This window comes from Bradyrhizobium sp. WSM1253 (genome assembly GCF_000244935.1).
In the GTDB taxonomy this organism is placed as follows: domain Bacteria; phylum Pseudomonadota; class Alphaproteobacteria; order Rhizobiales; family Xanthobacteraceae; genus Bradyrhizobium; species Bradyrhizobium canariense.
This window is the reverse complement of the sequence record NZ_JH600073.1, coordinates 5579543-5636148: the sequence shown is the minus strand read 5'-3', so window position 1 is coordinate 5636148 and position 56606 is coordinate 5579543. Positions and strand designations below refer to the sequence as shown.

Here is a 56606-nt window from a genome sequence, read left to right as displayed (position 1 = left end):
TCCGCGGACGGCGGATCGGCCTTCGGCAGCAAAATCTTGAGCATCATCGCGATCTGCTGCTTGTCGGCGTGGCCGGCGCCGACCACCGTCTTTTTCACCTGGTTCGGCGCGTATTCGGCAACACTGATGCCGAACATCGCGGGGGCGAGCATGGCGACGCCGCGGGCCTGGCCGAGCTTCAGCGTCGCGACGCCGTCCTTGTTGACGAAAGTCTGCTCGACCGCGGCTTCCATCGGCTTGTGACCGGACAGGACGGCGGCGAGCCCCTCATGGATCGCGAGCAGCCGGCTCGCCAGCGGCAAATCGTCCGGCGGCTCCACCGAGCCACAGGCGACGTAGATCAGGCGGTTGCCCTCGGCCTCGATCACGCCCCAACCGGTACGGCGCAAGCCAGGGTCGATGCCGATGATGCGAACGGGGCCACGAATCGGGAGCGTCGTCATGAGCCAGTGATAGCGGCTGGCTGCCGTGGGGGAAACAGAAACAGAACGAAAGTAACAGGGGAAGTGGCCCCCTACCCGCCCATCTTCGCCAGCAGCGCGTCCGACACCTCGAAATTGGCGTAGACGTGCTGGACGTCGTCGTGCTCGTTCAGCAGGTCTATCAGCTTGAGCAGCTTCTCGCCGGTCTCGTCGTCGACCGCGACCGTGTTCTGCGGCTTCCAGATCAGCGCGGCCTTGCGCGGCTCGCCGAACTTGGCCTCCAGCGCCTTGGCGACGTCGCGATAGCCTTCGGTCGAGGCGTAGATCTCGTGGCCGCCTTCGCTCGAGATCACGTCGTCGGCGCCGGCCTCGATCGCGGCATCCAGCACGGCATCGTCGGAGGCGACGCTGCGGTCGTATTCGACGATGCCGGTGCGATCGAACATGAAGGACACCGAGCCGGTTTCACCGAGATTGCCGCCGGACTTGGTGAAGAAGGAGCGGATGTCGGAAGCCGCGCGGTTACGGTTGTCGGTCAGCGCCTCGACGATAACGGCAACGCCGCCGGGGCCGTAACCCTCGTAGCGGATTTCGTCGTAATTCTCGCCGTCATTGCCGAGCGCCTTCTTTACGGCGCGCTCGATATTGTCCTTCGGCATGTTCTCCTGGCGCGCCGCGGTGATGGCCGCACGCAGGCGCGGGTTCATGTTGGGGTCGGGCGTCCCCAGCTTGGCCGCGACGGTGATTTCCCGCGCCAGCTTGCCGAACAGTTTCGACTTCTGGGCATCCTGCCGCCCCTTGCGGTGCATGATGTTCTTGAATTGGGAATGTCCGGCCATGCGTGATCTTCTCTAGGGGAATCGTGCGCCAAGGTGAGCGTGGGAAGCGCGGCCTTATAGGCCGCCACCCCACTGGAAAGAAAGAGGCTCTACGACTTTAAGGTAACACCGTACGGGCCCGTGCCTAGATGTCAGGCATCGTTAACCCTGATTTCATTCCAGCTTGCGAAAATAGCGCCCGACCGTCCCCCGACAAGAGAGAGCTGATGGCGTTCGGACTATTTCGGAAGCGTCTGCCGGACATGGCTGCAACTGCGGCCGCCCCGCAGGCTGCGCAGCCGGCGGCCCATTCCGAGTCTGCCGTGGCCGTCGAAAGCGATTCGGCCAAAGAAATCCTGGAACTGCTGGAACTCGAGCTGGGCGCGATGATTCGCCAGCTCGAGCGCGCCGCCAATTCGGTGGCCGGCGGTGCCGAGGCGACCGCCACGACGCTTGCCGCCATTCGCGACCGAACCGACGCCCTGACCGGCCGGACCAACGCCGCGCAATCGAACGCCTCCACCTTCGCCCATGCCGCCGACAAATTCACCCAGTCGGCGCTGGGCATCGGGGCCCAGGTACGCGAGGCCGGCAAGCTCGCCGACGAGGCCAGCGCCGCGGCACAGGAAGCCCGCGCCAATGTCGACCGCTTGCGCGAATCCTCGGCCGCCATCGGCAACGTCGTCAATCTGATCGCACAGATCGCACGGCAGACGACGCTGCTCGCGCTCAACTCGACCATCGAGGCCGCGCGCGCGGGCGCTGCGGGAAGAGGCTTTGCGGTCGTCGCCACCGAGGTCAAGGCACTCGCGGTGCAGACCCAGGGCGCGACGGAGGAGATCACCAAAAAGATCGACGCGCTGCAGCGCGACGCCGCCGGCTCCGCGGATGCGGTGCACCGCATCTCGCAGGCGATCGAGGCCATCCGCCCGGTCTTCGAGACCGTCAACGGCGCGGTCGCCGAACAGAACGCCACCACCAGCGAAGTCTCCGGCAACGCGACAAGCGCGTCGGAGTTCATCATCTCGGTCGGCGAAAGCGCGGCCGAGATCGATGCCGCGACCAAGGCGGCCGAGAGCCACGGCGAGAACGTCGCCAGCGCAGGCAAGGCCGTGACCGCCTTCGCACAGAAATTGAAATCGCGCTGCGCCGTGCTGCTGCGCCAGAGCGAGCACGACGACCGCCGCAAGACCGAACGGCTGCCCTGCCATCTCAAGCTCGAAACCGCCCGCGGGGTGCTGCCGGTCTACGAGATAGCGATGGACGGCGTGCTGATCGGCGGCGCGGACGCGGGCCGCCTTGCATCGCAAGCCATGATCGAAGGCACCCTCGAAGGCGTCGGCGCCTGCCGCCTGCGCGTAGTCGAGCAATCCAAGGCCGGCGCCCGCGCGCACTTCGTCCATCCCGATGCAGCGCTCAGCGAGAAGATCGAGGACAGGCTCTGGTCGATCCACGAGGAAAATACGGAGTTCGTCACCCGCGCCATGGAGGCCGGTAACGCGCTGACCGGAATCTTCGAGCAGGCGATTGCCCGCGGCGAGGTGAAGATCGACGAGCTCTTCGACACCGATTATGTCGAGATCGCCGGAACCAATCCACAGCAGTACCGCACCAAATATCTCGACTGGGCCGACCGCGCGCTGCCGGCGTTCCAGGAAGCCTTTTTGGCAAAGGACCCGCGCCTGGCGTTCTGCGCCATGGTCGATCGCAACGGGTTCCTGCCGGTGCACAACAGAATCTACTCGCATCCGCAGCGGCCGGGCGATGCCGCCTGGAACACGGCCAATAGCCGCAACCGGCGGATGTTCAACGATCCGGCGGGGTTGGCCGCCGCGCGCAACCTGCGCTCGTATCTGGTGCAGAGCTATGCGCGCGACATGGGCAACGGCAATACGGTGATGATGCGCGAGATCGACGTTCCGATCCGCGTGCAGGGCCGGCACTGGGGCGGATTCAGGACGGCCTACAAGCTCTAGTGCGCGCTCAGGCAAGACGCCAACGCGCGAATCACCTCTTAAGACCGGAATTGGAATGGGAATGCCGCGGAGAGCCGGCGAACGGCTCTGACTGGAGGACTCTCAAGACATGTCCGTCGTACAACTTGCAGTACTGGACACCGGCTCCAACCGAACACTTTCCGAACGGCTGATCGATCAGCTCGCCGACCGCATCGGCGGCCTCGGCGTGGAACTCGCTGACATCGCCGGCAACGTCCAGGAAGTCGCAAGCCGCGTCGCGAACCAGTCGGAGCGGTTCCATCACCTGCAGGAAACCGCCGAGACCATGGTCTCGGCCAATCACGACATCGCCAATGCGTCGCAGGCGGTGCAGACGACCACGTCAGCGGCGGTCGGCGAGATCGCGCAGTCGCGCGGCGCAGTCGACGCCGCGGTCAGCCACATCTCCGAGCTCGTTGCAGCGGTGGAGCGGATCGAGGCGCGGCTCAGCGCCGTCGGCTCCGCGCTGGCACAAGTCGCAAAAGTGTCCGGCTCGATCGAGGCGATCGCGAAGCAGACCAACCTGCTCGCGCTCAACGCCACCATCGAGGCGGCACGCGCCGGCAATGCCGGCCGCGGCTTCGCGGTGGTCGCAAGCGAGGTCAAGAACCTCGCGGAAGCCACCCGCCAGGCCACACACCAGATCTCCGACACCGTACGCGATCTCGACGGCCAGATCGAAGGCCTGATCGGCGAGAGCAGCGATGCCTCGCAGCGCGCGAAGACGGCCGGCGAAGGCGCCCAGCGGATCTCCGGCATCATCTCGCGGGTCCAGCAGGGCTTCGCCTCCGTGGAAGCGGAGATCGGCAGCGTCACGCGCGCCGCGACCTCCAATCTCGGACATTGCGACACCGTCATCAGCGAGCTCAACGAGCTCGCCAAGGGCGTCGACCTCTCCTCGCGCGATCTCAAGAACGCCGATCAGCGCGTGACCAAACTGCTCGACACGTCCGAAGGCCTGATCGCGCTGATCGCCGACAGCGGCGTCGAGACGTCGGATGCGCCGCTGATCCGAATCGTGGTCGAGACCGCCAAGCGGATCTCCGACGAGTTCGAAGCCGCCATCGGCCGCGGCGAGATCACGCTCGACCAGTTCATGGACGAGAATTACCGGGAAATCCCCGGCACCGATCCCAAGCAGTACAACACTGGCTATGTCGACTTCACCGACCGCGTGCTGCCCGCGATCCAGGATCCGATTCAGAAGTCCGATCCCCGCATCGTGTTCTGCGTCGCCTGGGCCAAGGGCGGCTATCTGCCAACGCACAACCCGAACTACCGTCTGCCGCAGGGCAAGGATCCGGTCTGGAATAATGCCAATTGCCGCAACCGCCGCCTGTTCACCGATCGCGCGGTGCAGAAGGTCGCAGCCAACACCAAGCCGTTCCTGCTGCAGACCTATCGCCGCGACATGGGCGGCGGTCAGTTCGTGCTGATGAAGGACCTGTCCTCACCGATCATGATCCACGGCAAGCACTGGGGCGCCTTCCGGATGGGCTTTCGGCAGAGCTGAGGACCGCTCCAGCGGCCCTTGGGTCAAAAAAACCTGAAAAACAACCCCATGCACAGTAGCCGGGGCGAGCGGAATCAATGGCTTAAGTGCCCGATAAATCCGTGGGCTTAGGCGCTCGTAAAGTGGTTGCGCCGTCGGGCAAAACAGGTGCATACTGCTATTATTCCGAAATCTTCAGCCCCTCTTCTCCCCTTCCGAGAGAAGCCGATTTCGATAGGCCGCGCGCTGTACGGCGTTCCGGGCCTACGCTGAGGTGGCCCGGTAGCTGTGCTTGGCAATGAACGGACTACTTCTTTTGCTCGGTGGTCGTCGCGGCGCCGGTGGTGGTGCCGTCGCGTGCGTCCCGCCGCTCGTCGCGTCCCGTACGCCGTGCTTGCCGCCGCTCCGTGCGGCCGGCGCGGCGCTCCTGCCGCCGCTCTGTTCGCCCGCTGCGCCGCTCCTGGCGGCGTTCCGTACCCGACTTAGGCGCGTCCACTGGCGGCGTAGTAGGCGCGGCGGCTGGCGCGGTGGTTTGAGCAACAGCCTCTGAGGCCGCAAAAATTGAGGACGAAGCCACAAGCCCAAACACCCCTGCGTATCCAAGGAAAGTGAGTGCGTTGCGACGACAGACCTGTTTCGGCTCCGAACGTTCATTCATGTTCAGGCTCCCGGTTGCTGCCCCGTCAGAGCATGTCACCAGCGTCCGTGGCCTAGCTATTGATCTGGATCAACTTGTTTCGGTGCTTCAAGCCACGTTGGGATTTCGGTCGATGGGATCGACACTCTCGGAAAGTGAGGGATGATAGTCCCTGCAGTGACGATCAGTCCGTCGTTGAATTTGGTGCGCGCAAAATCCTTAGCTGCTGCTTCGCTTTCAAACGTGTTCGTTAGACGCGGATGTCGCCGCCTTGACAGTGTGCCGTCCGGCGGCACTTCAAAAGTGACATACCAAGTGTGTTTCATGCCCTAATGCCGCCCCGGCGGTACTAGTGACTATCCCCGCCAGACCAAGAAAAGCCGCCACCGGGACGAAACGATGACGGCTTCTTGCTGGCTTGCGAAACCGGCCTTTACCGCCCGGCTCCAACGCGGTTGACGCCACCATTCGCATTGCCACCGGCGTTATGACGGACTGCGGCGCGCGCCACCGGGCGCGGCCTGAGCACGACGCCTGCCCGGGCAACGCAACCCGCGGGATATTCTACGTACTGGCAGTAAATCACAGCCTTGGCTGGGGTTGGACTAAGCGACAGGGTTGCAAGCCCAAGCAGGCCGCTGGCGGCAATGCCCGCGACCGTCGCTGACTTGATCGAAAGAAGCTTCCTCGGATGCATGGCGGACCTCCCTCTTCGCACTTGCGTCACCGAAAGGTGACGGAAGCCGCCTCAGGTGCGGCTGAACATAGCGTAGGCGTGGCAGTGCGCGGGTTCGATTGATCTACATCAAGCCCACGCGCACAGGGAGCCGCAATCTCGCGAGCGGGGCTCAATGAATTCATGGAAGGGTTCCATCATGCTCCGCTATATTCTCGCTCCTCTTGCCGCTTTCGTTTTGCTCATCGTCTGCTTGATCCCCGATGACGCCGAGGCTCGGCGCGGCGGAGGTGCCTATCGGGGCGGCGGCGGTTACCGCGGCGGTGCGGTCGCAGTTCGAGGACCGCGGGGCGGCGGCGCTGTTGCAGTGCGCGGCGCAGGCTACCGTGGCTACGGCTATCGTGGCGGCTATCGCGGCTACGGCTATCGAGGCTACGGTGTAGGAGCGGCAGCGGTCGGCGCGGCTGCCCTTGGCACTGCTGCGTACCGCCGCAGTTGCTACGATGCTTACGGGAACTATATTTGCGCCTATTAATCCGTGGCGACGCGGCGATAGCGCAACTTGGCCCTCTGTGCGCGCAAGCAAGCGCTGGCGGTGACCGTCCGACGATGGCGACCCTGCGCCATCGGTCTGCAGGTACTCTGGACGACGTGGCGTATCGCGGGGACCGCGCGACGCCCCGCTATGAAATCTTGCGGACTGTTCGTGTCAGAATTGCCCCGTAGTTTCCCTTGTCTCCGCTTGTTGATAATCTGATCGAGCGGATACGGTACTCCACTTGGATCGGGGCTCGGAGTGCGATGCTTTTCTGGCTGCCTCACTCATGGCGAACCTGTCGCGTGCGGAGATTCACCGCTGCGTTGACCGTCGCATTTTTGATCGCGACGACAGGCCAAAGTCATGCAGCTGATCCAGCGCCCAAACGTGTTCTGATGCTGCATTCGTTCGGCCTTCGGTTCAAGCCCTGGACCGTTTATGCAGAGGCCATTCGATCCGAAATAAGTCGGCGCAGCAACGTGGAGTTTCAGGACCACTCGCTTGTGGTTGCTCGCCTGAGTAACGACAAATCAGATGGTCCGTTCGTCGAATATCTTCACGCCCTTAATGCCCAGCACCCGCCCGATCTAATCATGTCCATTGGCGCCCCAGCCGCCAATTTTGTCCAGCGACACCGAAAAGAGCTTTTCCCAAATACGCCGATGGTCTTGACGGCTGTGGAGCGGCGGCGCGTGGCCTTCGATAAATTGGGCGAAAATGACACCGTGGTAGGGTCGACCAACAACACCATCGAGTTCTTCGAAAACATTCTGAGTGTTTTGCCTCTAACAACCACGATTGCAGTCGTAATTGGAGCATCTCCAAGCGAAACGTATTGGCTGGAAGAGACGCGCCGACGAACCGCGCCGCTGGCCGGGCGAGTACAAATTCGATACTACAATGAACTTTCATTTGAAGAAATTCAGAAGGACGCAGCGACCCTCCCGCCACATAGTGCGATCTTCTGGCTCTTGCTGAATGTTGACGCCGCGGGCGTGGCGTATGAGGGGCCCGGCGCGTTACTCCAACTTTCCAAGGTGGCCAACGCGCCGATCTTTACTCACGACCAATCTTTTTTTGGAGACGGCATCGTCGGTGGCCCCATGCATTCCGTGATTGAGCAAAGCACCAAAGCCGCCAAGGTCGCGCTTCGCATCCTCAATGGCGAAAAGATCGCCGACATCAAGCCATCATTCGTTGACGTTGCATCTCCCATATTCGACTGGCGACAAATGCAGCGGTGGGGAATTGCCGAGCGCAATCTGCCGCCCGGTAGCGCCGTCTACTTCCGGGAGCCCACGTTGTGGGAGCGATATTGGTGGCAAATCACATTCACTATCGCGCTTGTCCTCGCGCAAGCGGGACTGATCGCGCTTTTGTTATTTGAACATCGTCGTCGGCAATTCGCCGAAGTACAGTCGCGACAGCGCATGACTGAACTGGCTCACGTTAATCGCTTCGCGACCGCTGGTGAACTGACCGCCTCGATTGCTCACGAGATCAACCAGCCGCTGGGGTCTATTCTGACGAACGCTGAAACCGCAGCCGCGATCCTGCAATCGCAGCGTCCCGATATCGCTGCACTTTCCGATGTTGTTGAACTCAGGGAAATTGTGAACGATATTTTACAGGATGACCGGCGCGCCACCGAGGTCATTCGCAGGATGCGCAGCCTCCTAAAGAAGGCGCCGTTCGAATTGAAGCAACTGGACCTCAACGAGGTAGTGCAAGAGACGGTCAGATTTCTTTCGGCGCTAACCGTCAGCCGAAAATTCGAAATGGTCAACGTGATCACGTCCGATGCGCTACCGATCCTCGGCGACCGCATTCAGCTTCAACAAGTCATTTTGAACCTTGTGCTGAACGGGGTCGAGGCTATGAAGGACACGTCTCACGAAAGCCGCACTATCAGCATCCGGAATGCGCGCGCCGATCAGTTTGCCGAGCTATCCGTATCAGATCGCGGACCCGGCATTCCAGAAGACAAATTGAAACAGGTTTTCGAGCCGTTTTACACCAGCAAAGCGGAAGGCATGGGCATGGGCTTGTCCATTGCGCGCACCATTATCGAAGCGCACAACGGATTCATATCAGCGAGTAATCGGGAGCACGGCGGTGCCTCGTTCACGATCAGGCTCCCCTTTGTCGGTTGATCCACAACGGCGCCCATACGCGGACAGAGACCCCTCACCCGAGTGAGCCTGCGTCTACCGGCGTCGCTGTCCTCTCTCACAAGGGGAGAGGGCACAACAATGAGTTGCTGCAATTGATCGCGTCAGAAGTCCGCGTCGCCGTCTGACTTCCACAATCGCACGACTTTCGTCATCGCATGATTTTGCGCATTCGCACGATCATCTGCGGCGATCAACGGCGCATGTGAAGCAAAAGCGTCAAAACATGACGATTATCATATCAATTAGCCCAAAATCACTGCAGCGACCGCCGCACAAATTCGTGAACGTCATGGCCTGACCCGCTCGCTGCGCAAATATGCATTGCCGGAAATGTCGACGCTTCATCGTTTCGCATCGATATGATTATTGTGCGCGCAAATTCGCTGACTAGATCGCCGTAAGCGATCGCGCGAGCAAGGGGATGCATATGGCAACTGTTCTCACCATCAATGGCGAAACGAAATCGTTCGACGCGCCACCTGACATGCCGCTGCTGTGGGTCCTGCGTGACGTCCTTGGGATGACGGGCACCAAGTTCGGCTGCGGCATCGCTCAGTGCGGCGCCTGCACGGTGCACGTCGATGGCAAGGCAGTACGCTCCTGCGTCTTGCCGATCAGCGCGGTCGCGAACCGCGCCATCACCACGATCGAGCATGTCGGCAGCACACCGGCCGGCGCAAAGGTGCAGAAGGCCTGGCTCGATGCCGAAGTGATCCAGTGCGGCTATTGCCAGTCCGGTCAGATTATGGCGGCCGCGGCACTGCTGGCGGCAACGCCCAGCCCGGACGATTCCGACATCGACGCCGCGATGGCCGGCAACATCTGCCGCTGCGGCACTTATGTGCGCATCCGCGAGGCCATCAAGCTGGCCGCCTCCGGCCGTCAGTCGTGAGGTCCGCCATGATCACCGACAAGACTCTTCCTGCCGTTTCCCGCCGTGCGCTTCTGACCGGCGGTCTCGCCACCGGCTTCCTGCTCGCCTTCCACCTGCCGCTGCGCGCCGCCGTCAACGAGCCGGAGCAGCCGCGCGACACCACTGACGGCAAGTTCGCGCCGAACGCCTTTATCCGAATCGAGGAGACCGGCCGCACCGTGCTCCTGATGCCGCAGGTCGAGATGGGCCAGGGGGTCTATACCTCGATTTCGATGATCCTGGCCGAAGAGCTCGATGCCGATTGGGCAAAGGTCGCGGTGCTGCACGCGCCGCCCAACGACCAGCTCTACGCCAATCCGGCGTTCGGCCTGCAGGCGACCGGTGGTTCAACCTCGATCCGTGCCTGGTGGAAACCCTTGCGCTCGGCCGGCGCCAGCGCGCGAGCGATGCTGGTGCAGGCCGCAGCGGCGCAATGGCAGGTCGAGCCCGCAAGCTGCACGACGTCGAAAGGCGAGGTCGTGCATGCCGCAAGCGGCCGCAAGCTCGGCTATGGCGAACTGGCCCTGGCCGCACAGGGCCAGACGCCGCCGAAGGACGTTTCGGTCAAGGACCCCAAGGACTTCGTCATCATCGGCCAGCCGCTGAAGCGGCTCGACACGCCGGACAAGGTCAACGGCAAGGCCGTGTACGGCATCGACGCGATCCTGCCCGGCATGAAGATCGCCGCGATAGCCAATTGCCCGGTCTTTGGCGGCAAGGTCGGCAAGGTCGACGACAGCGCGGCGGTGAAAATCCCGGGGGTGCGCAAGGTCGTGGTGCTCGAGGACACGGTCGCCGTGATTGGCGATCACATGTGGGCCGCGAAGAAAGGCCTCGATGCGCTCAAGATCGAGTGGAACGAGGGACCGAACGCGAAGCTCAGCACAAAGGATATCTGGCAGCATCTGCGCGCCGCCAGCGAGAAGGACGGCGTGGTCGCGAAATCGGTCGGCGACATCGCCAAGGGGCTCGCAAGCGGCGACAGGTTCGAGGCGAGCTTCGAACTGCCGTTCCTTGCGCATGCCTCGATGGAGCCGATCAACGCCACCGTTCACGTCAGGCCTGAAGCCTGCGAGATCTGGACCGGCACGCAGATCATGACGCGCGTGCAGTCGGAGGCGGCGAAGGCCGCGGGCCTCCCGGTCGACAAGGTGATCGTCAACCAGCATCTGCTCGGTGGCGGCTTCGGCCGCAAGCTCGAGCCGGACATGGTGGTGGCCGCCGTGAAGATCGCAAAACAGGTCGACTATCCCGTGAAGGTGATATGGACCCGTGAGGAGGACATCCAGCACGACGTCTACCGCCCGGTCTATCGCGACCAGGTCACGGCATCGCTGGTCGACGGCAAGGTCGCAGCGTGGAAGTACAAGGTCGCCGGCTCAGCCGTGCTGGCGCGCTGGCTGCCGCCGGCGTTCCAGAAGGGTATCGACATCGACGCGGTCGATGCCGCCGTGGATGCGCCCTACGACTTCGCCAACTTCCATGTCGAATATGTCCGCGCCGAACCGCCGGCGGTGCCCACCGGCTTCTGGCGCGGCGTCGGTCCGAACAACAACGTGTTCGCGGTCGAATGCGCGATGGACGAGCTGGCGCGCAAGGCCGGCAAGGATCCGGTCGAATTCCGCCGCTCGATGCTGACGAAGAATCCGCGCATGCTCGCGGTGCTCAATCTCGCCGCCGAGAAATCCGGCTGGGGCCAACCGCTGCCCCCGCGCGTCGGTCGCGGCGTCTGCGTGCAGCCGTCGTTTGCGAGCTTCCTCGCCACCGTGGTCGAAGCGGAGATCGACGATATCGGCGAGATCGTGCTCCGCCGCATCGTCTCGGTGGTGGACACCGGCATCGCGGTCAATCCTGACACGGTGAAAGCGCAGATCGAGGGCGGCCTGGTGTTCGGCCTCACCGCCGCGCTCTACGGCGAGATCACCATCGAGAAGGGCCGCGTGCAGCAGTCGAATTTCCACGACTATCGCATGATGCGCATCAACGAGATGCCGAAGATCGAGGTCGTCGTGGTCAAGAGCGGCGAGGCGCCCGGCGGCATCGGTGAGGCCGGCGTCAATGCCGGACCGCCGGCGCTGCGCAACGCCATTTACGCGGCAACCGGCGTCGCGCTGCGGCGCCTGCCGATCGATCGGAAACTGCTGGCTGCGGGGAAAAAGGCATGAGCGGCAAGATGCGTATCCTCACTGGCATCGTCGTGATCGCCATCGTCGCGGTGGTATCAGGCGTCTGGATCATCCGCGGGCCCGGCCCGCTCGACTTCGCCGGCGGCCCCAAGGTGGCGCTGGCGGATTACCGTGCCGGCAAGCCGGCCGGCGTGCCGGCGAAGTTCGAGAAGGCGAGCCTGGTCGAACGCGGCGAATATCTCGCAAAGGCGGCCGACTGCATGGTGTGCCACACCAAGCCCGGCGAGAAGGACTATTCCGGCGGGCTCGGTTTCAAGCTGCCGTTCGGCACGCTCTATTCCACCAACATCACGCCGGACAAGGACACCGGCATCGGCAATTATAGCGACCAGGATTTTCTCAACGCCGTCCAGCGCGGCAAGCGCCATGATGGCGCCCGGCTCTATCCGGCGATGCCCTACACGTCCTACACCTATATGACAGACGAGGACGTGCTGGCGGTGAAGGCCTATCTGTTCAGCCTGCCGGCGGTGCGCGCGAAGCCGCCGGAGAACACGCTGTCGTTCCCGTTCAATCAGCGCTGGGCGATGATCTTTTGGTCGGCCGTGTTCAATCCCGACACGCGCTTTGCGCCTGATACGTCGAAGAGCCCGGAGTGGAATCGCGGCGCGTATCTCGTGGAGGCGCTGGCACATTGCGGCGAATGCCACACGCCGCGCAATCTCGGCTTTGCGCTGGACAACAGCAAGAAATTTGCAGGCGCGATCACGGCCGGCTGGCGCGCCTTCAACATCTCCTCCGACAAGGCCACTGGTCTCGGCAGCTGGCGCGACGAGGACCTGATCTCCTATCTGTCGCTCGGCCATGCGCCGGGCCACGGCTCGGCGTCGGGTCCGATGGGTGAAGCGGTCGACCACAGTTTCAGCCAGTTCGCGCCTGAGGACATAAGCAGCATCGTCGCTTATTTGCGCAGCGTGCCGCCGCAGCCCTCGCCCGACCTGCCCGCAACCATCGCACCCATTGCGCCCGCCTCGCACAAGGACGGCGTTACGGCGGACGCGCGCGGCAAGAAAATGTTCGCCAGCGCCTGCGCCAGCTGTCACGGCTGGAGCGGCGAGAGCCCGGTCTCGCCGATGGCGACGCTGACCGGCACCTGGGCCGTCAACGACCCCGCCGCCACCAACGTGGCGCAGATTGTGCTGTCCGGCACCAAGCGCCACACGCCCGACGGCGCGCTGTCGATGCCGGCGTTCGGTGAGGCGTATAGCGACGACGAGATCGCGGCGGTGGCGAACTATGTCACGGCGCGGTTCGGGACGAAGGGGTCGAAGCTGACGGCGAAGGACGTGGCGGGGTTGAGGGAGCAGACGGCGGAGTAGGCCCCATTGTCGTCCTGGCGAAAGCCAGGACCCATTACCCCAACTGTCTGTTTGGCGCGATGCCCTCGACCGCGAGCCTGCCCATTACCACGGCCGGTGGTAATGGGTCCTGGCTTTCGCCAGGACGACACTGAGTGTGTGGCGAGCTACGCGAGAACTCAGCTCAACCAGAATTTCGGCGTCGCCGGCTCCAGCCGGCCGCCCGCGCGCACCGGTGCAATCCGCAGTGCGAGCCCTGTCGCGTCATCGGTCTCCACGGCGACGCCGCTGAGCGTCGCCGCGCCCGCCGCCGGCTCGAAGCGGCCTGACGGGATTCCGGAGGTGAACCTCCGCAGCGGCTCTTCCTTCTGCATGCCGATGATGGAATCGTAGTCGCCGGTCATGCCGGCATCGGTCATGTAGGCGGTGCCGCCTGACAGGATCTGGTGGTCGGCGGTCGGCACATGGGTGTGGGTGCCGACGACGAGGCTGGCGCGGCCGTCGCAGAAGAAGCCGATGCCCTGCTTCTCGCTGCTCGCCTCGCAATGGAAGTCGACGACGATGGCGTCCGCGGCGATGCCGAGCGGGCAGGCGCCGAGCTCGCGCTCCAGCGCTGCGAAGGGATCGTCGAACGGGGTCATGAAGACGCGGCCCAAAGCGTTGACGACGAGCGCATGCTTGCCGTTCTTGGTCTCGACCAATGCGGCGCCGCGGCCGGGCGTACCGCGCGGATAGTTCGCCGGCCGCACCAAACGCTCGGCGCGCTCGATGAATACGAGTGCTTCGCGCTGGTCCCATGAGTGATTGCCGAGCGTCACCGCGTCGGCGCCGGCATCGAGAAACTCCTGATAGATCGCTTCCGTGATGCCGAAGCCGCCGGCGGAATTCTCGCCGTTGACGACGACGAAATCGAGCGACCAGTCCTTGACCATGCCGGGCAGATATTCGGCGATGGCATTGCGCCCGGCACGGCCGACGACATCACCCACGAAGAGAATGCGCAACTTCAGAACTCCGGAAATCGAATACGTCGGATTCCGTTAGCACATAATCCAGCGCGACGTCGTGGGATAGTGCCGGAACCGCCTTGATCTCCTGCGCTGCAAAAGCGAGCCCGATGCCGACGATGGTCTTGGCTTTTCGCAGATGCGCGAAGGTGTGGTCGTAGTGCCCCGCGCCATAACCGATGCGATGGCCGAGACGATCGAAGGCAGCGAGCGGCGTCAGCATGATGTCGGGAATGACTTCAGCGGCCCCAGGCGACGGCTCGGGAATGCCGAGCGGGCCGAGCATCAGGCAATCGTTCGGATTGAAGATGCGGAAGATCAGCGACTGGCCGCGCGCGGTGACGCAAGGCAGCGCCAGCCTGGCACCCTGCTCTGCGAGCGTCTTCAGTAGCGGCATCGGATCGATCTCGCTGCGGATCGGCGAATAGCCTGATACGATGCTGCCAGGCAGGAGCTGGAACGGCAGCCCGCGCTTGGCGAGATTGGCGGCGGCGGCGGTGCGTTTCTTTTCGCTCAGCGCATCGCGCGCCGCGAGGGCTTTGGCACGGAGTTCGGCTTTGGTGTTGGTCATGCGCGTTTGCTCCGAAGGCGAAGTCTTGCTCCGCTGTCATCGCCCGCCTTGTGCGCCCTTGCGCACTGGGGCGGGCGATCCAGTATTCCAGAGACGCCAGTAATCAAATTTCGACGCCGCGGCGTACTGGATGCCCCGGTCAAGCCGGGGCATGACACCTGTTGAATTGGCCGCAGTCGTTTCAACAGGCACAAACCAAGCAAACAAAAGTGCGAAGCCGCGAACGCCGTTGAAGCACTCGATCCCGGAGTTCCCTACGAAAGTAGGTGGGCACCATATGTCCGAGCCCACGGGCCCGGCCAGGGACAGTTCCCTAAAGGATCGATAAGGCCCCGGGGATAATGGCTCCTGACGCGCGTCGCAGCCCCGCTCGGGCAATGTAACAACGATGCTGACGAATCGCCAGCCCGGTGAAGGGTCAGCCGATGGCGATCCCGTTGCCGACGGTGCGGTTCAGGACCTGGGTCGATTTCTCGATGCGCTCGGCCGCGGAGTTCAGGGCGTTCACGACCGCGGTCTGGGTCAACCGGGCGCGCTCGACGGCGGCGTTGCGGAAATCCCGCAACTCGGTCAGCTCCTGCTCCATGGTCCGGATGCGGTTGCCGGCGTCGACCAATTCGTCGCAGACGGTCAGCGCCGCCATCACGGTGAGCCTGGCATCACCGATCTCGCCGAACTTTCCGCGCAGCGACTGAATCCGCGTCTCCAGGCTTTCGGCGAGCTTGAGCAGCCGCACCTCCTGGCCCTCCTCGCAGGCCATGCGGTATTGCCGGCCGTTGATGGTGACGTTGATGTGGCTCATCCGTCCTCTCCGGTATCGAGCACCGAACGTATCGTGACGATCGCGGAATCCAGCCGATCGGAGATCTCGCGACTGGAGCGCTCGAGCTTGCGCGCCTTCACCAGCGCGCCGTCGAGCTCGTCGGCAAGCCGCGAGCGGTCCGCGCCCAGCGCCTGGATCCGCGCCGCGAGCTCGTTCTCGTCGCGATCGGCGTCGCGCCGCCGCTCCACCGCGCTTTCGAGCGAGTCGAGCGCCGCCATGAGCCTGCGGGTCGCGATCTCGATCTCGACGGCCGAGGACTCGGTCATGGCAGAGCTGTTGGATACGCGATCGTTCATGCAGTCAGCGGCGGAACCTGTGGCCTATCCCCTGGGGGCTTGCCGTCCGGCAAAAGACTCGGTTCGGCAAGCGGTTAGAAGCAGAAATTTACGTGGCAAGCTAGCGGAGCGCAACGCCGCCACGAAACTATGCACTGCTAAGCAACTTTTGCGGCCAAACCGGCGTTTGATTGCCTTGGCCTGTCGGAACCGAGATGCTATCCCAGCCGCGACCCCAGCGGCCGAAAGGCTCCTTCCGGCGCGGCCAAATCCAGCCACAAGCGCCTCATTTCAGACGGATTTTCAGACATGACGCAGGTCGACCACAACCGTATGGCCAATGCGATCCGCGGCCTCGCCATGGACGGCGTCGAGAAGGCGAAATCGGGTCATCCGGGCCTGCCGATGGGCGCCGCCGACATGGCGACCGTGCTGTTCACGCAATTCCTGAAATTCGACGTCGCCGCGCTGGACTGGCCGGACCGGGACCGCTTCGTGCTCTCGGCCGGGCACGGCTCGATGCTGATCTATTCGCTGCTGTATCTGATCGGCAGCCCCGAGATGACGATCGACCAGCTCAAGGACTTTCGCCAGTTGGGGTCGCTGACGCCGGGACATCCCGAGCACGGCCACACCAAGGGCATCGAGACCACCACCGGTCCGCTCGGCCAGGGCATTTCCACCGCTGTCGGCATGGCGCTCGCCGAGAAGATGCTCGCCGCCGAGTTCGGCAAAAAGATCGTCGATCACCATACCTATGTGATCGCTTCCGACGGCGATTTGATGGAAGGCGTGTCGCAGGAAGCGATCGCGTTGGCCGGGCACTGGAAGCTCAACAAGCTGATCGTGCTCTACGACGACAACGGCATCTCGATCGACGGCCCGACCTCGCTTTCCGACTCCGTCGACCAGGTGAAGCGGTTCAAGGCGTGCGGCTGGGCGGCCGAGAAGATCGACGGTCATGACCAGGCTGCGATATCAGCCGCGATCACGCGCGCGCAGAAATCAAACAAGCCGACGCTGATCGCCTGCCGCACCACCATCGGCTTCGGCGCGCCGCACAAGGCCGGCACCAACAAGGTGCACGGCGAAGCGCTCGGTGCCGACGAACTCAAGGCCGCCAAGGAAAATCTCGGCATTTCGCTGGAGCCGTTCTCGGTGCCCGACGACGTGCTCAAGGCCTGGCGCGCGGCCGGCAGCCGCGGCGCGGCGGCACGACAGGAATGGGAAGCAAGGCTCGGCGAACTCGGCAGCCGCAAGCGCGCCGAGTTCGAGCGACGGCTGCGCCACGAGCGCCCAGCGGCGCTGGCGAAGGCGTTCAAAGGCTACAAGAAGGAGCTCTTGGAAAAGCCGATGAATGCGGCGACCCGCAAATCCTCCGAAGCCGTGATCGAAGTGATTGCTGGCGCGATGCCGATGGAATTTCTGGCGGGCTCGGCCGACCTCACCGGCTCCAACAACAACAAGGCGAAGTCGGCAACCGCGTTCTCGGCCAAGACGCCGAAGGGCCGCTTCATCCATTACGGCATCCGCGAGCACGGCATGTGCGCGGCGATGAACGGCATCTTCCTGCACGGTGGTTTTGCGCCGAACGGCGCGACCTTCCTGGTGTTCACCGATTATGCGCGGCCGGCAATGCGGCTCGCCGCGTTGATGGGGACCGGGGTCGTTTATGTGATGACCCATGATTCTATCGGCCTCGGGGAGGACGGCCCGACCCACCAGCCGGTCGAGCATCTCTCGGCACTTCGCGCCATTCCCAATATGCGCGTGTTCCGCCCGTGCGATTCCATCGAGGTTGCCGAGTGCTGGGAGCTCGCGCTCAACCGCATCGACGGCCCGACGGTGCTGGCGCTGACCCGTCAGAACCTGCCGCAGCTGCGCACCACCGCACCGAACGAAAGCCCCTGCCGGTTTGGTGCCTACGAACTGGTGGCCGCCCAGGGCGAAGCAAAGGCGACGCTGTTCGCCTCGGGCTCCGAAGTGGAGATGGCCGTGGCCGCCCAGAAGGAGCTCGCCGAGCGCGGCATTCCGACCCGGGTGGTTTCGGTTCCCTCGCTCGAGCTCCTGTTAGCGCAACCAAAGGAGCGCCGCGACGAGATCATCGGCAACGCCCCCATCAAGGTCGCGATCGAGGCCGCCGTGCGCTGGGGCTGGGACGCCGTCATCGGCCAGGATGGCGAATTTATCGGCATGCACTCCTTCGGCGCCAGCGCCCCTCTCAACAAGGTATTCCAGCACTTTGGCATTACCGCCGAGGCCGCGGTTAACGCCGTTCTGAAACGCGTTTCCTGAGAGTTGAGATTGCCGAAAAAAAGGACTACCTAACTCTCATATGATCAAGCCCCGCCCGGCCGAACCGGGCGTCCGCCCTAAAAAAACCCTCGCAGGCGCGCTAGCGCGTTGTGCGGGATGACAACGGTCATTGAAGGAGACGAAACATGGCAGTCCGCGTCGGAATCAACGGTTTTGGCCGCATCGGCCGCAACATCCTGCGGGCCATCGCTGAGTCCGGCCGCAAGGACATCGAGGTCGTCGGCATCAACGACCTCGGCCCGGTCGAGACCAACGCGCATCTGCTTCGCTTCGACAGCGTCCACGGCCGCTTCCCCGGCACCGTGACCGTCGATGGCGACACGATCAGCCTCGGCGGCAACAAGATCAAGGTGACCGCCGAGCGCGATCCCTCGAAGCTGCCCTGGAAGGATCTCGGCATCGACATCGCGATGGAATGCACCGGCATCTTCACCTCGAAGGACAAGGCCTCCGCGCATCTGACCGCCGGCGCCAAGCGCGTTCTCGTTTCTGCGCCCGCCGACGGCGCCGACGCCACCATCGTCTTCGGCGTCAACCACGACACGCTGACCCGGGAACATCTGGTCGTCTCCAACGGCTCCTGCACCACCAACTGTCTTGCGCCGATCGCCAAGGTGCTGAACGACCTCGTCGGCATCGAGACCGGCTTCATGACCACGATCCACGCCTATACCGGCGACCAGCCGACGCTCGACACCATGCACAAGGATCTCTATCGCGGCCGTGCGGCTGCGATGTCGATGATCCCGACCTCGACCGGCGCCGCCAAGGCGATCGGCCTCGTGCTGCCGGAACTGAAGGGCAAGCTCGACGGCGTCGCGATCCGCGTGCCGACCCCGAACGTCTCGGTCGTCGACCTCAAGATCGTGGCCAAGCGCGCCACCGATCCGAAGGAAATCAACGAGGCGATGAAGCGTGCCTCCGAGCAGCAGCTCAAGGGCATCCTCGGCTACACCACCGCGCCGAACGTCTCGATCGACTTCAACCACGACCCGCACTCCTCGACGTTCCACATGGACCAGACCAAGGTGCAGAACGGCACGCTGGTGCGCGTGATGTCCTGGTACGACAACGAGTGGGGCTTCTCGAATCGCATGGCGGACACCGCCGTCGCGATGGCGAAGGTGATCTAACTCCGCTCTCGTGTCCCGGACGCGATGCAGCGTGAAGCGCTGCGTCGCAGAGCCGGGGCCCATTCAACCGCGGGACTCGCCGCAATTTGGGTCCCGGTTCTGCACGGCGGCACTACGCGCCGCGGTGCGCCCGGGACAAGGGCCTCCGATGACCAACAAATTCCGCACCCTCGACGACGTCGACGTGAAGGGCAAACGCGTCCTGCTGCGCGTCGATCTCAACGTGCCCATGGAGAACGGTCGCGTCAGCGACGCGACCCGGCTCGAGCGCGTCGCGCCGACCATCACCGAAATCTCCGACAAGGGCGGCAAGGTCATCCTGCTCGCGCATTTCGGCCGGCCGAAAGGGCGCGATGGCAAGGACTCGCTCAAGCCCGTTGCCGAGGCGCTGTCGAAGGTCGTGAAGAAGCCCGTAGGCTTCGCCGACGACTGCATCGGCGAGCCCGCGGCCAAGGCCGTGGCGGCGCTGAACGACGGCGACATCCTCTGTCTCGAAAATACCCGCTTCCACAAAGAGGAAGAGAAGAACGATCCGGCCTTTGTCGCGGAGCTCGCAAAACTCGGCGACATCTGGGTCAATGACGCGTTCTCGGCCGCGCACCGCGCCCACGCCTCGACCGAAGGCCTCGGCCACAAGCTACCCGCCTATGCCGGCCGCACCATGCAGGCCGAACTGGTCGCGCTGGAGAAGGCGCTGGGCTCACCGACCAAGCCCGTCATCGCGATCATCGGCGGCGCCAAGGTCTCGACCAAGATCGACCTGCTCGAAAACCTCGTGACCAAGGTCGACGCGCTCGTGATCGGCGGCGGCATGGCCAACACCTTCCTGCACGCCCAGGGCGTCGGCATCGGCAAGTCGCTGGCCGAGAAGGATCTCGCCGCGACCGCGCTGCGCATCATGGAAAAGGCGGAAGCCGCCAACTGCGCCATCATCCTGCCGGTCGATGCCACCGTCGCCTATCATTTCGCGGCCAACGCGCCGTCGCACGCCTATGGCCTCGACGCAATCCCGGCCGACGGCATGATCCTCGACGTCGGTCCGCAGTCGATCGCACGTGTCCATGCCGCCATCGACGATGCGGCGACGCTGGTCTGGAACGGACCGCTCGGTGCCTTCGAGATGCAACCGTTCGACCGCGGCACGATGTCCGCCGCCAAGCATGCCGCCGAGCGCACCAAGGCCAAGAAGCTGATCTCGATCGCGGGCGGCGGCGACACCGTCGCGGCCCTCAATCAGGCCCATGTGGCCGGTCAGTTCACCTATGTCTCGACAGCCGGTGGCGCATTTCTTGAATGGATGGAAGGCAAGCCCCTGCCCGGCGTCGAAGTTCTGCGCACCAAGTAATCGGTCGGCAAGTCGTCAGCCGCCTTCAAGCAGTGGCCTTGCAGGCCCAAACGGGAGAAAAACACAGATGGCTCGGATCACGTTGCGTCAATTGCTCGACCATGCGGCGGAGAACGATTACGGCGTCCCGGCCTTCAACATCAACAACATGGAGCAGGCGCTGGCGATCATGGACGCGGCCAACCAGGTCGACGCGCCCGTCATCATCCAGGCTTCGCGCGGTGCGCGCTCCTACGCCAACGACGTCATGCTCAAGCACATGATGGACGCGGTGACCGAGATCTATCCGCACATCCCGGTCTGCGTGCATCTCGACCACGGCAACGAGCCGGCAACCTGCATGACCGCGATTCAGGCCGGCTTCACCTCGGTCATGATGGACGGCTCGCTCAAGGCTGACGGCAAGACCCCCGGCGACTGGGGCTACAATGTCGGCGTCACCAAGACCGTGACCGACATGGCCCATCTCGGCGGCATCTCGGTCGAGGGCGAACTCGGCGTGCTCGGCTCGCTCGAAACCGGCATGGGCGACAAGGAAGACGGCCACGGCGCCGAGGGCAAGCTCAGCCACGACCAGCTCCTGACCAATCCGGATGAAGCCGTGAAGTTCGTCCAGGAGACCCAGGTCGACGCGCTCGCGATCGCGATGGGGACGTCTCACGGTGCTTACAAATTCACCCGCAAGCCCGACGGCGACATCCTCGCCATGAACGTGATCGAGGAGATCCACCGCAAGCTGCCGAACATGCATCTCGTCATGCACGGCTCCTCGTCGGTGCCGCAGGACCTCCAGGACATCATCAACGCCTATGGCGGCAAGATGAAGCCGACCTGGGGCGTGCCTGTCGCCGAGATCCAGCGCGGCATCAAGAACGGCGTGCGCAAGATCAACATCGACACCGACAACCGCATGGCGATGACCGGCCAAATCCGGAAAGTGCTCAAGGACAATCCGGAAGAGTTCGATCCGCGCAAATACCTGAAGCCCGCGATGGAAGCGATGACCAAGCTGTGCAAGCAGCGGCTCCAGGAATTCAATACCGCAGGCCAAGCCTCCAAGATCAAGAAGGTGCTGACCACGGCCGAGATGGCCAAGCGCTACGCCAAGGGCGAGCTCGCCCCGAAGGTGGCGTGAAGCTGCTCTATCCTCCCCCTCTCCCCGCCCTTCGCGGGGAGAGGGTTGGGGTGAGGGGCTCTCTCCGCAGATGAGATGACTGCGGGACCTGTACCCCCTCACCCGGATCGCAAGGGCGATCCGACCTCTCCCCGCAGGCGGGGAGAGGTGAACAAGCCCTCCCCCTTACCCTGCGACGAACGTTAACTCGGCATTTGCCCGAGAACGGTCTATTTTCACCGGCAAGGGCAGAATCGTTTTGGGAGGACATCTCGATGAATCTGACTGAGCTCAACAGGATCGCGACCGCTCTGGTCGCGCCCGGCAAGGGCATCCTTGCCGCCGACGAATCCTCCGGCACCATCAAGAAGCGTTTCGACGCGATCGGCGTGGAATCGACCGAGGAGAACCGCCGCGACTATCGCGAGATGCTGTTCCGCTCGAACGAAGCCATGAGCCGGTACATCTCCGGCGTCATCCTCTATGACGAGACGATCTGGCAGAACGCAAAGGACGGCACGCCCCTGGTCAAGCTGATCGAACAGACCGGCGCCATTCCCGGCATCAAGGTCGACGAGGGCACGCAGCCCCTGCCGATGTGCCCGGGAGAGCTCGTCACCGTCGGGCTCGACAAGCTCGCCGAGCGCTTGAAGAAATATTGCGAGCGCGGCGCGCGCTTCGCCAAATGGCGCGCGGTGATCGATATCGGCAGCGGCATCCCCTCAATGACCGCGATCAGCGTCAACGCCCACGCGCTGGCGCGCTATGCAGCGCTGTGCCAGGCCGCGCAGATCGTGCCGATCGTCGAGCCCGAAGTGTTGATGGACGGCGATCACGACATCGATCGCTGCTATGAGGTGACGAGCCGTGTGCTCAACAAGACGTTTCAGGAATTGCGCGTGCAGCGCGTCGCGCTCGAGGGCATGGTGCTGAAGCCGAACATGGCCATCTCCGGCAAAAAATGCCCGAAGCAGGCTTCCATCGAGGAGGTCGCGGAGAAGACGATACGGCTGCTTAGGGCGTGCGTGCCCGCGGCGGTACCCGGCATCGCCTTCCTCTCCGGCGGCCAGTCGGATGAAGAGGCAACGGCGCATCTCAACTCCATGCACAAGCGCGGGCCCCTGCCCTGGGGCCTGACCTTCTCCTACGGTCGCGCACTGCAGGCCGCGCCGCAGAAGGCCTGGTCGGGCAAAGCCGAGAACGTCGCGGCCGGACAAAGCGCATTCAGTCACCGCGCGCGAATGAATGGCCTCGCCTCCAAAGGCGAATGGCAAAGCAGCCTGGAAAAGAAAGCGGCCTAGATCTTGTCGAACAAATCTCCTCCGCCGCGCCCGGCGCCGCGCCTTTATCTCGCGACGCCTGTCGTCGACGATCCCGCTTCGCTTCTCACGGAGCTGCCCGGTCTGCTCGCCGCCGCCGACGTCGCGGCCGTGCTGCTGCGCCTGAAGGAGACCGATCAGCGCACCATGATCTCCCGGATCAAGGCGCTAGCGCCGCCGGTTCAGAAAGCGGGCGCCGCGCTGCTCGTCGACGGCCATCCTGAGCTCGTCGCACGCGGCGGCGCCGACGGCGCGCACCTGCCCGGCATCGCCGCGCTGAAAGAGGCGCTGCCATCGCTCAAGCCCGATCGCATCGCCGGCGTCGGCGGGCTGACGACGCGGCACCATTCCATGGATGCGGGCGAGATCGGCGCGGATTACGTTCTGTTCGGCGAGCCCGACGCAAAGGGCCAGCGGCCGTCGTCGCAAGCGATCGCCGAACGGCTGGACTGGTGGGCCGAGCTGTTCGAGCCGCCCTGCGTCGGCTTTGCCCTGTCGTTGGAGGAGGCCCGCGAATTCGCCGCCAGCGGCGCCGATTTCGTGCTGGTGGACGACTTGATCTGGGCCGATCCGCGCGGACCCAAGGCCGCGCTGGTCGAGATCGACGCTGCGATCAAGAATGCTCATGCGACGGCGCTTGCGGGCCAAAATCCTGCGGGTCAGGAGCACGGCTAGCGCCCGTCATGAAGCTCCCGCGCATCACCATCCTGGCCACGCTGCTGCTCACAGTGCCCGCGGCCGCGCAGCTCCAGATCACGCCGCCCGTGGCAACGCCAAGCCCTTCGGCCGAGAAAACCAAGGACAAGCCGAAGGCCACGCCGCACACCATCACCAAGAAGAAGGAAGCGGCCCCGGCACCAAAGCCTTCAGCGTCCCCCAAACCTTCAGCCTCCCCAAAGCAGGCTCCGGCCGCGACCGTGATCCCTGCGCCTCCGACCGACAATCCCAACGTCGATCTGGTGTACGGCGCCTATCAGCGCGGCCAGTACAAGACCGCCTTCGAACTCGCCACCGCCCGTGCCGAAACCGGCGATGCCAAGGCGATGACCATGCTGGGTGAGCTCTATTCCAATGCCATGGGAATCCGGCGCGACTACGCCAAGGCGCTGCAATGGTACAAGCGCGCCTCCGACGCCGGCGACCGCGAGGCGATGTTCGCGCTCGCTATGCTCAGAATGTCCGGCCGCGGCGGCCCGGTCGACAAAAACGAGGCGGTCAAGCTGATGGCGTCCGCCGCCAAGCTCGGCGAGCCCAAGGCGGCCTATAACCTCGCGCTGCTCTATCTCGACGGCCAGACCCTGCCGCAGGACGTCAAGCGCTCCGCCGAGCTGCTGCGCCAGGCGGCTGATGCCGGCCTGCCCGAGGCGCAATACGCGCTCGCGACCTTCTACAAGGAAGGCACCGGCGTGCCGAAGGATTTGGAACGGGCGGTGCGTCTGCTCCAGGTCGCCACGCTGACCGACAATGTCGATGCCGAGGTCGAATACGCCATCGCGCTGTTCAACGGCACCGGCACGCCGAAGAACCAGCCGGCGGCCGTAGCCCTGCTCCGCAAGGCCTCCCGCCAGGGCAGCGCGATCGCGCAGAACCGGCTGGCCTGGGTGCTGATCAACGGCATGGGCACGGCCGTGGACAAGGTCGAGGGCTTCAAATGGCATCTGGTGGCCAAGACCGCCGGCAAGGGCGATCCGGAGCTGGACAAGCAATTGTCCGATCTGCCGGCCGAGGACCGGGCCAAGGCCGAGGCTGCCGCCAGGAAATGGCTCGGGGCCAAATGACTTGACGTTGAGGCCCCCGCAGGGCACCCCATCCCTCAAACAGGTGCGATTTCGCGCCATTTCCCCCGATCAAGACCGGAAGCTCATGCTGTATTCCGCAACTATCAACGTCATGGTCAAGGCCGCGCGCCGCGCCGGCCGCAGCCTCAAGCGCGATCTCGGCGAGATCGAGCATCTCCAGGTCTCGCTGAAGGGGCCGGCGAATTTCGTCTCGCTGGCCGACAAGCGCGCCGAGGAGATCCTCTACCAGGACCTCGCCAAGGCGCGGCCCGGTTACGGCTTCATCGGCGAGGAAGGCGGCACGCGCGAGGGCTCCGACAAGAGCCACACCTGGATCGTCGATCCGCTCGACGGCACCACCAACTTCCTGCACGGCATCCCGCAATTCGCGATCTCGATCGGGCTTTCGCGCGAAGGCACGATCATCGCCGGCGTGATCTACAATCCCGCCAATGACGAGCTCTACATTGCCGAGCGCGGCAAGGGCGCCTTCCTCAACGACCAGCGCCTGCGCGTGGCCGGCCGCCGCCAGCTCAACGAATGCGTGGTGGCCTGCGGCCTGCCCCATATCGGCCGCGGCGACCACGAGGAATTCCGCCGCGAGATGACCGCGATGCAAGAGCGCGTCGCCGGCCTGCGCCGCTTCGGCGCCGCCTCCCTCGACCTCGCCTTCGTCGCGGCGGGCCGCCTCGACGGCTATTGGGAGCGCAATTTGCAATCCTGGGACATCGCGGCAGGCATGATCATGCTGCGCGAGGCCGGCGGCACGATCACCGACATCGACACGCCGGGCGATGCCCTGGTGACGGGCAATGTCGTGTGCGGGAATGAGTTCGTGCACGGGGAATTGGCGAAGATTTTGCGGAAGTAGGCCGCAGTAGCACGACAGCTCGATCTACGACGGTTAAGAATCGTCGTCCTCGTCGGATTCCTCGTCGTCCTCGTCGTCGCGATATTCACCGCCGATGGTCAGGCCCTCGATCGCCGTGGCGCCCTTCGACTTGATCACCCGGCGGAGCGGGACCGAACTCTCGCTTCGCAGCGCGTCCATCAACTGTTCCGAATGGGTGACGATCCAGATGTCGGCGCGGCGTGATGCCTTGGCGACGAGCCGGGCCAGCGGCGCCAGCAGCGACGGATGCAGGCTGGTCTCGGGTTCGTTCAGCGCAATGAACGGCGGCAGCCGATAGCCCATGAACACCGCGAGCAGGCAGATGTATTTCAGCGTCCCATCGGATAGTTCATGCGCCCTGAACGGCCGCGGCATATCCGGCAATTGCAGATCGAATTCACACCTGCCATTTTCTTCCCATGCGCGGAGTTCGGCACCCGGGAATGCATCCTGGATCGCGTCCTGCAGGTCGTTGGCGTCTTCCCGAATGACATAGAGGGTCGCCAGGGTGGCCGCCAAATCGATTCCATCGGCGCTGAGCGAGGGCGTCGCGATCGCGAGACAAGGCTTTCGTATCGGTGACGCCGGATCAGTGCGGAAGTCATGATAGAATCGCCAGCCCAGCATCGCATTTCTGATCAGGTCGATTTCCGGACATTGCTTGCCATCGGAAAAAGCCGCAAGCGCGGTCTCTGACGGCAGCACCGCATCCTTGTGAGCGTTCCAGGCGCCGCTCTCGCCACGGACGCTGATAAGCGAATTGATCCGCTCCATCAGCTTGACCGTGCGTTTGCCGCGTGTCGTTTCGATCGTTTCAGCCTTGATCATCGGCTCGCCGGAAAACGCGGCCTGAAGCGGGCTCGGAAACCCGAGCTCGATGGAATACCTCATGCTGTCGAATGTGGCCGACAGCCGCAGCCGCCCGTCTTCGCCCTTTTTGCGAATGCCGGACCAGCAGACCGAATTCAATCCGCCTTCATCGGCGATCGTGCGGGTGATTTGACCGGTCGCCGCGTCGCGCAGCAGCGACAAGGACTTGTAGAGATTGGATTTGCCGACGCCATTTTCACCGACAAACACCGACAAGGGATGGATGGGTATGGAGAGCCGCCGAATGGAGCGATAGTTCGAGATCGCAATTTCGGTCGGACGCATGACGTGCTCTCGATCGGCGGGATGCCAGGGTATTCGCGGCGTGGTGCGAATACGTTGTTCAATCCAGGGATGCAGTCTGGATTGAGGCCTCCGAGAAATCAAGCCGAGGGATCCGGCGTTCAGTCAGGGCAATCGCATATGGTGCACGAGGACCACGCGGCTTGCTCCGCCTCTCCCGCTTGCGGGAGAGGCCGACGCGCCCCGGGCGATGCGAAGCATCGTCCCGCGCGCGGCGGGTGAGGGCTCTCACCACACGGGGGCATCCTCCGCAATTCTCGACAATCCCGACGCGGAGACACCCCCACCCCAACCCTCCCCCGCAAGCGGGAGAGGGAGCCCACTGCCGATGCCGCCGCACGTGCGCGCCATATGCGATTTCCCGGCCGTTCAGTGGCCGGCCCTTGCCGGCGCGGGCGGCCCATACATCTCGGCCTCCTTCGCCACCTTCTCCCGATCCCCGCCCAGCACGCGTTGCACCGAGACGAAGAACACCGGGACCATCAGCAGCGCCAGGATCACCACCGCGATCATGCCGCCCATCACGATGCTGCCGAGTGCCTGCTGGCTGGCGCCGCCGGCGCCATGGGCGATGGCCATCGGCAGCACGCCGCAGATGAAGGCGAGGCCGGTCATCAGGATCGGGCGGAAGCGCAGGCGGCAGGCCTCGATGGTGGCGTCCACCAGCGGCTTGCCTTCTTTCCGCAGATCCTTGGCGAACTCGATGATGAGAATCGCGTCCTTGGCCGCAAGGCCAATGATGGTGATCAGACCGACGGTGAAATAGACGTCGTTGGGCAGGCCGCGCAGCATCGCCGCGACCACCGCGCCGACGATGCCGAGCGGCACGGTGAGCAGCACCGCGAGCGGAATGGTCCAGCTCTCGTAAAGGGCGGCCAGGCACAGGAACACCACGAACACCGAGAGCCCGAGCAGGAACGGCGCCTGCGAACCCGACAGTTTCTCCTGGAGCGACTGCCCGGTCCATTCATAGCCGAAGCCGCGCGGCAGCTTGCCTGCGAGCCGTTCCATCTCGGCGATGGCATCGCCCGAGGTGAAGCCGGGTTTCGCCTCGCCCGAGATGCGCACCGCCGGATAATAATTGAAGCCGGCGATCTGCGTCGGTCCGCGCGCCCATTCCACGGTGGCAAAGGACGAGAATGGCACCAGCTGGCCGCGGCTGTTCTTGACGTTGTAGTTGAGGATGTCCTCGGTGCGCATGCGGTCGCGGGCATCGGCCTGCACCACGACGCGCTGCATGCGGCCGCGGTTCGGGAAGTCGTTGATGTAGTTCGAGCCGAGATTGGTCGAGATCGTGTTGTTGATGTCCTCGAAGGTGACGCCGAAGGCGCCGGCCTTTTCTCGGTCGATCACGAGATTGACCACGCCCGCCTCGGGCAGGCCTTCGACATAGACCTTCTGAAGCACAGCGCTTGCATTGGCCTCCGCGATCAACTGATCGGCGGCGCGCATCAAGGCCGGATAGCCCTTCTGGCCGCGGTCCTGGAGCCGGAACGAGAAGCCCGAGGAATTGCCGAGATTGTCGATCGGCGGCGGCTGCAGCGCGGAGATTTTTGCGTCGCGGATCGACGACGACAGATCGCGGTTGATGTCGGCAACGATCGCCGCTGCCGAATCCTTCGGCCCGCGCTCCGACCAGTCCTTCAAGGTGATGAAGGCCTGCGCGGTGTTCATGCCCTGGCCGGAGAAGCTGAAGCCGGTAAGAAAGGTGACGTTATCGACGCCCGGCCGTTGCGCCAAATATTTTTCCACTTTCTCGATCACCGCCTCGGTCCGGCCATAGGACGAATCCGACGGCGTCTGCACGTCGGTGGTGACGAAGCCCTGGTCGTCGACGGGGAGGAAGCCGCCGGGCAGATTGACGAAGGCCCAGGACAGGCCGGCGAGCAGCGCGACATAGACCAGCATCAAGCGGCCGGTGCGCTTCAGCGAGAAACCGACGGTGCGGGAATAGCCCTCCTTGCCGCCCTCGAGCATCCGGTTGAACCAGCCGAACACGCCCTTCTTGGCGTGACCGTGGCCGGCAGCGACGGGCTTGAGCAGCGTCGCACACAGCGCCGGCGTCAGCGACAGTGCCAGGAAGGCGGAGAAGCCGATCGCGGCGACCATGGTCACGGAGAACTGGCGGTAGATGATGCCGACTGAGCCCGGGAAGAACGCCATCGGCACGAACACGGCCATCAATACCAGCGTGATGCCGATGATGGCGCCGGTGATCTGCGACATCGCTTTGCGCGTCGCTTCCTTCGGCGGTAGCCCCTCCTCGGCCATGATGCGCTCGACGTTCTCGACCACGACGATGGCATCGTCGACCAGGATGCCGACCGCGAGCACCATGCCGAACATCGAGAGCATGTTGATGGAGTAGCCGGCGAGCAGCAGCGTGGTACAGGCGCCCAGCAGCGCTACCGGCACCACGATGGTCGGAATGATGGTGTAGCGGATGTTCTGCAGAAACAGGAACATCACCACAAACACCAGCACGATGGCTTCGACCAGCGTCGACAGCACCTTCTTGATCGAGGCCTCGACCACGGGCGTGATGTTGTAGGGAATCTCGTAGCCGATATTGGCCGGGAAGAAGCGCGACAGCTCCTTCATCTTCTCTTCGACGGCGCTCGCGGTCGCCAGCGCATTACCGGTCGGCGACATCAGCACGGAGAGGCCGGCGGTCGGCTTGCCGTCGAGACGGGTGTTGAACTGGTAGCTCAGGCCGCCGACCTCGATGCGCGCGACATCGCGCAGCCGCACGGTCGAGCCGTCGGCATTGGCGCGCAGGATGATGGTGCCGAATTCATCCGGGGACGAGAGCTGGCCCTTGACCAGCACCAGCGCGGAGGTGCGCTGGGTCGAGGTCGACGGTTCGGCGCCGATGCTGCCGGAAGCGACCTGCGCGTTCTGCGCGGCAATGGCCTTGTTGACGTCGTCGGCGGTCAGGCCATAGCCGACCAGCTTGGCCGGATCGACCCAGACGCGCAGGCTGCGTTCGGTCGAATACAGCGTGGCGCGGCCGACGCCGGGGATGCGGCGGATCTCGCCGAGCACGTTACGGATCATGAAGTCGCCCAGCCCGACCTCGTCCAGGCTGCCGTCGGTCGAGTTCAGCGTGATGATCTGGAGCACCGCGCTGGAGGCTTCCTCGATCAGAATGCCCTGCTGGATCACCGCGCGCGGCAGCCGCGCCTCGACGCGCTTGATGCGGTTCTGCACCTCGACCGAGGCGGCGCTGGTATCGGTGCCCGGCACGAAATTGGCGATGATCTCAACCTGGCCGAGCGAGTCGCTGGTGGATTCGAAATTGAGGATGCCGGAGGCGCCGTTGAGCTCCTCCTCGATCAGCCGCGTGACGCTGTTGTAGAGGTTTTCGGGCGAGGCGCCGGGATAGCTGGTCGAGATCGAAATCGAGGGCGGCGCAATGATCGGATACTGCGCGATCGGCAACAGCGGAATCGAAATTGCGCCGACCAGACAGATGAACAGCGCGACCACCCAGGCGAAGATCGGCCTGTCAATGAAGAAGCTCGCCATTACCGCTTTTAACCTCGTTGTTTCACTAGTCCCTCATGGTGAGGAGCGCGAAGCGCGTCTCGAACCATGAAGGCCCGGCTCTCGCCCGTGGCCATCCTTCGAGACGCCCGCTTTGCGGGCTCCTCAGGATGAGGGATCAAGACAGTCGCGACGCCCGAACGTTACCGCATCAGCTTCTGGGCGTGCCGGTTATCGGCAGTCGCATCCGCTTCCGACCAGGATTGCGGCTTGACCTTGTCGCCGGCGGCGAACTTCTGGAAGCCTTCGACCACGACCTTGTCGCCGGCCTTCAAGCCGTCGGTGACGAACCAGATTCCGTCCTGCACCGAACCGGTGCGCACCGGCTGCACTGCGATGCGATTGTCGTCCTTGACGACGAACACCTCGCTGCCGCCGCCGCCATTGCGCTGGATCGCCTGCTGCGGCACCGCGATCGCGTCGCTATCGAGACCCTGGTCGATGCGGACGCGGACATACATGCCCGGCAGCAATTCGCGTTTGGGATTGCGGAACTCACCGCGCAAGGTCACCTGACCGGTATTGGCGTCGACCTTGGCATCCGAAAACAGCAACTTGCCGTCGAGCGAGTAGAGCGTGTTGTCGTCGAGCACGAGATGCACCTTGGCGGCGTCAGGCGCGATGCGCTCGAGGTCACCGCTCTCGAAGGCGCGGCGGAGCTGGTTGAGCTCGTTCACCGACTGGGTGAAATCCGCATAGATCGGATCGAGCTGCTGGATCGTGGCCAGATTGGTCTCGTTCTGGACCGCGAGCGCGCCCTCGCTGACCAGGGCAGCACCGACGACGCCGTCGATCGGCGCGCGTACGGTGGCATAGTCGAGATTGAGCTTGGCGCGCGCGAGATCGGCCTTGCGGCCCTCGACCTCGGCATGAGCCTGGCGCTCGGCCGCGATCGCCTTCTCGTTCTCGGCTTCGGGCGCGGCGCGCTGGCTGGTGAGCGTGGCAATGCGGCGCGCCTGCTGCTGCGACTGCATCAACGCGGCCTCGGCCTTGGCGACCGCGGCATCGTTGGCCATCACCTCGACCTCGAACGGACGCGGATCGATACGGTACAGCGGATCACCGGCCTTCACCTCGCTGCCCTGTCGGAACAGACGCTCGACCACGATGCCGGACACGCGCGGCCGCACGTCGGAGACGCGCGTCGGCGCAATGCGGCCCGGCAGCTCGCGCACAACGGCGCGCGGCTGCGGCTTGACGATGACGATGCTGACGTCGGGATCGTTGGGCTGGGCGGCTGAAATGGCGGAGCTGGATTCGTCGCAGCCTGCCAATAGCGGCGTAAAGGCCGCGAGCATCATTGCAACGCATGCCGATCGCGCGCGAAGTCCTGACATGAAGTTAAGTGCCCCGATATTGTTGAAACTGATCACGCTGCGCGGGGCCTGTTCTCGGCGATTCCGCGCTGGCGATGCCGCCAAAATAGAGGGGACGTGCTGCGACGCAACGCACCTTGCGGGCGGCCCAATGTCACACGGTCTATGGTGCTGACTTCAGTGCGCTTTTCGCGCCTCACCCGATTGTGAGTCCGGTTCCACCGCCGCATGCTGCGACGGAACATCGCAATTACGCCGCCGCCCTCATCCGGTAGTGGCTGACGCCCCATTCGTTGCCATCGGCATAGCCGAACAGGCCCGAGGTCGCGAGAAAGAACCAGCGCCAGCGTCGCATCCGCAGGCCGGTCTCCTCGCCATGGACGTTGCGCAAGGCCGCCTCGATGGCATCGCGATGCGTGTCGAAATTGGCGAGCCAGTCGTTGGCGGTGCGCTGATAATGCGTGCCGCTCCAGCACCATTCCTTCTCCACGGTGAAGATATCGTCGAATTGCCTGACGAGGTGATGGCTCGGCATCAGCCCGCCCGTGGAGACGCGCTGCGCGATCCAGTCGTCGCGATCGGCCCGGTCGAACAGGTGAGAGCCGGAGCGATGGGCGACGATGTGCATGAAGAACCGCCCCTCCGGCGCGAGCCACGCGCGCAGGCGCGTCATCAGCTTGCGCCAGTTCATCACATGCTCGAACATCTCGACCGAGACGATGCGGTCGAATTGCCCATCGGGCGCGAACACGTTGATGTCCGCGCAGATCACGCGCAGGTTGAGGAGACCGCGCAGCCGCGCCTCTTCCTCGATATGGGCGCGCTGCGCCTGTGAGCTCGACACCGCGGTGACCTTGGCGTGCGGAAACTGCCGCGCCATCCACAGCGACAGCGAGCCCCAGCCGCAGCCGAGCTCGAGGATGGTCTGGCCGTCGGCGAGAGCGGCATGCTCGGCGGTCTGGCGCAGCGCCTCCTCCTCGGCCTCCCGCAAGGTGGTCGCGCCGGTCTTGTAGAAGCAGCAGGAGTATTTGCGGTTGGGACCGAGCACCTTCGCAAAGAACGAAGCTGGCACCCCCTCGTGCCCGGCATCCGCGTCCTCGGCGATCGGCCGCAGCATCATCCGCCCGGCGAAGGCGGCATCATCCGCCCCGCCCAGCGCGGACAGCCGCGTCACCGTGCGCGAGCACAGGCGCTGGATCGCCGCGCGGATCACGACATCAGGCAAAGGCACCCGTTCGGCAGTCCCGATGATCGCGGACACGACGCTCATGCGACGACTCCGTCTTTGGGCGGCAGATCTTGGACGGCAAGTCTTGGGCGCCAAGGGGAAAAGTGCGAACTGAACCTGTGGAATGCCGACGATTTGGAAAGTATGTCCTTACCAAAGCCCGGTTTCAGCGTTGGGTTCCCCAGCTCTCCCCGAAATCGGCGCATCCGGCGCTTTTTTTGGGCGGGCGCTGTGCCATAGTGCGCCCCGCAAGCAAGTTAACGGATGATACCGGCCATGCCGCCAGGCGCCTCGCCCCGCTCCTCCCTCGACATCGAATATACCAAGCTATCCTCGCCCAGCGTCTTCCTGGTGCGGATGCTGGTCTTCCTGGTGCTCTGCACCCTGGTGGGGGTGGTGCTCTACAAGCAGATCATCCAGGCCTTCTTCGCCAATCCCGGGCTCAATGCGCTGATCGGCGGCGTGCTGTTCATCGGCATCATCCTGGCCTTCCGCCAGGTGATCCGGCTGTATCCCGAAGTGTCCTGGGTCAACAATTTCCGCATCGCCGACCCCGGCCTTGCGCCCGCCCGCCACCCCAAGCTGCTGGCGCCGATGGCAATGATCCTCGGCGGCGAGCGCACCGGGCGGATGTCGATCACCCAGACCACCATGCGGCACCTGCTCGATTCGATCGCGACCCGCCTCGACGAAGCCCGCGACATCTCCCGCTACATGACCGGGCTTCTGGTCTTCCTGGGACTGCTCGGCACCTTCTGGGGCCTGATCGAGACGGTCGGCTCGGTCGGCAAGGTGATCGACGGGCTCAAGGTCGGGGGCGATTCCGGCGCCCTGTTCGACACGCTGAAGGAGGGGCTGGCCGCCCCGCTCGGCGGCATGGGCATCTCGTTCTCGAGCTCGCTGTTCGGTCTCGCCGGCTCGCTGATCCTGGGCTTCCTCGACCTGCAATCGAGCCAGGCGCAGAACCGTTTCTACACCGATCTCGAAGACTGGCTTGCCACCACCGTCCGCGAATATGGCAGCGGCGAAGTGGCGGTCGCCGCCGGTGGCGGCGGCATTGCCAGCGGCGAGCTTCAGGCCGTCGTCGAGCGCTTGCGCACGGTGCTCGAGGAAGGCAGCGGCAGCCGCGGCACCACCGCGGCGATGGCAAGCCTCGCCGAAGCCATCCAGGCGCTGGTCTCGCATATGCGGACCGAGCAGCAGATGATCCGCGAATGGGCCGACGGCCAGGGCGAGCAGAACCGCGAGATCCGGCGCCTGCTGGAGCGCATCGCGCGTCAGCCCGAGAAGGGTTAGCGACATGGCACTGGCGCGCGGCCGTCGCGGCGATACCTCCTTCAACTATTGGCCCGGCTTCGTCGACGCGCTGTCGACGCTGGTGCTGTCGATCGTGTTCCTGCTGTCGGTGTTCCTGGTGGTGCAGTTCTTCCTCTCGCAGGAGGTCACGGGCAAGGACAAGGCGCTGGAGCTGCTCAACGCCAAGATCGCGCAGCTCAACGAGCTGCTGTCGCTGGAGAAGCTCGGCAAGCTCACGCTGGACGACCAGGTCTCGTCGCTGAAAGCCGGCCTCGCCTCGGCCGAGAGCGAGCGCGACCGCATCAAGGGCCTCTATGAGGGGCTGGCCGCCGCGGGCAATGACGCGCAAGGCAAATCCTCCGAGCTCGGCAAGGCGCTGGACTCCGAGAAAGCGGTTTCGGCCCGCGCGCTGGCGCAGATCGAGGTGCTGAACCAGCAGATCAGCGCGCTGCGGCGGCAATTGGCGGCGCTGGAAGAAGCGCTCGACGTCTCCGAGAAGCGCGACAAGGAATCGCAAAACCGAATTGCCGATCTGGGCTCTCGCCTGAATGTCGCCCTGGCGCAGCGCGTGCAGGAATTGTCGCGCTACCGCTCGGAATTCTTCGGCCGCCTGCGCGCCATCCTCGGCAACCGCCCCGACATCCGCATCGTCGGCGACCGCTTCGTATTCCAGTCCGAAGTGTTCTTCGACACCGGACAGGCGGTGCTGCTGCCCGAAGGCCGCGCCGAGCTCGACACTTTGGCGACCGCGCTGATCGACCTCGACAAGAAGATCCCGAACGAGATCCCCTGGGTGCTGCGCGTCGACGGCCACACCGACGTGCGCCCGGTCAACGGGCCGAACTTCAAGTCGAACTGGGACCTCTCGGCCGCCCGCTCGATCTCGGTGGTGCAGTACCTGATCTCGCTCGGCGTGCCCGCCCAGCGCCTCGTCGCCGCCGGCTTCGGCGAATTCCAGCCGCTCGACACCGCCAACACCGAGGAAGCCTACAAGCGCAACCGCCGCATCGAGCTGAAGCTGACGGAGCGGTAGTGAGCGCCCTCCACCTTCGTCTCTACCGACCCGAGGACGAGGCCGCCTCGATCGACCTCTGGCATCGCACCTGGCAGCAGGCCTATCCGCAGATCGACTTCGCCACGCGCCTGGACTGGTGGCGCGAACGCTGGCGTAGGGACCTGGTGCCGAAAGCCTCCATCGTGGTCGCGGAGCAGGACGGCGCGCTGACCGGCTTCGTCACCATCGACGGCGACGGCTATCTCGACCAGCTCGTGGTCGATCCCGCGCATTGGGGCTCGGACGCGGCGCGGCTGCTGGTCGACGAGGCCAAGCGCCTGTCGCCGACAGGCGTGACGCTGCTCGTCAACAAGGACAACAGCCGCGCCATCCGCTTCTACGAGCGCAACGGCTTTGCCCATGCCGGCGACGAGGTGAACCCGACCTCGGGCCGGCCGGTGCTGAAGATGGAGTGGCAACCTTAGATTCTGGGGCGCGTGACGCCCGTCACGCCGGGATCCCGGGACGTCGGCTAGTCGTTGTGTCCGGAAGTTGCGCCGGCAAGCGGATGGAGATGACCGATGAAACTGAGCGATCTGGCCAAGGGATCTTCGGTCCTGCTCGGCGTCATCGTCGCCGGATATGTCTCGACGAGCTATGTCGACCAACGCCTCGCCACGCCGGTCAAGACGACGAGTGCTCCGACGCATGGCCTTGAGCCATCGGCCTGCGTTGATGAGGACGGGAGCTGGAAGAATTGGCCGTGGCCGAATGTGCCGGCGCTGTCGCCGAAGTGTCGATGAGCGGCGCTGTCGCGTAACTCGCCGCGAGGCGCTCTCGGCTCAAGCGGAGCTCAAGATCGAAATGCCAGCTTTCAGCCTGGCGGAGCGCGCGGTGGCTGTCTTCGCGGAGCCGGATCGACTCATCGATCGCTCGCTGCGCCCGCTCCAAAAGCTCGAGGGTCTCTTTGCTGTACGGCTGGGCCATGAGGCGCACTCCCGTTGAGGCGGGAGCACAAATCATCTCTCAGGCACCGACGCCTACGGACGAGCCTTTGGCCGGCGATACCTGATTAGGCGCCACATCTGGGGGAACTGCAAGGTTCATGCACGCGGCTCAGGGCGCGGGCTGCGCCTATCCGAAGTTGCGGAAGCCTACGATGAGCAAGCCGAAACTCATGAAAACGATGACGCCGCTACCTGCGACAACAAGCAGGGCCGCTTTCCATCCCGCAAGGCCGCGCTTCTGCTGTCGAATGGCGAACAGGATGAGGAGGATGAACAGGATTGGGCAGATGAGAACAATCATGCACGTTTCCAAATCACGACGGCACTTCAGTTAAGGAGCCGTGTGAGGCTGGTGTCCGCTAAGGGCGGTGAGCGCGGTTTGTCGGTCGAGCGGCCAAGTCCCGTCTACCCTGAGCGCGAACGTCGTGACCAACCGTTCGGGGCCACCGAAGGCCGAGCGATTTCACATCGATCCCAGCTCCTTGATCAGCTTGGGAAGCATTCTGCCAGGTATCGAGCCGGACGGAGCAAAGCCGGAGTCCTTCGCCCCCATGCGTCGATAGAATGGCGCGGCATCTGGGTCGGCCTCGATCGCCATGCGGTGAGCACCCATCGCTGTTGCTTCGCTGGCAGCCCAATGAAACAACTTCATTCCCAAGCCACCGCGAAGCATCGTCGGCTCGACGAACAACTTCAACAAATCAGCCCAGCTTCCAGTGACCCTGACTTGGGCGACGCCGACGATCTTGCCGTTCTCTTCTGCCACTGCAATTGAACTGGATTGGAGTTCGCATGCTTCGATGGTGAGTTCGCTCCGACAGGCCTCCATGAAGTCGTTGCCGTAGCCCCATACAGCTTTCGATCTAAGGCACAAGGCCGAGAGCGTAGGTAGCTCCTCAACTGTTGGCGGTCTGAGAACACAAGTCACGAGGCTTGGCTCCATGCATTGATTTCGGATACCACATCGCCGCCTCCGATGTCTCATACTGGCCTAGCAGCGGGCCTCGATGAGGCGGGCACTCCGTCCCCTTCGCGTCCGACAAGGGCAAGCCAGCGGAAACGAAGCCGCCTGGTTCGCTGGTCCGAGCGCAGTCGCAGCACCGGCACCGGCAAAGCACACAGCCCGACCAATCTTGCGATGCGGAAGATCCGCTCGTGCTGTTCGAGGAAGCCGATGTGGCGCGAAGCGGCTTCCAAAACCTCCGCTGTCATTCCCCGCGAAGGCGGGGAATCCAGTACGCCGCGGCTTATCGGTTGATCACTTCCGTCTCGGAGTACTGGATCACCCGCTTTCGCGGGCGATGACACTGTGAGTGGCGCAGCAGTCCGAACTACTCGGCCTCACGCCCCCTCGAACTGCAACCTCGCCAGCCTGGCATAGAGCCCGTTCGCGGCCACGAGCTCCGCATGCGTGCCCTGCTCGACGATTCTGCCCTGGTCCATCACCAGGATGCGGTCGCACGACAAGACGGTGGCGAGGCGGTGCGCGATCACGAGCGTGGTGCGGTGGCGCATCAGCTCTTCCAGTGCGGTCTGCACCAGCGTCTCGCTTTCGGCATCGAGCGCGGAAGTGGCTTCATCCAGCAGCAACAGCGGCGCATCGCGCAGGATGGCACGCGCGATCGCGATGCGCTGGCGCTGGCCGCCTGATAGCGTCACGCCGCGCTCACCAAGCGGCGTGTCGAAACCTTCGGGCAGGCGGCGGATGAATTCGGCGGCGTGCGCGAGCTCGGCGGCACGCTCGACCTCGGCGTCGGTGGCATCGGGCCGGCCGAAGCGGATGTTGTCGCGGGCGCTGGCCGCGAACACGTTGGATTCCTGCGGCACCAGCGCGATGCGGGAGCGGAATTCACGCGGATCGGCGGATTTGACCGGCACGCCGTCGAGCGAGATCGCGCCGCTGCGCGGATCATAGAAGCGCAACAGCAGATGGAAGATCGTGCTCTTGCCCCCGCCGGACGGACCGACGATCGCGACCTTCTCGCCGGGGCGCACGGTAAACGACACCGCATCGAGCACATTGACGTCGCGCCGCGCCGGATAGGCGAAGCTGACATGGTCGAAGCCGACTTCGCCGCGCGCCGGCACCGGCAGCGCGCGCGGCGACGCCGGCGCGCTGATGTCGGGCTGCACATGCAGGATCTCAAACAGGCGCTCGGCAGCGCCCGATGCCGCCGAGATCTCGCCCCAGACCTCGCTGAGCTGGCCGAGGCCGGCCGCGGCGAAGGCCGCATAGAGCACGAACTGGCCGAGCCGGCCCGGCGTGATGGTGCCTGTGAGCACGTCGTGCGAGCCGATCCAGAGGATCGCGACCACGCTTGCGAACACGATGAAGATGATGATGGCGGTGAGCACGGCGCGCGCCTGCGTGGAGGTGCGCGCGGCTTCATAGGCCTGCTCGACCTCGCCGCCGAAGCGCCTCTCGGCGAGGCTCTCGCTGGTATAGGCCTGCACGGTGCGGATCGCACCGACCAGCTCGCTCGCGTAGGCCGAGGCCTCGGCCAGCGTGTCCTGCGCATTGCGCGACAGACGGCGCACCCAGCGCCCGAAGGCGACCAGCGGCAGCACGATCAGGGGAATGGCCAGCAGCACGAAGCCTGATAGCCGCGGGCTGGTGATCACCATCATCGCCGCAGCGCCGAAGAACATCATCAGATTGCGCAGCGCGATCGAAACCGAGGCGCCGACGGAGGATTTGATCTGGGTGGTGTCGGCGGTGAGGCGCGACACCAGCTCGCCGCTGCGCGCGGAATCGAAGAAGGCCGGCGACAGCGAGAGCAGATGGGCGAAGACGTCGCGCCTGAGATCGGCGACGATGCGCTCGCCGATCGTCATCACGAGGTAGTAGCGCGCGGCGCTCGCCAGCGCGAGCACGGCGACGACGGCGATCATCACCGAGAAGTAGCTGTTGATCAGCTCGATGCCCTCAGGCGTCAGGCCGAAATCGATCATCCTGCGCACCGCGACCGGCACCAGCAGGGTGGTCAACGCCGCGATCGTCAGCGCGACAAAGGCCAGCGCCGCCCGACCGCGATAGCGCGCCACATAGGGTGCGAGCGCCAGCAGCGGCCGCAGCTTGGCGCGGCTCTTCGCCGGCGCCTCGATCAGGTCGGCCTCGATCGACGGGGCTTCTGCGGGCCCGGTTTCAAGCCGTTCTACTGCGCTCATGAGATCCGACCAAAAGACAAAGAGAGGTAGTCTGCTCCAGATAGGCCGCGCGAGCGGGAGTGGCAAATCCGGGATGTCCCTTAGGGGGCCGCCCGGTCCCCTACTAAGGCCCTGCAACGGCTTGTTTTACAGGGCCTCGTGGGGTATAGACCGCGCCAAATCCGTCATTCGATAGCCACTCAAGTGAGGCGCCGGGGCGCCGAGGAATTGCCATGAAAGCCGAAATTCACCCGAACTATCATACGATTAAGGTCGTGATGACCGACGGAACCGAGTATCTGACCCGCTCCACCTGGGGCAAGGAAGGCGACACGCTGAACCTCGACATCGACCCCAAGTCGCACCCGGCCTGGACCGGCGGCAACGCCCAGCTGATGGATCGCGGCGGCCGCGTCTCGCGCTTCCAGAAGAAGTTTTCGGGCTTTCTCAAAAAGGATTGATCCGGCCCCTCGAGGCTGGAGACGAAAACGCCCCCGGAGAGCCGGGGGCGTTTTTTTTGTTTTGAGGCGATGTGCTCTCGACCAAGGCGAGAAATCGTAGGATGGGCAATGCGTAGCGTGCCCACCAATCTTGATTGCGATTCTGCGAGAAAATGGTGGGCACGGCGCTGCGCGCCTTTGCCCACCCTACGGCACCTGCGCTTACCGCTCGAACGCTGCCTTCAGCGCGTTGAGATGCGGCACCAGCGGGTTGCCGATCGAGGAATGATCGACCGGCGGCGTGTGGATGGTGGTGTCCAGGCGGCGCACGCGGGTCTGGAGGCTCATCGAGCGATGGATCAAATCCTGGAGCTGCGACGGCAGCTTCTCGATGCTGTCGGTCGAGCCGGGATCGGCGGCGGAGAGCTTGACCTTGGTTTTTTCGCGGTTGGCCTGGCCCAGCGTCATCTCGCCTTCCTTCACCGCGCGGTGCAGCAGCAGCCACGAGGCGAGCTGCATCAGGCGGGTGGTCAGGCGCATGCTCTCGGTCGCATAGGTGAGGCTGACGGCGCGATCGAGCGCCTTGGCCTCGGTGCGGCCGGCGCCATCGAGATAGGCGGCGGTCTCTTCGACCAGGTCCATGCCCTCGCGGAACAGGACGCCGAACGCCGCAGAATTGGTGAACCGCTCGCTGAGTTGAACGAGAGCACCTTCGGCTTGCAAACGTTCCATGGTTAACGCCCCTTACGCAACTGTCTGACTGCCCGGCTTTGGCGCCGGCTTATGATGAACAAATCATTGCGCGGGCGCGACGCCGAGTCCAGTGACAAGCGCGGATATGGTTTCCGCGGGTCTTTGCTCGGAATTCAACCGCGGCGAGACGCAAAAAGGCGGAGCTGGGCGCAAAAAAGAGCCGCCGGAAAACCGGCGGCTTTGAAAGTTGATAACAGGGAGGCGTCAAACAGAGTGGACAGGAGCCACTCGGTGTCCAAACAAGGACAGTTCCCAGTCATAAACTCGAAAGCTTAATGTGGAGTAAACGAGCGATTATTTTGAGGGTTCGTTAGCCATGTCGGTCAGTGGCCGAGTGGGCGGTGGAACGAATTCTTCACGCGCATCCGCAGCGAAGGCCGAAACCAGACCCTCATGGTGAGGAGCGCGCTCTTCGCGCGCGTCTCCGGACGATGCTTCGCATCGCCGGGACCATGCAGGCCCTGCTCTCGCCCGCGGCCATCCTTCGAGACGCGCGTGCCGCGCTCCTCAGGATGAGGACCGTGTGTGAGGCCAGCCCCGCTCCAGCGTCGGACCCTACGACTTGAAAACGCTGTTGGCCGCATCGCGCGAGGCGCGCTTCTTTGTTGTGGCTTCTTCCAATCTTGCGATCTCGGCCTTGAGCAGCGCGATGCGCTCGGTCAGTTCCTCCACTGACAAGAGTGAGAGATCCTGGCCGATGTCATGGCTGATCTTTTTGCGCGGACGGTCGTCGTCTTCCATCGCCATCCTTGTTCCTCCTGCGTTCGCATCACAAGCGGCTGAGGCGGTTGCCAGCCTGCACCGCGCTGGCTAAGCAATGGCCTCGTTCCATCCCGCACCTTTGCTCAAGGACACATCATGGACAAGCTGCCCGCGCAAATGACCGTGGTCGCCATCTCCAAACCCGGCGGACCGGAAGTGCTGGTGCCGGAACAACGGGCGCTGCCGCAGCCCGGTCCCGACGAGATCCTGGTCAAGGTGCAGGCCGCCGGCGTCAATCGGCCCGACGTCGCGCAGCGCTCCGGCGCCTATCCGCCGCCGCCCGGCGCCAGCGACCTGCCCGGCCTCGAAATCGCGGGCGAAGTGGTGGCCGTCGGCAGCAACGCCAAGCGGCACAAGATCGGCGACAAGGTGATGTCGCTGGTCGCCGGTGGCGGTTATGCGCAGTACTGCATCGCCCAGGACGGTCAGGCGATGAGCGTGCCGCCGTCGCTCTCGATCAAGGAAGCCGGTGCGCTGCCGGAAACGCTGATGACGGTCTGGCACAATGTGTTCGAGCGCGGCGGGCTGAAGGCCGGCGAGACGCTGCTGATCCATGGCGGCTCTTCCGGGATCGGCACCATGGCGATCCAGCTCGCAAAAGCGTTCGGCGCCAAGGTGATCGTCACCGTGGGATCGCAGGACAAGATCGATGCCTGCCTCAAGCTCGGCGCGGATCGGGCCATCAACTACAAGGACGAAGACTTCGTCGCCGTGGTCAAGGCGGAGACGAACAATGCCGGCGCCAATCTGATCCTCGATATGGTCGCCGGCGACTATGTCGATCGCAACTATGACGCCGCCGCGGTCGACGGCCGCATCGTGCAGATCGCGACCCTCAACGGGCCCAAGGTCACCGTCAACATCGCCAAGGTGATGGTGAAGCGCCTGACCCACACCGGCTCGACGCTGCGTCCCCGTAGTAATGCGGACAAGGCGGCGATGGTGGCCGCGATCGAGGCGAAAGTGATGCCGCTGTTGCGCGAAGGCCGGGTCAAGCCGCTGATGGACAGCACTTTCCCGCTGGAAAAGGCATCCGACGCGCACCGGCGGATGGAAACCTCTGCACATATTGGCAAAATTGTGTTGGAGGTCTAGGCCAGCGGCCCACAGGGCTAGCCGGAAACCCTTTGATTTTCCTCGCTTTCGTGGCATCTATCGCGACGCACCGAACCACTTTGTTCCGTTCGGAAAACGCCGTGCACCGAAGAGCCTGCACCGAAGAGTTTGCGTCGAACGCGGAGAACTGACCTTGCGTCTGATCAGGTGCCTCGCGCCCATAGCGCTGGGCCTCATGATTCTCGTCTGCGCGTTCCCGGCGCGCGCGCTCGACGCTGTCAGCGTCCGCGGTGACGCGCCCGCAATCGACCTCACCGGCGTGCTCGAGCATCAGCGCAGCGACGCCGACCGCATCCAGGTTTCCACCGCGCCCGGCACCGACGGCATCGTCCGCCGCATCGAGGTGCGCGCCCGCGAAGGCGGCCAGAACTGGGTGGTGTTCGCGCTCGCCAACAACACCGACGACCAGCTCGACCGCCTGATCGTCGCCCCGCATTACCGCATCGTCTCCTCGGGGCTGCTGTGGCCCGACCTCGGGCTGTCCCGCATCGCGACCATCACGCCCTCGACCGGCGACCGGCCGGAGCGGCAGGAGAGCCCGACCGCCGACGTCTTCCGCGTCACCCTCGATCCCGGCGCCGTCGTCACCTTCGTCGCGGAGCTGCGCACCGACAAGCTGCCGCAGCTCTATCTGTGGGAGCCGGAATCCTACAAGGACAAGGTCAACTCGTTCACGCTGTACCAGGGCATCGTGATCGGCATCTCCGGCTTGCTGGCGCTGGTGCTGACCATCCTGTTCGTGGTCAAGGGCAGCATCATGTTCCCGGCCGCCGCGGCGCTGGCCTGGGCGGTGCTGGTCTATATCGGCGTCGATTTCGGCTTCTGGGGCAAGGTGCTCGACATGTCGAACAACGCCGAGCGCATCTGGCGCGCGGCGGGTGAGGCGATACTGGCGGCGACGCTGCTGGTGTTCCTGTTCGCCTATCTCAATCTCAGTCGATGGCACGTGCGCTATTCCCACATCACGGTGGGCTGGCTCGCGTTCCTGGGCTCGCTGGTTGCGCTGGCCCTGTTCGACCCCGCGGTGGCCTCCGGCATCGCGCGCATCTCGCTGGTGCTGATCGCCTTCGCCGGCTTCGCGTTGATCGTCTATCTCTCCACCCACGGCTTCGACCGCGCGGTGCTGCTGATCCCGACCTGGTTCCTGCTGGTGGTCTGGGTGGTCGCGGCCGGCATGACGGTCGCAGGCTCCGTCACCAACGACATCGTCGGCCCTGCCCTGCTCGGCGGCCTCGTGCTGATCGTGATGCTGATCGGCTTCACGGTGATGCAGCATGCCTTCGCCGGCGGCGGCGCCACCACCGGCGTCGTCTCCGACATCGAGCGCCGCGCGCTGGCTCTGGCCGGCTCCGGCGATCTGATCTGGGACTGGGACGTTTCCGCCGACAAGGTCTTCACAAGCCCCGAGACCGAGGCCCTGCTCGGCCTCAAGCGCGGCACGCTGGAAGGCCCGGCCGCCTCCTGGCTGGAAGTGCTGCACCCGCTCGACCAGGATCGTTTCCGCGCCGCGCTCGACAGCGTGCTCGACCAGCGCCGCGGCCGCCTGGTGCAGGATTTCCGCCTGCGCACGCCGGACGGTCACTTCATGTGGTTCGCGCTGAAGGCGCGCCCGGTGGTCGGCTCCGACGGCGAGGTCTCGCGCGTGGTCGGCACCCTCACCGACGTCACCGAGCTGCGCAACGCCGAGGAGCGCCTGCTGCACGATTCCGTGCATGACAATCTCACCGGCCTGCCCAACCGCAAGCTGTTCATGGACCGGCTCGGCGCCGTCGCGCATTTCGCCAAGACCATGCCGACGCTGCGGCCGACGCTGATGGTGATCGACCTCGACCGCTTCAAGCAGGTCAACGATTCCGTCGGCATCGCGGTCGGCGATTCCATCCTGCTGACGCTGGCCCGCCGCCTCACCCGCATCCTGAAGCCGCAGGATACGCTGGCGCGGCTCGCCGGCGACCAGTTCGGCCTGATCCTGCTCTCGGAGCAGGACCCCGCCCGCATCACCGCTTTCGCCGAGACCATCCGCAAGACCATCCGCGCGCCGATCGCCTTCAACGAACGCGAGATCTTTCTCACGGCCTCGATCGGCCTTGCCTTGTCCGATCCGCAAGTTCAGCTCACGGACGAGATCATCAAGGACGCCGAGCTTGCGATGTATCACTCCAAGCGCATCGGTGGCGACCGCATCGACGTTTACAAGTCCGCGATGCGCGCGCGAAAAACCGACCGGCTGACGCTGGAAAGCGAATTGCGCCGCGCCATCGAGCGGCAGGAGCTCACGATCCTGTACCAGCCGATCGTGCGGCTCGAAGACCGCTCCGTCGCCGGCTTCGAGGCGCTGGTGCGCTGGGATCATCCCAAGCTCGGACGCATGGCGCCGTCGGAATTCATCACCATCGCGGAAGAGACCGGCCTGATCATCGACCTCGGCATGTTCGTGCTCGACCAGACCGCCAAGCAGCTCTCGATCTGGCAGCGCGCGATGCGCTCGCGCGAGCCGATCTTCGCATCCGTCAACGTCTCCTCGCGGCAATTGCTGCGCCACGATCTGATCCACGACATCCGCACCGTGCTGTCGCGCTCCTCGGTCGCGCGCGGCACGCTGAAGCTGGAATTGACGGAATCGCTGGTGATGGAGAATCCGGAGCACGCGGCGCAGATGCTGACGCGGATCCGCGAGCTCGGCACCGGGCTGTCGCTCGACGATTTCGGCACCGGCCATTCGTCGCTGGCCTATCTGCAGCGCTTCCCGTACGACACCATCAAGATCGACCAGTCCTTCGTGCGCACCACCAACCGCGGCACCCGCCCGGTGATCCTGAAGTCCATCATCGCGCTCGCGCACGACCTCGGCATGGACGTGGTCGCCGAAGGTGCCGAGACCGATTCCGACGCGGTCGAGCTCTACCAGATGGGCTGCGAATACGCGCAGGGGTTTGCCTTCGGCGAACCCATGGACGCCGACGCCGCGATGCGCCTGCTCACGGAAGTGCGCCTGGAAGCGGCGAGCTGATCTCAACGCGAGTCCGGTCCCGTAGGGTGGGCAAAGGCGCACTTGCGCCGTGCCCACCATCAATCCAACATTGCAACAGAGGTGGTGGGCACGCTTCGCTTTCGCCACCCTACGATACTGGCCGCCGCCGGTCGCTCTTCAGCTTCGTGAACCGCACGCTCGCACCGTCCGGCATTCGCATCGCCTTGAAACCCGCGGCGAGGCAGGCTTCGCGCTGGGGCATCTGGATGTCCGGGCTGCGCAGGCTGTCCCACCATGAGGCACGATTCGCCGCGCGCGGCAGGGCCGCGCCGATGATCTCTTCGATCTGTTCATAGGTCAGCACGAATTCCGCCTGCTTCTGCCGCATCAGATAATCGCGCAACGCGTCGTAGTCGTTCACCGCTGTCCTCTTCGCTGGTCGAAGCCCCGCTTTGCCCAAAAACGTCAGCCGCGGAAACCAATTTTTAACTCATTCCGGCAGCGCCGTCCCGGCTTAAACACTGCTCAAGCTTTCGGGCGCATTCACTAATGTCGGGAGCAAATGATGTTGTCTCGATGGCGCGACGTCACGGCCCGGCGGCCATGGCGGCTTTCGGCGAAACTGCTGATCATCTCGTCCGTGGTGACGGTGATCGGCTTTTCCGCCATTTGCGTCAACGTCATGCTGGACATGCGCCGCGGCGAGGAGGCGCTCGCCCGCCAGACGTTGGAAAACCTGGCGACGACCATCGAGTCCGACGTCAGCCGCAACATCGAGATCTACGACCTGGCCCTCAAGGCGGTCGCCAGCAACATGCTGCTGCCGGAGATAGCCACGGTCTCGAAGCCGATCCGTCACCTCATCCTGTTCGACCATGCGACCACGGCGAGGCATTTCGGCGCGATCCAGGTGTTCGACGCCGACGGCCGGCTAACCATCGACGCCTCCACGCTCGATCCCGTTGCCGAGAACCGCAGCGACGAGGATTACTTCAAGGCTCATCGCGACAATCCGGACGCAGGCCTCTTCATCAGCCGTCCCATGCTGTTCCGCGGCGCCTATTCGATCGTGCTGAGCCGGCGTATCAGCGACACCGACGGGGGCTTCCTCGGCGTCGTCGCCGGATCGATCCGCTTCAGCTATTTCCACGAATTGTTCGAGCGGCTGAGCCTCGATGCCGACGACACCATCACCGTGCTCAGGCGCGACCGTACCGTCATGATGCGGCGGCCGTTTGATCTCGACGTGATCGGCACGAATCTGGCCAACCGGCCGGTCTGGAAGGCCGAAAATCTGAAGGTCGGCGGCGCATTCGCCGGACAGGGGCCGATCGACGGCACGCCGCGGCTCTATGTCCGCAGTAGTGGGAGCAGCCCGCTATTCGTGGTGGCAGGCAAGCCACTGAACGCCGTGTTCGAGCTCTGGCAGAAGGAAGCCTACCGCATCGGCGCCGTGGTGCTGGCGCTCAGCGTGTTCATGCTGGCATCGACGCTGGTGCTCGCGCGCGAGATCGGCCGGCGCGCCGAGGCCGAGCGCAAGCTCGAGGAGATGGCGACGACCGACGCGCTCACCGGCCTGAAGAACCGCCGCAAGTTCGACCAGGTGATCGACGTCGAATGGCGCCGCGCGATGCGGCAGCAGACGCCGATCGCGCTCTTGATGATCGATGCCGATCACTTCAAGGCCTACAACGACACGTTCGGCCACCAGGCCGGCGACCAGGTGCTGGTCGGCATCGCCATCTGCATTTCCGATTCGGTGAGCCGCGCCAGCGACTGCGCCGCGCGCTATGGCGGCGAGGAATTCGCCGTGCTGCTGCCGGGCACTTCGGTCACCGACGCCCTCACGGTGGCCGAGAAGATCCGCGCGAAGGTGCAGGGCTGGTCCGACGACCACACGAGCTCGACGGTGTCCTGCGGCATCGCGAGCCTCGTTCCCACCACCGGCATGGACTGGCCGCTCCTGGTCGCCGCCGCCGACAAGGCGCTCTACGCCGCAAAAGCCGGCGGCCGCAACCAGTCGGTGGTCGCGAGCCTGCCGAAGCTGTCGCTGGTGGCTTAAGTCTCGGCGTTGGAGGTGTCGCTCGCCACAACTTCAGTGTCGTCCCGGCCTAGTGCGCAATTGCGCACTAGGCCGGGACGACTGGGAGCGTTACTGCCCCAAATACTTCTTCATTTCCGCAATGAGCCCGTCACGCAGCTCCGGCCGCTTCAGGCCGTAGGCGATGTTGGCGCGGAGAAAGCCGGGCTTGGAGCCGCAATCGTGGCGCTCGCCCTCGAACTCGACGCCGTAGAATTTTTGCGATCTGGCAAGGCCGATCATGGCGTCGGTGAGCTGGATCTCGCCGCCGGCGCCGCGCTCCTGGGTCTCCAGGATCTTGAAGATCTCCGGCTGCAGGATGTAGCGGCCGGTGATCGAGAGGTTGGAGGGCGCGGTGCCCTTGGCCGGCTTCTCGACCATGCCGTCGACCTCGAACATCTTGCCGGTGCGTTTGCCGACGCCGCAGATGCCGTATTGATGGGTCAGATGGTCGGGCACCGGCTCGACCGCGATGACATTGGATTTTTCGCCGAGCTTGCTGGCGGTGTCGATCATCTGCTTCAGGCAGCCGGGCGAATTGAGCACGAGTTCGTCCGGCAGCACGACCGCGAACGGTTCGTTGCCGACGATGTCGCGCGCGCACCAGACTGCGTGACCGAGGCCGAGCGGCGCCTGCTGGCGAGTGAAGCTGACGGCGCCGGCCTCCGGCTGGTTCTGCGCCAGAACGTCCTGCTCGGTCTTCTTGCCGCGCGCGGCCAGCGTCGCATCAAGCTCGAACATCCGGTCGAAATGATCTTCGATGACACTTTTGTTGCGGCCGGTGACGAAGATGAAGTGCTCGATGCCGGCTTCCCTGGCTTCGTCATAGACGTACTGGATCAGCGGCTTGTCGACGATCGTCAGCATTTCCTTCGGCATCGCCTTGGTGGCGGGCAGGACGCGGGTGCCGAGGCCGGCAACGGGAAATACGGCTTTGCGGATTTTCATGGGATTGATCGAATACCTGAGGAACACGTGAAGGGAGCAATGGCATCTTGCTAGCTTGTTTGCAGCCGCCAACAAAGGCGGATGTGGGGCCTCATCCTCACAGAGTTAAGAAAAAGGCCACCATCAAAATTTCACCTTTGTTAAGCTGTTGGCAACCGTAACCAGGCCTCCTGAGGGCGGATTTTGGCCGGACAGGTGTGGACATGATGCAATCAATGGCAGGGCTGGCGAAACGGGGCGGGTCCGTGACCGGTGCGACGATGATTGCGGCCGCCCTGCTGTTCCCGCTTCCCGCCGGCGCGCAGGCTCAGAACGGTCTGTCCAATCTGTTCGGCGGTATTTTCTCAGGCCCGAACCCGGCGACTTCGCAAGCAGCGCCCGGGTCCAGCGGCGCTCAAACGGGAGTTCAACCCTGGACCGGCGAGGACGGCGCCTCCGGCCATCCGCTGATGACAGCCGCCGCGATCCGCGAGGCCGCGGGTAGCTTCAACAATTGCGTCGCAGGGATGTGGCCCGATGCCGCACGGCGCAACATCACTCAGGAAAATTTCCAGCGCTTCACGGCAGGCCTCGCGCCCGATCTGCGCATCATGGACCTGATGGACTCGCAGCCCGAGTTCACTAAGTCGATCTGGGATTATCTCGACATCCTCGTGAACGACAACCGCCTCGCCAAGGGCCGCGAGGTTCTCGCCAAGTACAAAGCGCAGTTCGACGCCACTGAAAAAGCCACCGGCGTCGACCGCTATATCATCGCCTCGATCTGGGGCATCGAGTCCAACTACTCGACGCAGATGGGCGATCGCAGCGTGCTGCAATCGACCGCGACGCTCGCCTGCATCGGGCGCCGCCAAGCTTACTTCAAGGACGAATTCCTCTCGGCGCTGGAGATCCTCAACCGCGGCGATCTCAGGCCCGAACAGTTGCGCGGCTCCTGGGCCGGCGCCTTCGGCCCGACGCAGTTCATGCCGACCGCGTTCAAGCGCTTTGCCGTGGACGGCGACGGCGACGGCCGGCGTGACGTCGTCGACAATCCCTCCGACCTGATCGCGTCGACCGCCAACAATCTGAAGAAGGACGGCTGGCAGGCCGGCCAGACCTGGGGCTACGAGGTCGTGGTGCCCCAAGGCTTCAACTACATGCTGGCCGACCGCGCCAAGGCGATGACGATGGCGCAATGGGAAAAGCTCGGCCTCAAGCGCCCGACCAACCAGCCCTTCCCGCATCCGGCGGAGAAGGCCTATCTGCTTGCGCCGGCCGGTGCCCAAGGGCCGGGCTTCCTGATGCTGCAGAACTTCCGCGTCATCATGAAGTACAACCCGGCCGAGGCCTATGCGCTGGCGATCGGCCATTTCGCCGATCGCCTCCGCGGCGGCCAGCCCTTCGTGCAGCCCTGGCCGCGGCAGGAGCGGGAGCTGTCCCGCACCGAGCGGCTGGAACTGCAGCAGCTGCTGGCCCAACGCGGCTTCTACAAGGGCACCCCGGACGGCCAGTTCGGTGGCCAGACCCGGGAGGCCCTGCGCAACTTCCAGGCCTCGATCGGGGTCCCCGCCGACGGTTTTGCCTCCTCCGACGTGCTGGACCGGCTGCGCGGGCGGTAAAATCGCGTCGAAAGTAACCCTGAACAGGGATTTTGGCAGGCAGCCTTGACGGCGGCGCCTGTTCCTCGGCGTATGGGTCAAAATCTGCAACAGAATCTGCCCGTTTGGCGCCCGATTCCGTTATTATATCGAGCGTGTCCCGATCCCCCATTGCGCGTGCCCGAGATCGCATGTCGAAGAAGTCCCTGCTCAAGGCGCTGACCGAGACCGGCCCGTTGATCGCGCTGGGGACGGCGCTTGCGATTCTGGTATCGGTTGCCGGCCCGGCCTCGGCGCAGTTCTTCAACTTCCCCGGCTTCGGCGGTCCACCGCAGCGCGCGGCCCCGCCGCCGCGCAATGGCGGAGGCGGCGGCTGGTTCGGCGGAGATTTCTTCGCGCCGTTCCAGCAGCAACAGCAGCAGGCGCCGCGCCAGGATTTTTCGCGCGCGCCGGCGCCAGCCAAGCGTGACACCACGCCCGACAAGAACGTGCTGGTGATCGGTGACGCCATGGCCGACTGGCTCGCCTACGGCCTGGAAGACGCCTACACCGAGCAGCCCGACATGGGCGTGATCCGCAAGCACAAGACCACATCCGGCCTGATCAAGTACCAGCCGAAGGGCGAGCCCTCTGATTGGGTGGCTGCGGCCAAGGGCATTCTCGAGACCGAGAAGCCTGAAATCATCGTCGTCATGCTCGGCCTCAACGACCGCATCTCGATCCGCGAGCCGGTGGCCGAGAAATCCGACAAGGCCTCGGACAAGGACAAAGACAAGAAGAACGACAAGGGCGCCCGCGCCAAGCCGCAAGGAAAGCCGGGTGACAAGCCGGGCGATGCCAAACCCGACACGGCCGCCAAGCCGGACGACAAGCCCGCCGACACCGACCTGCCGCAGGATGATGCCGATAACGCCGACACGCCTGCGGCCGCGCCCGAAAAGACGGCGCGCAATCCGAACGGTGTCTACGAATTCCGCGACGAGCGCTGGGTCGAGCTCTACGGCAAGAAGATCGAGGAGCTCGCCAACGTCCTCAAGGCCAAAGGCGTGCCGGTGCTCTGGGTCGGCCTGCCCGCGATCCGCGGCCCCAAGGGCACGGCGGACATGCTGTTCCTGGATTCGCTCTATCGCGAAGGCGCGGCCAAGGCCGGCATCACCTATGTCGACGTCTGGGACGGCTTTGTAGACGAAGCCGGCCGCTTCCTTCAGAAGGGCCCGGACTTCGAAGGCCAGATCCGTCAGCTCCGCAGCGGCGACGGCGTCTATTTCACAAAACCCGGCGCGCGCAAGCTCGCGCATTATGTCGAGCGCGAGATCACGCGCCTGCTCGCAGGCCGCTCCGGCCCGATCGCGCTGCCGAGCGAGCCGGCGACACCCGATACCAGCGCCGAGCCCGGCAAGCCCGCACCGCGGCCGCTGGCCGGCCCGATCGTGCCGCTGGTTGCGGCCTCGATCTCGACCGATCAATTGCTGGGTGGGCCGGGCTCGCGTCCTGCCGCCGTCGATGCGCTCGCTGCGAAGACGATGGTGAAGGGCGAGCCACTGGCTGCGCCTGCCGGCCGCGCCGACGACTATGCCTGGCCGCGCCGCGAAGTCGGCCGCGAGCAGGCCAAGGGCGATACGCCGGTCGCCACGACGACACCCGATGGCGGTACGCCGGGTGCGGCCGCAGCGATCGCCCCGCCAAAGCTTGCGCCGAAGAAGCCACCGGCGCCGCAGCAACCGGCACAGGCAGCGCCATCGATGCGCGATTTCTTCGGCTTTGGCTCGCCGCCGCCCCCGCCGCGTCAATTGGCGCCAGCGCCGCGCAATCCGACTCCCAACCCCGCGATCCCGCGGCCGCCTGGCAATGTCGGGCGATCGGCGGAAGTGTTCCGATAATTTTTCTAAGCTGAGGTCTTCGTGTCCCGGACGCTCTGCAGCGTGAAACGCTGCTGCGCAGAGCCGGGACCAGCACGTCCAAAAAGAATGGGCCCCGGCTCAGCAACGCGGCGTTACACGCCGTGTTGCGTCCGGGGCCTGATGCTTATCGTGCGTTGGCTTTAGCCGTAATAGCGCCAGCGCGGCGGCGGGCGGCGCGAAGGCCGTGCCATCAGCAACGCGAGGGCGAAGCCGATACCGCCGGCGACCAGCAGCGCGCCGAGCGGGTTGTCCTGCACCTTCTGGGCAATCGCCTGCGAACCGTCGCGCAAGGTTTCGGCCGGCTTGTCATAGGCGTCCTTGGCATAGCTGGCCGCGGTGTCCGTCGCGTCACGGACGGCATCCTTGGCTTGGCCGTAGAGATTCTGCACGGAGCCTGCGGCTTCCCGCGCCTTGCCCGACGCCTGTGTCTGCGCATCGCCTGCGAGATCACCGACAGCGCCTTCCGCGCGTCCGGCGAATTCCTTGGCCGATCCGACAATCCGATCTTTATCCATGATGCTCCTCCTCGGGGGTCAGCCCAAGTAACCGATCAGGAGCGGCGCAGTTCCATGTGACTTGAAATTGGACTCAAAGAATGAGCCCGCCGTCGACGACCAATGTCTGGCCGATGATGTAGGACGACAGCGGCGATGCCAGGAACAGCGCCGCGCCCGCCATGTCAGCCGGCGTGCCCAATCGCCGCAGCGGAATGCGCGAAAGTGCACCTTCGAGCCGCTTGGGATTGTCGGTCGTCACCTTCGTCATCTTGGTGTCGACCAGACCGGGCGCGATGCCGTTGACGCGGATGCCGTCTTCGGCCCAGGCCTCGCCCAGCGTCCGCGTCAATCCGACCGCGCCCGTCTTCGACGCGTTGTAAGCAGGATTGCCCATGGTGGAATGATAGGCCGCGGTCGAGGACACCATGATCAGCGATCCCCGCGAGTCCCGCAGCATGGAATGAAAGCGCGTGGCGCAGGCCATCAGGCTCATCAGATTGACCTCGACGACCTTGCGGAAGCCCGCCATCTCGAACTCGCCACGGCGATAGAGCACCGCGCCCTGCGCGAGCACCAGGATATCGAGCCGTTCGAACGACGGCTTGAACGCTTCGACCGCTCCGGCATTGCCGACGTCGAGCTGCGCGTAGGAAAGACCGGTGAGATCCGAGCCCTCCGCTTGCGAATATTCCTTCGCGTGAGCCCGCGTGCCGCAGACCGCTACTTGCGCGCCCCTGACGCGAAAGGCTTGCGCGATGCCGTTGCCGATGCCGCTGGATCCGCCGACGACCAGCACCTGCTTGCCTGGGAAATCGAGTTCGTTCGTCATCGGGGCCTCCCTTTTGTTCTGCTTGTTTGACCTGTCTGCGGATCGATGCCAGCCTTGTCCATCTCATAACAAGAAACAAGACGCCGCGAGGAAACAGCATGTCCGAGTTCAAACAGCTCAGCCGGTCCGTGAAGGGCCTGACCGTTCTCGTCACCGGCGCGGCCAGCGGCATGGGGCGTGCAACGGCACGCGTGTTCGCCGCTGACGGCGCCAACGTTGCCACCACGGATTATGACGAGCAAGGCGCCCTGGCCGTCGCGAAGGAGACGCGGCAAGCGGCGGCGCCGCGAAAGCCTGGAAGCTCGATGTTGCCGACGGCGATGAGATCAAACGCGTGGTCGGCGACGTCGCCGCGCATTTCGGCGGGCTCGACATCATCGTCAACAATGCCGGCATCTCCGTGCGCGTCGCGATCGACGACGAGACCTATGAGGACGCCTGGGCCAGGGGCCTCACGGTGATGCTGACGGCGCATCCGCGCATCATCCGCGCCGCGCTGCCTCACTTGCGCAAGTCGAAAAGTCCGCGCATCGTCAACATCGCCTCGACCGAGGCGCTCGGCGCCACCGCATTGCACAGCCCCTATTCGGCGGCAAAGGGCGGCGTCGCCAGCCTCACCCGCTCGCTCGCGGTGGAGCTCGGCCGCGAAGGCATCACCGTCAATTGCATCTGCCCGGGGCCGGTCCGCACCGCCATCACCGACCGGATCTCGGAAGAGCACAAGACCATCTACGCCAAGCGCCGCACGGCACTCGGCCGCTACGGCGATCCGGAGGAGGTCGCGCACATGACGCTGAGCCTGTGCCTGCCGGCGGCGTCCTTCCTCACCGGCGCGGTCATCCCCGTCGACGGCGGCCTGATGGCGCGCAACGCGTGAGAGCTGTAGCCCGGATGGAGCGCAGCGCAATCCGGGAAGGTCTTTCCGCGGCACGATGCCCCGGATTGCGCTTCGCACCATCCGGGCTATAGGCAGCTATGCGCACCGAGCGTTGACATCGCCCGTTACGGGAGTAACTTTTTCCTCGACAGAGCGGGACCAACCGCTTGCACGCCCGGGAGAAAACGCCATGACGATCGCCATCCGGCAACTTCAGACACATTTTGTCGGCGAGGTTTCCGGCCTCGATCTGCGACAGCCTCTCACACCAGATGAGGCGCGCGAGGTCGAAGCCGCCATGGACAAATATGCGGTGCTGGTGTTCCACGATCAGGACATCACCGACGAACAGCAGATGGCCTTTGCGCTGAATTTCGGCCAGCGCGAGGACGCGCGCGGCGGCACCGTGACGAAGGAAAAGGACTACCGGCTCCAGACGGGCCTGAACGACGTCTCCAATCTCGGCAAGGACGGCAAGCCGCTGGCGAAGGACAGCCGCGCGCATCTGTTCAATCTCGGCAACTGCCTGTGGCATTCCGACAGCTCGTTCCGCCCCATCCCGGCAAAATTCTCGCTGCTGTCGGCGCGCGTGGTGAACCCGAAGGGCGGCAACACCGAATTCGCCGACATGCGCGCGGCCTATGATGCGCTCGACGACGAGACCAAGGCCGAAATCGAGGACCTCGTCTGCGAGCACTCGCTGATGTATTCGCGGGGATCGCTCGGCTTCACCGAATACACCGATGACGAGAAGCAGATGTTCAAGCCGGTGCTGCAACGTCTCGTGCGCACCCATCCCGTGCATCGCCGCAAGTCGCTCTATCTCTCATCGCATGCGGGCAAGATCGTCGGCATGAGCGTCCCCGAGGGCAGGCTGCTGCTGCGCGATCTCAACGAGCACGCGACGCAAAGCGAGTTCGTCTACGTCCACAAATGGAAGCTGCATGATCTCGTGATGTGGGACAACCGCCAGACCATGCACCGCGTCCGCCGCTACGACCAGTCGCAGCCCCGCGACATGCGCCGCGCGACGGTGGCAGGCACGGAGCCGACGGTGCAGCAGCAGGCGGCGGAGTAGGCGCTACTCAGCAGTCGGTGTCATCGCCCGGCTTGACCGGGCGATCCAGTACTCCGAGACAGCTGCGATAGAGCCGATACGCCCCGGCGTACTGGATGCCCCGGTCAAGCCGGGGCATGACAGCGGAGGGCGATACACGGCAGCGAGAATGGCGCTACGCGTGCCCGGCCTCGTTCGAGAGCATGCCGGGATCGATGCCGATCTTGCGCAGCGCGCGTCCGTATTTTTCGTCGACGTCGTCGCCGAAGATCAAATCCGAATCCGCGTCGCAATGCAGCCAGCCATTGCTCTGGATTTCGGTCTCGAGCTGGCCCGGCGCCCAGCCGGCATAGCCGAGCGCGAGGATGGCGTGCTTGGGACCGGAGCCGTTGGCGATCGCACGCAGGATGTCGACGGTCGCGGTGAGGCAGACGCCGTCGTCGATCCGGAGCGTCGCGTTCTCGATGTAGAAATCGCTGGAATGCAGCACGAAGCCGCGGCCGGTATCGACCGGACCGCCGCGTAGCACCTTCATGCTTTCGGCATTCTCCGGCAGCTTGATGTGCTCGCCCTTCTTGATGATGCCGAGTTGCTCCAACAGCTCGGGGAAGTCGATGCTGCCGGCCGGGTGGTTGACGATGATGCCCATCGCGCCTTCGGCGGAGTGGGCGCAGAGATAGATCACCGAGCGCTCGAAGCGCTCGTCGCCCATCACGGGCATGGCGATCAACAGCTGGCCGTCGAGGTAGCCCGCCGAACTCGGGAGCGCGGGGGCTGACTTGCGGGTGCTTTCGCCCGTCCTCTTGCCTGTGGGAGCCATCGGTGAAGCACTCCGGTTTCAGTTCCTATCCTGATGTCGGGCCGACCGGCTGTCAAATCAAGGCTTGCAGGGACTCGATTCAAGTGCATCCATCACAAGCAATTCAATGGTTTGCCGCGGGGTCACCCTGTAAAGACGTACCATGCTGACAAGAGTTCCCCTGCGTGCGGCGGTTGGCGTCGCGACAACCCTGCTCGCGTCGTCGCTGGCGCTTGATGCCCATGCCGACGATTCATCGCCATGGCAACGCGACGGACATTCCGCGGTGCGGTTGCTGGCGGGATCGCGCAGCGGCGCCGTCCTGCTCGGCGGTATCGCCTTCCAGATCCAGCCCGGCTGGAAGACCTATTGGCGCATGCCGGGCGATTCCGGCGTTCCGCCGCGCTTCGATTTCTCGAAATCCGACAATGTCGAAGCGGTGACGGTGATGTGGCCGGCCCCGCAGAAATTCGACGACGGCGCGGGCGGCCATTCGATCGGCTATCACAACCAGATCGTGCTGCCCCTGCGCATCATCGCCAAGGCGGCCGACAAGCCGGTGACG

At 64.5% G+C, this 56606-nt stretch carries 49 protein-coding genes, 1 other RNA gene and 1 pseudogene (2 of these 51 running past the window's edge); 28 read left to right on the top strand and 23 right to left on the bottom strand.

Translation table 11 applies throughout. The features are described 5' to 3' along the window. Both ruvC and BRA1253DRAFT_RS27940 read right to left on the bottom strand, forming a co-directional pair. Positions 1-443: the 5' portion of a crossover junction endodeoxyribonuclease RuvC gene (ruvC, locus tag BRA1253DRAFT_RS27945; RefSeq protein ID WP_007599969.1), read on the bottom strand. The gene continues 85 nt to the left of window position 1, outside the view; the window shows 443 of its 528 coding nt (coding positions 1-443); its start codon is at positions 441-443; its stop codon lies off the left edge, out of view. A gap of 71 nt (positions 444-514) precedes the next feature. Continuing rightward, a complete protein-coding gene (locus BRA1253DRAFT_RS27940; RefSeq protein ID WP_007599968.1) occupies positions 515-1261 on the bottom strand; it encodes a YebC/PmpR family DNA-binding transcriptional regulator in 747 nt (248 codons plus the stop codon). Between the two features lie 206 nt (positions 1262-1467). Here BRA1253DRAFT_RS27940 and BRA1253DRAFT_RS27935 point away from each other — a divergent pair, with 206 nt between their 5' ends. Both BRA1253DRAFT_RS27935 and BRA1253DRAFT_RS27930 read left to right on the top strand, forming a co-directional pair. Next, on the top strand, positions 1468-3216 hold the full coding sequence (locus tag BRA1253DRAFT_RS27935; protein WP_007599967.1) for a methyl-accepting chemotaxis protein: 1749 nt from the start codon (positions 1468-1470) through the stop codon (positions 3214-3216). A gap of 109 nt (positions 3217-3325) precedes the next feature. After that, positions 3326-4750, top strand: coding sequence for a methyl-accepting chemotaxis protein (locus BRA1253DRAFT_RS27930; RefSeq protein WP_007599966.1), 1425 nt, complete (start codon positions 3326-3328; stop codon positions 4748-4750). Between the two features lie 693 nt (positions 4751-5443). On the opposite strand, the gene BRA1253DRAFT_RS41795 is transcribed toward BRA1253DRAFT_RS27930, so the two are convergent. Both BRA1253DRAFT_RS41795 and BRA1253DRAFT_RS45355 read right to left on the bottom strand, forming a co-directional pair. Next, on the bottom strand, positions 5444-5692 hold the full coding sequence (locus BRA1253DRAFT_RS41795) for a hypothetical protein (RefSeq protein WP_007599964.1): 249 nt from the start codon (positions 5690-5692) through the stop codon (positions 5444-5446). A gap of 107 nt (positions 5693-5799) precedes the next feature. Beyond that, positions 5800-6063 (bottom strand): hypothetical protein, encoded by a 264-nt coding sequence (locus tag BRA1253DRAFT_RS45355; RefSeq protein WP_007599963.1) that lies wholly within the window; start codon positions 6061-6063, stop codon positions 5800-5802. A 178-nt stretch (positions 6064-6241) separates the two neighbouring features. Here BRA1253DRAFT_RS45355 and BRA1253DRAFT_RS41785 point away from each other — a divergent pair, with 178 nt between their 5' ends. From BRA1253DRAFT_RS41785 to BRA1253DRAFT_RS27905, 5 genes are all read left to right on the top strand, one after another. Beyond that, positions 6242-6577, top strand: coding sequence for a hypothetical protein (locus BRA1253DRAFT_RS41785; RefSeq protein WP_245285968.1), 336 nt, complete (start codon positions 6242-6244; stop codon positions 6575-6577). A gap of 266 nt (positions 6578-6843) precedes the next feature. Then, a complete protein-coding gene (locus tag BRA1253DRAFT_RS27920) occupies positions 6844-8733 on the top strand; it encodes an ABC transporter substrate binding protein (protein ID WP_007599961.1) in 1890 nt (629 codons plus the stop codon). Between the two features lie 448 nt (positions 8734-9181). Further along, positions 9182-9646 carry a (2Fe-2S)-binding protein gene (locus BRA1253DRAFT_RS27915; protein WP_198288264.1) on the top strand — a complete coding sequence of 155 codons (465 nt, stop codon included), beginning with the start codon at positions 9182-9184 and terminating at the stop codon, positions 9644-9646. 8 nt (positions 9647-9654) lie between these two features. Then, positions 9655-11832 (top strand): xanthine dehydrogenase family protein molybdopterin-binding subunit, encoded by a 2178-nt coding sequence (locus BRA1253DRAFT_RS27910; protein WP_007599959.1) that lies wholly within the window; start codon positions 9655-9657, stop codon positions 11830-11832. Next, positions 11829-13172, top strand: a complete 1344-nt coding sequence (locus tag BRA1253DRAFT_RS27905; RefSeq protein WP_007599953.1) for a cytochrome c — start codon at positions 11829-11831, stop codon at positions 13170-13172. Before BRA1253DRAFT_RS27910 ends, BRA1253DRAFT_RS27905 begins: the two co-directional genes overlap by 4 nt. A gap of 158 nt (positions 13173-13330) precedes the next feature. Here BRA1253DRAFT_RS27905 and BRA1253DRAFT_RS27900 read toward each other — a convergent pair whose 3' ends face one another. From BRA1253DRAFT_RS27900 to BRA1253DRAFT_RS27885, 5 genes are all read right to left on the bottom strand, one after another. Further along, on the bottom strand, positions 13331-14155 hold the full coding sequence (locus BRA1253DRAFT_RS27900; protein WP_007599952.1) for a TIGR00282 family metallophosphoesterase: 825 nt from the start codon (positions 14153-14155) through the stop codon (positions 13331-13333). Next, positions 14133-14729 carry a 5-formyltetrahydrofolate cyclo-ligase gene (locus tag BRA1253DRAFT_RS27895; protein ID WP_007599951.1) on the bottom strand — a complete coding sequence of 199 codons (597 nt, stop codon included), beginning with the start codon at positions 14727-14729 and terminating at the stop codon, positions 14133-14135. The genes BRA1253DRAFT_RS27900 and BRA1253DRAFT_RS27895 overlap by 23 nt, the downstream gene beginning before the upstream one ends. Positions 14730-14939: 210 nt before the next feature. After that, positions 14940-15099: non-coding RNA, 6S RNA (gene ssrS, locus BRA1253DRAFT_RS41780), on the bottom strand. 48 nt (positions 15100-15147) lie between these two features. Continuing rightward, entirely contained in the window at positions 15148-15531 is a 384-nt protein-coding gene (locus BRA1253DRAFT_RS27890) for a cell division protein ZapA (protein WP_007599950.1), read from the bottom strand. After that, positions 15528-15848: a DUF4164 domain-containing protein gene (locus BRA1253DRAFT_RS27885; protein WP_026232773.1), complete on the bottom strand. Its 321-nt coding sequence runs from the start codon at positions 15846-15848 to the stop codon at positions 15528-15530. The genes BRA1253DRAFT_RS27890 and BRA1253DRAFT_RS27885 overlap by 4 nt, the downstream gene beginning before the upstream one ends. 288 nt (positions 15849-16136) lie before the next feature. On the opposite strand from BRA1253DRAFT_RS27885, the gene tkt reads away from it, so the two are divergent. The 8 genes from tkt to BRA1253DRAFT_RS27845 all read left to right on the top strand — a co-directional run bounded on the left by tkt (position 16137) and on the right by BRA1253DRAFT_RS27845 (position 25703). After that, on the top strand, positions 16137-18122 hold the full coding sequence (tkt, locus tag BRA1253DRAFT_RS27880; RefSeq protein WP_007599948.1) for a transketolase: 1986 nt from the start codon (positions 16137-16139) through the stop codon (positions 18120-18122). A 146-nt stretch (positions 18123-18268) separates the two neighbouring features. Next, positions 18269-19276: a type I glyceraldehyde-3-phosphate dehydrogenase gene (gene gap / locus BRA1253DRAFT_RS27875; RefSeq protein ID WP_007599946.1), complete on the top strand. Its 1008-nt coding sequence runs from the start codon at positions 18269-18271 to the stop codon at positions 19274-19276. A 148-nt stretch (positions 19277-19424) separates the two neighbouring features. Next, the gene (gene pgk, locus BRA1253DRAFT_RS27870) at positions 19425-20621 is read left to right on the top strand and encodes a phosphoglycerate kinase (RefSeq protein WP_007599944.1); all 1197 of its coding nucleotides are present in this window, start codon (positions 19425-19427) and stop codon (positions 20619-20621) included. Positions 20622-20688: 67 nt separating this feature from the next. Further along, complete coding sequence (gene fba, locus BRA1253DRAFT_RS27865; RefSeq protein ID WP_007599942.1) at positions 20689-21756, top strand: class II fructose-bisphosphate aldolase; 1068 nt, start codon at positions 20689-20691, stop codon at positions 21754-21756. A gap of 254 nt (positions 21757-22010) precedes the next feature. After that, on the top strand, positions 22011-23036 hold the full coding sequence (locus tag BRA1253DRAFT_RS27860) for a class I fructose-bisphosphate aldolase (protein ID WP_007599932.1): 1026 nt from the start codon (positions 22011-22013) through the stop codon (positions 23034-23036). A 3-nt stretch (positions 23037-23039) separates the two neighbouring features. Then, on the top strand, positions 23040-23729 hold the full coding sequence (locus BRA1253DRAFT_RS27855; RefSeq protein ID WP_007599931.1) for a thiamine phosphate synthase: 690 nt from the start codon (positions 23040-23042) through the stop codon (positions 23727-23729). An 8-nt stretch (positions 23730-23737) separates the two neighbouring features. Continuing rightward, positions 23738-24832 (top strand): tetratricopeptide repeat protein, encoded by a 1095-nt coding sequence (locus BRA1253DRAFT_RS27850; protein WP_007599930.1) that lies wholly within the window; start codon positions 23738-23740, stop codon positions 24830-24832. Between the two features lie 85 nt (positions 24833-24917). After that, positions 24918-25703: an inositol monophosphatase family protein gene (locus BRA1253DRAFT_RS27845; RefSeq protein WP_007599929.1), complete on the top strand. Its 786-nt coding sequence runs from the start codon at positions 24918-24920 to the stop codon at positions 25701-25703. Positions 25704-25736: 33 nt separating this feature from the next. Here BRA1253DRAFT_RS27845 and BRA1253DRAFT_RS27840 read toward each other — a convergent pair whose 3' ends face one another. From BRA1253DRAFT_RS27840 to BRA1253DRAFT_RS27825, 4 genes are all read right to left on the bottom strand, one after another. Then, positions 25737-26879 (bottom strand): AAA family ATPase, encoded by a 1143-nt coding sequence (locus BRA1253DRAFT_RS27840; protein WP_007599928.1) that lies wholly within the window; start codon positions 26877-26879, stop codon positions 25737-25739. A gap of 387 nt (positions 26880-27266) precedes the next feature. Beyond that, positions 27267-30425: an efflux RND transporter permease subunit gene (locus BRA1253DRAFT_RS27835; RefSeq protein WP_007599927.1), complete on the bottom strand. Its 3159-nt coding sequence runs from the start codon at positions 30423-30425 to the stop codon at positions 27267-27269. A gap of 161 nt (positions 30426-30586) precedes the next feature. Further along, entirely contained in the window at positions 30587-31780 is a 1194-nt protein-coding gene (locus BRA1253DRAFT_RS27830; RefSeq protein ID WP_088941393.1) for an efflux RND transporter periplasmic adaptor subunit, read from the bottom strand. Positions 31781-32009: 229 nt separating this feature from the next. Further along, entirely contained in the window at positions 32010-33029 is a 1020-nt protein-coding gene (locus BRA1253DRAFT_RS27825) for a cyclopropane-fatty-acyl-phospholipid synthase family protein (protein WP_007599916.1), read from the bottom strand. Between the two features lie 234 nt (positions 33030-33263). Between BRA1253DRAFT_RS27825 and BRA1253DRAFT_RS27820 the strand changes: the two genes are divergently transcribed. From BRA1253DRAFT_RS27820 to BRA1253DRAFT_RS27805, 4 genes are all read left to right on the top strand, one after another. Next, positions 33264-34283, top strand: a complete 1020-nt coding sequence (locus tag BRA1253DRAFT_RS27820; protein ID WP_007599915.1) for a hypothetical protein — start codon at positions 33264-33266, stop codon at positions 34281-34283. A 4-nt stretch (positions 34284-34287) separates the two neighbouring features. Continuing rightward, the gene (locus tag BRA1253DRAFT_RS27815; RefSeq protein ID WP_007599914.1) at positions 34288-35316 is read left to right on the top strand and encodes a peptidoglycan -binding protein; all 1029 of its coding nucleotides are present in this window, start codon (positions 34288-34290) and stop codon (positions 35314-35316) included. Beyond that, positions 35316-35762, top strand: a complete 447-nt coding sequence (locus BRA1253DRAFT_RS27810; RefSeq protein WP_007599913.1) for a GNAT family N-acetyltransferase — start codon at positions 35316-35318, stop codon at positions 35760-35762. The genes BRA1253DRAFT_RS27815 and BRA1253DRAFT_RS27810 overlap by 1 nt, the downstream gene beginning before the upstream one ends. A gap of 96 nt (positions 35763-35858) precedes the next feature. Beyond that, the gene (locus BRA1253DRAFT_RS27805) at positions 35859-36080 is read left to right on the top strand and encodes a hypothetical protein (RefSeq protein ID WP_007599912.1); all 222 of its coding nucleotides are present in this window, start codon (positions 35859-35861) and stop codon (positions 36078-36080) included. Positions 36081-36411: 331 nt separating this feature from the next. On the opposite strand, the gene BRA1253DRAFT_RS44585 is transcribed toward BRA1253DRAFT_RS27805, so the two are convergent. The 3 genes from BRA1253DRAFT_RS44585 to BRA1253DRAFT_RS27795 all read right to left on the bottom strand — a co-directional run bounded on the left by BRA1253DRAFT_RS44585 (position 36412) and on the right by BRA1253DRAFT_RS27795 (position 39452). Then, a complete protein-coding gene (locus BRA1253DRAFT_RS44585; protein WP_007599901.1) occupies positions 36412-36585 on the bottom strand; it encodes a hypothetical protein in 174 nt (57 codons plus the stop codon). Between the two features lie 162 nt (positions 36586-36747). Next, positions 36748-37113: a GNAT family N-acetyltransferase gene (locus BRA1253DRAFT_RS27800; protein WP_157158624.1), complete on the bottom strand. Its 366-nt coding sequence runs from the start codon at positions 37111-37113 to the stop codon at positions 36748-36750. A 512-nt stretch (positions 37114-37625) separates the two neighbouring features. Continuing rightward, entirely contained in the window at positions 37626-39452 is a 1827-nt protein-coding gene (locus BRA1253DRAFT_RS27795; protein WP_007599897.1) for an ABC transporter ATP-binding protein/permease, read from the bottom strand. Between the two features lie 212 nt (positions 39453-39664). Here BRA1253DRAFT_RS27795 and rpmE point away from each other — a divergent pair, with 212 nt between their 5' ends. Further along, the gene (gene rpmE / locus BRA1253DRAFT_RS27790; RefSeq protein ID WP_007599895.1) at positions 39665-39892 is read left to right on the top strand and encodes a 50S ribosomal protein L31; all 228 of its coding nucleotides are present in this window, start codon (positions 39665-39667) and stop codon (positions 39890-39892) included. 201 nt (positions 39893-40093) lie between these two features. On the opposite strand, the gene BRA1253DRAFT_RS27785 is transcribed toward rpmE, so the two are convergent. Beyond that, entirely contained in the window at positions 40094-40603 is a 510-nt protein-coding gene (locus BRA1253DRAFT_RS27785; RefSeq protein WP_007599893.1) for a DUF1465 family protein, read from the bottom strand. A 576-nt stretch (positions 40604-41179) separates the two neighbouring features. Beyond that, positions 41180-41371: a DUF1192 domain-containing protein gene (locus BRA1253DRAFT_RS27780; RefSeq protein ID WP_007599892.1), complete on the bottom strand. Its 192-nt coding sequence runs from the start codon at positions 41369-41371 to the stop codon at positions 41180-41182. A gap of 111 nt (positions 41372-41482) precedes the next feature. Between BRA1253DRAFT_RS27780 and BRA1253DRAFT_RS27775 the strand changes: the two genes are divergently transcribed. Together BRA1253DRAFT_RS27775 and BRA1253DRAFT_RS27770 are read left to right on the top strand one after the other, a co-directional pair. Next, positions 41483-42481, top strand: a complete 999-nt coding sequence (locus BRA1253DRAFT_RS27775; RefSeq protein WP_007599890.1) for an NAD(P)H-quinone oxidoreductase — start codon at positions 41483-41485, stop codon at positions 42479-42481. Positions 42482-42635: 154 nt separating this feature from the next. After that, on the top strand, positions 42636-45512 hold the full coding sequence (locus BRA1253DRAFT_RS27770) for an EAL domain-containing protein (protein WP_007599888.1): 2877 nt from the start codon (positions 42636-42638) through the stop codon (positions 45510-45512). Positions 45513-45621: 109 nt separating this feature from the next. On the opposite strand, the gene BRA1253DRAFT_RS27765 is transcribed toward BRA1253DRAFT_RS27770, so the two are convergent. Continuing rightward, positions 45622-45894 carry a hypothetical protein gene (locus BRA1253DRAFT_RS27765; protein WP_007599886.1) on the bottom strand — a complete coding sequence of 91 codons (273 nt, stop codon included), beginning with the start codon at positions 45892-45894 and terminating at the stop codon, positions 45622-45624. A 144-nt stretch (positions 45895-46038) separates the two neighbouring features. On the opposite strand from BRA1253DRAFT_RS27765, the gene BRA1253DRAFT_RS27760 reads away from it, so the two are divergent. Continuing rightward, entirely contained in the window at positions 46039-47535 is a 1497-nt protein-coding gene (locus tag BRA1253DRAFT_RS27760; RefSeq protein WP_007599885.1) for a sensor domain-containing diguanylate cyclase, read from the top strand. A gap of 90 nt (positions 47536-47625) precedes the next feature. On the opposite strand, the gene BRA1253DRAFT_RS27755 is transcribed toward BRA1253DRAFT_RS27760, so the two are convergent. Beyond that, positions 47626-48501: a UTP--glucose-1-phosphate uridylyltransferase gene (locus tag BRA1253DRAFT_RS27755; protein ID WP_007599884.1), complete on the bottom strand. Its 876-nt coding sequence runs from the start codon at positions 48499-48501 to the stop codon at positions 47626-47628. A gap of 203 nt (positions 48502-48704) precedes the next feature. Between BRA1253DRAFT_RS27755 and BRA1253DRAFT_RS27750 the strand changes: the two genes are divergently transcribed. After that, a complete protein-coding gene (locus tag BRA1253DRAFT_RS27750) occupies positions 48705-50102 on the top strand; it encodes a lytic murein transglycosylase (protein WP_007599883.1) in 1398 nt (465 codons plus the stop codon). A gap of 170 nt (positions 50103-50272) precedes the next feature. Further along, positions 50273-51961: an SGNH family hydrolase gene (locus tag BRA1253DRAFT_RS27745; RefSeq protein WP_007599878.1), complete on the top strand. Its 1689-nt coding sequence runs from the start codon at positions 50273-50275 to the stop codon at positions 51959-51961. Positions 51962-52122: 161 nt separating this feature from the next. On the opposite strand, the gene BRA1253DRAFT_RS27740 is transcribed toward BRA1253DRAFT_RS27745, so the two are convergent. Both BRA1253DRAFT_RS27740 and BRA1253DRAFT_RS27735 read right to left on the bottom strand, forming a co-directional pair. Then, positions 52123-52497, bottom strand: coding sequence for a CsbD family protein (locus BRA1253DRAFT_RS27740; protein ID WP_007599877.1), 375 nt, complete (start codon positions 52495-52497; stop codon positions 52123-52125). Positions 52498-52570: 73 nt separating this feature from the next. After that, positions 52571-53308 (bottom strand): SDR family NAD(P)-dependent oxidoreductase, encoded by a 738-nt coding sequence (locus BRA1253DRAFT_RS27735; protein WP_007599876.1) that lies wholly within the window; start codon positions 53306-53308, stop codon positions 52571-52573. Positions 53309-53406: 98 nt separating this feature from the next. Between BRA1253DRAFT_RS27735 and BRA1253DRAFT_RS27730 the strand changes: the two are divergent. Both BRA1253DRAFT_RS27730 and BRA1253DRAFT_RS27725 read left to right on the top strand, forming a co-directional pair. Next, positions 53407-54185: pseudogene (locus tag BRA1253DRAFT_RS27730) on the top strand (SDR family NAD(P)-dependent oxidoreductase). A 190-nt stretch (positions 54186-54375) separates the two neighbouring features. Continuing rightward, the gene (locus tag BRA1253DRAFT_RS27725; RefSeq protein ID WP_007599867.1) at positions 54376-55263 is read left to right on the top strand and encodes a TauD/TfdA family dioxygenase; all 888 of its coding nucleotides are present in this window, start codon (positions 54376-54378) and stop codon (positions 55261-55263) included. Between the two features lie 154 nt (positions 55264-55417). Here the strand turns inward: BRA1253DRAFT_RS27725 and BRA1253DRAFT_RS27720 are convergent, their stop codons facing one another. Continuing rightward, positions 55418-56062: a YqgE/AlgH family protein gene (locus BRA1253DRAFT_RS27720; protein WP_007599866.1), complete on the bottom strand. Its 645-nt coding sequence runs from the start codon at positions 56060-56062 to the stop codon at positions 55418-55420. A 142-nt stretch (positions 56063-56204) separates the two neighbouring features. Here BRA1253DRAFT_RS27720 and BRA1253DRAFT_RS27715 point away from each other — a divergent pair, with 142 nt between their 5' ends. Beyond that, positions 56205-56606, top strand: the start of a protein-coding gene (locus BRA1253DRAFT_RS27715; protein ID WP_007599865.1) for a protein-disulfide reductase DsbD domain-containing protein. Its footprint extends 438 nt past the window's final position; 402 of the gene's 840 nt are visible here — the first part of the coding sequence; the start codon lies at positions 56205-56207; its stop codon lies off the right edge, out of view.

Coding starts and splice junctions, on each gene's coding strand:
- BRA1253DRAFT_RS27845 (WP_007599929.1), top strand. CDS start 24,918: ATGCTGTATTCCGCAACTATCAACGTCATGGTCAAGGCCGCGCGCCGC.
- BRA1253DRAFT_RS27825 (WP_007599916.1), bottom strand. CDS start 33,029: ATGAGCGTCGTGTCCGCGATCATCGGGACTGCCGAACGGGTGCCTTTG.
- BRA1253DRAFT_RS27915 (WP_198288264.1), top strand. CDS start 9,182: ATGGCAACTGTTCTCACCATCAATGGCGAAACGAAATCGTTCGACGCG.
- BRA1253DRAFT_RS27835 (WP_007599927.1), bottom strand. CDS start 30,425: ATGGCGAGCTTCTTCATTGACAGGCCGATCTTCGCCTGGGTGGTCGCG.
- BRA1253DRAFT_RS27775 (WP_007599890.1), top strand. CDS start 41,483: ATGGACAAGCTGCCCGCGCAAATGACCGTGGTCGCCATCTCCAAACCC.
- BRA1253DRAFT_RS27930 (WP_007599966.1), top strand. CDS start 3,326: ATGTCCGTCGTACAACTTGCAGTACTGGACACCGGCTCCAACCGAACA.
- BRA1253DRAFT_RS27940 (WP_007599968.1), bottom strand. CDS start 1,261: ATGGCCGGACATTCCCAATTCAAGAACATCATGCACCGCAAGGGGCGG.
- BRA1253DRAFT_RS27815 (WP_007599914.1), top strand. CDS start 34,288: ATGGCACTGGCGCGCGGCCGTCGCGGCGATACCTCCTTCAACTATTGG.
- BRA1253DRAFT_RS27750 (WP_007599883.1), top strand. CDS start 48,705: ATGATGCAATCAATGGCAGGGCTGGCGAAACGGGGCGGGTCCGTGACC.
- gap (WP_007599946.1), top strand. CDS start 18,269: ATGGCAGTCCGCGTCGGAATCAACGGTTTTGGCCGCATCGGCCGCAAC.
- BRA1253DRAFT_RS27760 (WP_007599885.1), top strand. CDS start 46,039: ATGTTGTCTCGATGGCGCGACGTCACGGCCCGGCGGCCATGGCGGCTT.
- fba (WP_007599942.1), top strand. CDS start 20,689: ATGGCTCGGATCACGTTGCGTCAATTGCTCGACCATGCGGCGGAGAAC.
- BRA1253DRAFT_RS41785 (WP_245285968.1), top strand. CDS start 6,242: ATGCTCCGCTATATTCTCGCTCCTCTTGCCGCTTTCGTTTTGCTCATC.
- BRA1253DRAFT_RS27720 (WP_007599866.1), bottom strand. CDS start 56,062: ATGGCTCCCACAGGCAAGAGGACGGGCGAAAGCACCCGCAAGTCAGCC.
- BRA1253DRAFT_RS27850 (WP_007599930.1), top strand. CDS start 23,738: ATGAAGCTCCCGCGCATCACCATCCTGGCCACGCTGCTGCTCACAGTG.
- BRA1253DRAFT_RS27830 (WP_088941393.1), bottom strand. CDS start 31,780: ATGTCAGGACTTCGCGCGCGATCGGCATGCGTTGCAATGATGCTCGCG.
- rpmE (WP_007599895.1), top strand. CDS start 39,665: ATGAAAGCCGAAATTCACCCGAACTATCATACGATTAAGGTCGTGATG.
- BRA1253DRAFT_RS41795 (WP_007599964.1), bottom strand. CDS start 5,692: ATGAAACACACTTGGTATGTCACTTTTGAAGTGCCGCCGGACGGCACA.
- BRA1253DRAFT_RS27890 (WP_007599950.1), bottom strand. CDS start 15,531: ATGAGCCACATCAACGTCACCATCAACGGCCGGCAATACCGCATGGCC.
- BRA1253DRAFT_RS27805 (WP_007599912.1), top strand. CDS start 35,859: ATGAAACTGAGCGATCTGGCCAAGGGATCTTCGGTCCTGCTCGGCGTC.
- BRA1253DRAFT_RS27755 (WP_007599884.1), bottom strand. CDS start 48,501: ATGAAAATCCGCAAAGCCGTATTTCCCGTTGCCGGCCTCGGCACCCGC.
- BRA1253DRAFT_RS27905 (WP_007599953.1), top strand. CDS start 11,829: ATGAGCGGCAAGATGCGTATCCTCACTGGCATCGTCGTGATCGCCATC.
- BRA1253DRAFT_RS27795 (WP_007599897.1), bottom strand. CDS start 39,452: ATGAGCGCAGTAGAACGGCTTGAAACCGGGCCCGCAGAAGCCCCGTCG.
- BRA1253DRAFT_RS45355 (WP_007599963.1), bottom strand. CDS start 6,063: ATGCATCCGAGGAAGCTTCTTTCGATCAAGTCAGCGACGGTCGCGGGC.
- BRA1253DRAFT_RS27885 (WP_026232773.1), bottom strand. CDS start 15,848: ATGAACGATCGCGTATCCAACAGCTCTGCCATGACCGAGTCCTCGGCC.
- BRA1253DRAFT_RS27935 (WP_007599967.1), top strand. CDS start 1,468: ATGGCGTTCGGACTATTTCGGAAGCGTCTGCCGGACATGGCTGCAACT.
- BRA1253DRAFT_RS44585 (WP_007599901.1), bottom strand. CDS start 36,585: ATGATTGTTCTCATCTGCCCAATCCTGTTCATCCTCCTCATCCTGTTC.
- pgk (WP_007599944.1), top strand. CDS start 19,425: ATGACCAACAAATTCCGCACCCTCGACGACGTCGACGTGAAGGGCAAA.
- BRA1253DRAFT_RS27860 (WP_007599932.1), top strand. CDS start 22,011: ATGAATCTGACTGAGCTCAACAGGATCGCGACCGCTCTGGTCGCGCCC.
- BRA1253DRAFT_RS27785 (WP_007599893.1), bottom strand. CDS start 40,603: ATGGAACGTTTGCAAGCCGAAGGTGCTCTCGTTCAACTCAGCGAGCGG.
- BRA1253DRAFT_RS27780 (WP_007599892.1), bottom strand. CDS start 41,371: ATGGCGATGGAAGACGACGACCGTCCGCGCAAAAAGATCAGCCATGAC.
- BRA1253DRAFT_RS27920 (WP_007599961.1), top strand. CDS start 6,844: ATGCTTTTCTGGCTGCCTCACTCATGGCGAACCTGTCGCGTGCGGAGA.
- BRA1253DRAFT_RS27740 (WP_007599877.1), bottom strand. CDS start 52,497: ATGGATAAAGATCGGATTGTCGGATCGGCCAAGGAATTCGCCGGACGC.
- BRA1253DRAFT_RS27725 (WP_007599867.1), top strand. CDS start 54,376: ATGACGATCGCCATCCGGCAACTTCAGACACATTTTGTCGGCGAGGTT.
- BRA1253DRAFT_RS27745 (WP_007599878.1), top strand. CDS start 50,273: ATGTCGAAGAAGTCCCTGCTCAAGGCGCTGACCGAGACCGGCCCGTTG.
- BRA1253DRAFT_RS27840 (WP_007599928.1), bottom strand. CDS start 26,879: ATGCGTCCGACCGAAATTGCGATCTCGAACTATCGCTCCATTCGGCGG.
- BRA1253DRAFT_RS27735 (WP_007599876.1), bottom strand. CDS start 53,308: ATGACGAACGAACTCGATTTCCCAGGCAAGCAGGTGCTGGTCGTCGGC.
- BRA1253DRAFT_RS27910 (WP_007599959.1), top strand. CDS start 9,655: ATGATCACCGACAAGACTCTTCCTGCCGTTTCCCGCCGTGCGCTTCTG.
- BRA1253DRAFT_RS27895 (WP_007599951.1), bottom strand. CDS start 14,729: ATGACCAACACCAAAGCCGAACTCCGTGCCAAAGCCCTCGCGGCGCGC.
- BRA1253DRAFT_RS27820 (WP_007599915.1), top strand. CDS start 33,264: ATGCCGCCAGGCGCCTCGCCCCGCTCCTCCCTCGACATCGAATATACC.
- BRA1253DRAFT_RS27800 (WP_157158624.1), bottom strand. CDS start 37,113: ATGGAGGCCTGTCGGAGCGAACTCACCATCGAAGCATGCGAACTCCAA.
- tkt (WP_007599948.1), top strand. CDS start 16,137: ATGACGCAGGTCGACCACAACCGTATGGCCAATGCGATCCGCGGCCTC.